The sequence below is a fragment of the Sphingobacterium sp. 18053 genome (assembly GCF_902706145.1).
Lineage (GTDB): Bacteria > Bacteroidota > Bacteroidia > Sphingobacteriales > Sphingobacteriaceae > Sphingobacterium > Sphingobacterium paramultivorum.
In genome coordinates this window covers 1-57671 of the sequence record NZ_CACSJW010000001.1, presented here as the reverse complement: position 1 = coordinate 57671, position 57671 = coordinate 1, and the positions used below count along the sequence as shown (strand labels likewise).

At 39.7% G+C, this 57671-nt stretch carries 56 protein-coding genes; 24 read left to right on the top strand and 32 right to left on the bottom strand.

Translation table 11 applies throughout. From position 1 onward, the window contains the following. Positions 1–372: 372 nt before the first annotated feature. From GVK91_RS00280 to GVK91_RS00235, 10 genes are all read left to right on the top strand, one after another. Positions 373–1434 carry an acyl-CoA desaturase gene (locus GVK91_RS00280; protein WP_159726339.1) on the top strand — a complete coding sequence of 354 codons (1062 nt, stop codon included), beginning with the start codon at positions 373–375 and terminating at the stop codon, positions 1432–1434. 262 nt (positions 1435–1696) lie between these two features. Beyond that, positions 1697–2143 carry an Hsp20/alpha crystallin family protein gene (locus GVK91_RS00275; protein ID WP_159726337.1) on the top strand — a complete coding sequence of 149 codons (447 nt, stop codon included), beginning with the start codon at positions 1697–1699 and terminating at the stop codon, positions 2141–2143. A 75-nt stretch (positions 2144–2218) separates the two neighbouring features. Beyond that, positions 2219–2509 (top strand): hypothetical protein, encoded by a 291-nt coding sequence (locus GVK91_RS00270; RefSeq protein WP_159726335.1) that lies wholly within the window; start codon positions 2219–2221, stop codon positions 2507–2509. A gap of 195 nt (positions 2510–2704) precedes the next feature. Next, entirely contained in the window at positions 2705–3559 is an 855-nt protein-coding gene (locus tag GVK91_RS00265; protein ID WP_088161807.1) for an NEW3 domain-containing protein, read from the top strand. 21 nt (positions 3560–3580) lie between these two features. After that, positions 3581–4582, top strand: coding sequence for an ABC transporter ATP-binding protein (locus GVK91_RS00260; RefSeq protein ID WP_235032730.1), 1002 nt, complete (start codon positions 3581–3583; stop codon positions 4580–4582). Beyond that, positions 4545–5537, top strand: coding sequence for an ABC transporter permease (locus GVK91_RS00255; protein WP_159726333.1), 993 nt, complete (start codon positions 4545–4547; stop codon positions 5535–5537). Before GVK91_RS00260 ends, GVK91_RS00255 begins: the two co-directional genes overlap by 38 nt. A 285-nt stretch (positions 5538–5822) precedes the next feature. After that, complete coding sequence (locus GVK91_RS00250; protein ID WP_159726331.1) at positions 5823–7241, top strand: SDR family oxidoreductase; 1419 nt, start codon at positions 5823–5825, stop codon at positions 7239–7241. 19 nt (positions 7242–7260) lie between these two features. Continuing rightward, positions 7261–7869 (top strand): flavin reductase family protein, encoded by a 609-nt coding sequence (locus GVK91_RS00245; RefSeq protein ID WP_159726329.1) that lies wholly within the window; start codon positions 7261–7263, stop codon positions 7867–7869. 120 nt (positions 7870–7989) lie between these two features. Further along, the gene (locus tag GVK91_RS00240) at positions 7990–9966 is read left to right on the top strand and encodes an ATP-binding protein (protein WP_159726327.1); all 1977 of its coding nucleotides are present in this window, start codon (positions 7990–7992) and stop codon (positions 9964–9966) included. 78 nt (positions 9967–10044) lie between these two features. Further along, entirely contained in the window at positions 10045–11529 is a 1485-nt protein-coding gene (locus tag GVK91_RS00235) for a DHA2 family efflux MFS transporter permease subunit (protein ID WP_200845509.1), read from the top strand. Positions 11530–11540: 11 nt separating this feature from the next. Here the strand turns inward: GVK91_RS00235 and GVK91_RS00230 are convergent, their stop codons facing one another. The 7 genes from GVK91_RS00230 to GVK91_RS00200 all read right to left on the bottom strand — a co-directional run bounded on the left by GVK91_RS00230 (position 11541) and on the right by GVK91_RS00200 (position 18437). Beyond that, positions 11541–12347, bottom strand: coding sequence for an AraC family transcriptional regulator (locus tag GVK91_RS00230; protein ID WP_159726325.1), 807 nt, complete (start codon positions 12345–12347; stop codon positions 11541–11543). Between the two features lie 62 nt (positions 12348–12409). Further along, a complete protein-coding gene (locus GVK91_RS00225) occupies positions 12410–13825 on the bottom strand; it encodes an aldehyde dehydrogenase family protein (protein ID WP_159726323.1) in 1416 nt (471 codons plus the stop codon). Positions 13826–14104: 279 nt separating this feature from the next. Then, positions 14105–14566 carry a hypothetical protein gene (locus tag GVK91_RS00220; protein ID WP_159726321.1) on the bottom strand — a complete coding sequence of 154 codons (462 nt, stop codon included), beginning with the start codon at positions 14564–14566 and terminating at the stop codon, positions 14105–14107. Positions 14567–14881: 315 nt separating this feature from the next. Then, positions 14882–15547, bottom strand: coding sequence for a BON domain-containing protein (locus GVK91_RS00215; RefSeq protein WP_159726319.1), 666 nt, complete (start codon positions 15545–15547; stop codon positions 14882–14884). A 121-nt stretch (positions 15548–15668) separates the two neighbouring features. Further along, entirely contained in the window at positions 15669–16229 is a 561-nt protein-coding gene (locus tag GVK91_RS00210) for an AraC family transcriptional regulator (RefSeq protein ID WP_159726317.1), read from the bottom strand. A gap of 231 nt (positions 16230–16460) precedes the next feature. Further along, positions 16461–16889, bottom strand: coding sequence for an Hsp20/alpha crystallin family protein (locus tag GVK91_RS00205; protein ID WP_159726315.1), 429 nt, complete (start codon positions 16887–16889; stop codon positions 16461–16463). Positions 16890–17057: 168 nt separating this feature from the next. Beyond that, positions 17058–18437 (bottom strand): L,D-transpeptidase family protein, encoded by a 1380-nt coding sequence (locus GVK91_RS00200; RefSeq protein ID WP_159726313.1) that lies wholly within the window; start codon positions 18435–18437, stop codon positions 17058–17060. A gap of 212 nt (positions 18438–18649) precedes the next feature. On the opposite strand from GVK91_RS00200, the gene GVK91_RS00195 reads away from it, so the two are divergent. Beyond that, entirely contained in the window at positions 18650–19585 is a 936-nt protein-coding gene (locus GVK91_RS00195; protein ID WP_159726311.1) for a 1-phosphofructokinase family hexose kinase, read from the top strand. 567 nt (positions 19586–20152) lie between these two features. Here the strand turns inward: GVK91_RS00195 and GVK91_RS00190 are convergent. The 15 genes from GVK91_RS00190 to GVK91_RS00120 form a co-directional block, all read right to left on the bottom strand. After that, the gene (locus GVK91_RS00190) at positions 20153–20647 is read right to left on the bottom strand and encodes a hypothetical protein (protein WP_159726309.1); all 495 of its coding nucleotides are present in this window, start codon (positions 20645–20647) and stop codon (positions 20153–20155) included. A gap of 66 nt (positions 20648–20713) precedes the next feature. Next, entirely contained in the window at positions 20714–21208 is a 495-nt protein-coding gene (locus tag GVK91_RS00185; RefSeq protein WP_159726307.1) for a hypothetical protein, read from the bottom strand. A gap of 176 nt (positions 21209–21384) precedes the next feature. Then, the gene (locus tag GVK91_RS00180) at positions 21385–21864 is read right to left on the bottom strand and encodes a hypothetical protein (protein ID WP_159726305.1); all 480 of its coding nucleotides are present in this window, start codon (positions 21862–21864) and stop codon (positions 21385–21387) included. Positions 21865–21877: 13 nt separating this feature from the next. Further along, positions 21878–22360, bottom strand: a complete 483-nt coding sequence (locus GVK91_RS00175) for a hypothetical protein (RefSeq protein WP_159726303.1) — start codon at positions 22358–22360, stop codon at positions 21878–21880. Between the two features lie 43 nt (positions 22361–22403). Further along, positions 22404–28868 (bottom strand): FG-GAP-like repeat-containing protein, encoded by a 6465-nt coding sequence (locus tag GVK91_RS00170; RefSeq protein WP_159726301.1) that lies wholly within the window; start codon positions 28866–28868, stop codon positions 22404–22406. A 1-nt stretch (position 28869) separates the two neighbouring features. Then, positions 28870–29379 (bottom strand): hypothetical protein, encoded by a 510-nt coding sequence (locus tag GVK91_RS00165; RefSeq protein WP_159726299.1) that lies wholly within the window; start codon positions 29377–29379, stop codon positions 28870–28872. 210 nt (positions 29380–29589) lie between these two features. Beyond that, positions 29590–30567 (bottom strand): helix-turn-helix transcriptional regulator, encoded by a 978-nt coding sequence (locus tag GVK91_RS00160; RefSeq protein ID WP_159726297.1) that lies wholly within the window; start codon positions 30565–30567, stop codon positions 29590–29592. A 692-nt stretch (positions 30568–31259) separates the two neighbouring features. Next, on the bottom strand, positions 31260–31430 hold the full coding sequence (locus GVK91_RS00155; RefSeq protein WP_159726295.1) for a hypothetical protein: 171 nt from the start codon (positions 31428–31430) through the stop codon (positions 31260–31262). Further along, positions 31417–31674 (bottom strand): hypothetical protein, encoded by a 258-nt coding sequence (locus GVK91_RS00150; protein WP_159726293.1) that lies wholly within the window; start codon positions 31672–31674, stop codon positions 31417–31419. Before GVK91_RS00150 ends, GVK91_RS00155 begins: the two co-directional genes overlap by 14 nt. 45 nt (positions 31675–31719) lie before the next feature. After that, positions 31720–32163, bottom strand: coding sequence for a DUF5675 family protein (locus tag GVK91_RS00145; RefSeq protein ID WP_159726291.1), 444 nt, complete (start codon positions 32161–32163; stop codon positions 31720–31722). 14 nt (positions 32164–32177) lie between these two features. Next, a complete protein-coding gene (locus tag GVK91_RS00140) occupies positions 32178–32732 on the bottom strand; it encodes a DUF6266 family protein (protein WP_235032729.1) in 555 nt (184 codons plus the stop codon). A 70-nt stretch (positions 32733–32802) separates the two neighbouring features. After that, complete coding sequence (locus GVK91_RS00135) at positions 32803–33285, bottom strand: DUF6266 family protein (protein ID WP_262886197.1); 483 nt, start codon at positions 33283–33285, stop codon at positions 32803–32805. Positions 33286–33300: 15 nt separating this feature from the next. Then, positions 33301–33447 (bottom strand): hypothetical protein, encoded by a 147-nt coding sequence (locus GVK91_RS00130; RefSeq protein WP_159726285.1) that lies wholly within the window; start codon positions 33445–33447, stop codon positions 33301–33303. Between the two features lie 419 nt (positions 33448–33866). Beyond that, positions 33867–34250: a hypothetical protein gene (locus tag GVK91_RS00125; RefSeq protein WP_159726283.1), complete on the bottom strand. Its 384-nt coding sequence runs from the start codon at positions 34248–34250 to the stop codon at positions 33867–33869. A 100-nt stretch (positions 34251–34350) separates the two neighbouring features. Next, complete coding sequence (locus GVK91_RS00120) at positions 34351–35373, bottom strand: hypothetical protein (RefSeq protein WP_159726281.1); 1023 nt, start codon at positions 35371–35373, stop codon at positions 34351–34353. Positions 35374–35563: 190 nt separating this feature from the next. Between GVK91_RS00120 and GVK91_RS00115 the strand changes: the two genes are divergently transcribed. From GVK91_RS00115 to GVK91_RS00095, 5 genes are all read left to right on the top strand, one after another. Further along, positions 35564–35950, top strand: coding sequence for a hypothetical protein (locus tag GVK91_RS00115; protein ID WP_159726279.1), 387 nt, complete (start codon positions 35564–35566; stop codon positions 35948–35950). Between the two features lie 84 nt (positions 35951–36034). Next, entirely contained in the window at positions 36035–37042 is a 1008-nt protein-coding gene (locus GVK91_RS00110; RefSeq protein WP_159726277.1) for an AraC family transcriptional regulator, read from the top strand. A 35-nt stretch (positions 37043–37077) separates the two neighbouring features. Further along, positions 37078–37758 (top strand): hypothetical protein, encoded by a 681-nt coding sequence (locus GVK91_RS00105; protein ID WP_159726275.1) that lies wholly within the window; start codon positions 37078–37080, stop codon positions 37756–37758. A 194-nt stretch (positions 37759–37952) separates the two neighbouring features. Beyond that, positions 37953–38213, top strand: a complete 261-nt coding sequence (locus tag GVK91_RS00100) for a hypothetical protein (protein ID WP_159726273.1) — start codon at positions 37953–37955, stop codon at positions 38211–38213. 177 nt (positions 38214–38390) lie between these two features. Next, positions 38391–38780, top strand: coding sequence for a hypothetical protein (locus GVK91_RS00095; protein ID WP_159726271.1), 390 nt, complete (start codon positions 38391–38393; stop codon positions 38778–38780). Between the two features lie 44 nt (positions 38781–38824). On the opposite strand, the gene GVK91_RS00090 is transcribed toward GVK91_RS00095, so the two are convergent. From GVK91_RS00090 to GVK91_RS00075, 4 genes are read right to left on the bottom strand one after another with little or no spacing between them, the layout of a single operon-like run. Beyond that, entirely contained in the window at positions 38825–40159 is a 1335-nt protein-coding gene (locus tag GVK91_RS00090; protein ID WP_159726269.1) for a RagB/SusD family nutrient uptake outer membrane protein, read from the bottom strand. Between the two features lie 4 nt (positions 40160–40163). Next, the gene (locus tag GVK91_RS00085) at positions 40164–43376 is read right to left on the bottom strand and encodes a SusC/RagA family TonB-linked outer membrane protein (RefSeq protein ID WP_159726267.1); all 3213 of its coding nucleotides are present in this window, start codon (positions 43374–43376) and stop codon (positions 40164–40166) included. After that, positions 43373–44761 (bottom strand): redoxin domain-containing protein, encoded by a 1389-nt coding sequence (locus tag GVK91_RS00080; RefSeq protein ID WP_159726265.1) that lies wholly within the window; start codon positions 44759–44761, stop codon positions 43373–43375. Before GVK91_RS00080 ends, GVK91_RS00085 begins: the two co-directional genes overlap by 4 nt. An 18-nt stretch (positions 44762–44779) precedes the next feature. Then, the gene (locus GVK91_RS00075; protein WP_159726263.1) at positions 44780–45154 is read right to left on the bottom strand and encodes a hypothetical protein; all 375 of its coding nucleotides are present in this window, start codon (positions 45152–45154) and stop codon (positions 44780–44782) included. Positions 45155–46119: 965 nt separating this feature from the next. On the opposite strand from GVK91_RS00075, the gene GVK91_RS00070 reads away from it, so the two are divergent. The 4 genes from GVK91_RS00070 to GVK91_RS00055 all read left to right on the top strand — a co-directional run bounded on the left by GVK91_RS00070 (position 46120) and on the right by GVK91_RS00055 (position 50064). Beyond that, complete coding sequence (locus GVK91_RS00070) at positions 46120–46686, top strand: helix-turn-helix domain-containing protein (protein ID WP_159726261.1); 567 nt, start codon at positions 46120–46122, stop codon at positions 46684–46686. A 260-nt stretch (positions 46687–46946) separates the two neighbouring features. Then, complete coding sequence (locus GVK91_RS00065) at positions 46947–48242, top strand: DNA methyltransferase (protein ID WP_159726258.1); 1296 nt, start codon at positions 46947–46949, stop codon at positions 48240–48242. Next, entirely contained in the window at positions 48243–49382 is a 1140-nt protein-coding gene (locus tag GVK91_RS00060; protein WP_159726256.1) for a DUF262 domain-containing protein, read from the top strand. Next, positions 49372–50064, top strand: coding sequence for an MAE_28990/MAE_18760 family HEPN-like nuclease (locus tag GVK91_RS00055; RefSeq protein ID WP_159726254.1), 693 nt, complete (start codon positions 49372–49374; stop codon positions 50062–50064). The genes GVK91_RS00060 and GVK91_RS00055 overlap by 11 nt, the downstream gene beginning before the upstream one ends. A 271-nt stretch (positions 50065–50335) precedes the next feature. Here the strand turns inward: GVK91_RS00055 and GVK91_RS00050 are convergent, their stop codons facing one another. The 6 genes from GVK91_RS00050 to GVK91_RS00025 form a co-directional block, all read right to left on the bottom strand. Then, positions 50336–50611, bottom strand: a complete 276-nt coding sequence (locus tag GVK91_RS00050; RefSeq protein WP_235032728.1) for a hypothetical protein — start codon at positions 50609–50611, stop codon at positions 50336–50338. 76 nt (positions 50612–50687) lie between these two features. Then, positions 50688–52196, bottom strand: a complete 1509-nt coding sequence (locus tag GVK91_RS00045; protein WP_159726249.1) for a PIN domain-containing protein — start codon at positions 52194–52196, stop codon at positions 50688–50690. Beyond that, positions 52193–52711: an ATP-binding protein gene (locus tag GVK91_RS00040; RefSeq protein ID WP_159726247.1), complete on the bottom strand. Its 519-nt coding sequence runs from the start codon at positions 52709–52711 to the stop codon at positions 52193–52195. Before GVK91_RS00040 ends, GVK91_RS00045 begins: the two co-directional genes overlap by 4 nt. Positions 52712–52727: 16 nt before the next feature. Continuing rightward, positions 52728–52850 carry a heavy metal-binding domain-containing protein gene (locus GVK91_RS00035; protein WP_159726245.1) on the bottom strand — a complete coding sequence of 41 codons (123 nt, stop codon included), beginning with the start codon at positions 52848–52850 and terminating at the stop codon, positions 52728–52730. A 679-nt stretch (positions 52851–53529) separates the two neighbouring features. Continuing rightward, the gene (locus tag GVK91_RS00030) at positions 53530–53958 is read right to left on the bottom strand and encodes a transposase (RefSeq protein WP_159726243.1); all 429 of its coding nucleotides are present in this window, start codon (positions 53956–53958) and stop codon (positions 53530–53532) included. A 53-nt stretch (positions 53959–54011) separates the two neighbouring features. Continuing rightward, the gene (locus tag GVK91_RS00025) at positions 54012–55709 is read right to left on the bottom strand and encodes an ISL3 family transposase (protein WP_262886193.1); all 1698 of its coding nucleotides are present in this window, start codon (positions 55707–55709) and stop codon (positions 54012–54014) included. A 225-nt stretch (positions 55710–55934) separates the two neighbouring features. Here GVK91_RS00025 and GVK91_RS00020 point away from each other — a divergent pair, with 225 nt between their 5' ends. From GVK91_RS00020 to GVK91_RS00005, 4 genes are read left to right on the top strand one after another with little or no spacing between them, the layout of a single operon-like run. Next, the gene (locus GVK91_RS00020) at positions 55935–56351 is read left to right on the top strand and encodes a hypothetical protein (RefSeq protein WP_159726239.1); all 417 of its coding nucleotides are present in this window, start codon (positions 55935–55937) and stop codon (positions 56349–56351) included. 14 nt (positions 56352–56365) lie between these two features. Further along, the gene (locus GVK91_RS00015) at positions 56366–56644 is read left to right on the top strand and encodes a transposase (protein ID WP_159726237.1); all 279 of its coding nucleotides are present in this window, start codon (positions 56366–56368) and stop codon (positions 56642–56644) included. Continuing rightward, on the top strand, positions 56641–56943 hold the full coding sequence (locus GVK91_RS27720; RefSeq protein ID WP_369073907.1) for an IS3 family transposase: 303 nt from the start codon (positions 56641–56643) through the stop codon (positions 56941–56943). Before GVK91_RS00015 ends, GVK91_RS27720 begins: the two co-directional genes overlap by 4 nt. Next, positions 56940–57491 (top strand): IS3 family transposase, encoded by a 552-nt coding sequence (locus GVK91_RS00005; RefSeq protein WP_159726233.1) that lies wholly within the window; start codon positions 56940–56942, stop codon positions 57489–57491. Before GVK91_RS27720 ends, GVK91_RS00005 begins: the two co-directional genes overlap by 4 nt. Positions 57492–57671: the final 180 nt, after the last annotated feature.

Here is a 57671-nt window from a genome sequence, read left to right as displayed (position 1 = left end):
ATAGTTTAATCAAATCCACCGCTAATTGCTTTATGCAGCTGGGACGCACAACAACCTTTGCTTCCCAGAAGGGAAGGTCTATAAAATAAAGCCTGGATCATCGACCTTAGGATAAATACCGGAGGCAATATGTATCTATTTTATTGGGTCTGAAGGAATTTATCGGGAGTCATAATATTGTTTTCGGAGGCTTCAAAAATTCAAAAGGTATATCTTCCGGGCCATGGGAAATCAAGGATGGCAGAATGACCTTTAACAATCTTTAACTTTACTACCGCGATCTTTCAAATTTTATAGCGTATATTTACATTGTTCTATCGCTCAAGATCGAACGTAATAAAAATTAAGCATATTTCTCGAGTAAAAATCCAAATGTCCCAGTCTGTAAAATTCAGCAATGTAAATACATTGTTCTCCAAAACGTTAAAACAAAAAATCAATAACTATTTTCAAAATTCACTTCAGCCAAGAACCGGGAATCGTAAGATTTATCTGAAAGCCGCTATCCTCCTGATCAGCTTTGCGGTATTGTATCTCCTTCTGGTATTTGCACCTTTGCATTGGAGTATTGCAATAGCATTATGTATCATTTTCGGAGCTAACCTCGCTGCGATTGGTTTTAACATTATGCACGATGCTGGGCACAATTCTTTTTCAGACAATAAAAACCTGAACACTGTGCTCTCCTACTCGCTCAATCTACTGGGCGGCAATATCTACTTTTGGAAGCTCAAACATAATATTGCACACCACACCTATACAAATATCGATGGCGAAGATCACGATATCGAAGTAAAGTTTATGCGTATACACCACGACCAGAAACTTCGGAAACACCATCGCTATCAGCGTTTTTATTTTCCGCTGCTCTATGGAATCTCCTATTTAGCGTGGATCTTTTATCAGGATTATGAGAAATATTTCCGTGGGCGCATGGGACATAAAACTGAGCAATTTCATTTTCCGATCAAAGAGCGTATTATTTTTTGGGTCAGTAAGCTAATTCACTTCAGCTTATTTATCATTATTCCGATCATTTTCGTCGGGTGGCTGCCCACACTTATCGGTTTGCTGATTTCTGGTACGGTGTGTGGTATGAGTCTGGCCACAGTATTCCAGCTGGCCCATGTGGTGGAAGAAACCGAATTCAAAACCATTGACCAGTCAAAGGTCGAAGAAGAATGGATGATTCATCAGATTCAGTCCACCGCAAATTTTGCTACGGGCAGCAAGGTACTTACCTGGTTGCTTGGCGGTCTCAATTTTCAGGTTGAACATCACCTTTTTCCAAAGATCAGCCATGTTCATTATCCTGCGCTCAATAGGATTGTGAAGCAGACCTGCAAGGAATATAAAATACAATACAACGAGTTTCGGAGCTTCTGGACAGCATTTAGATCGCATTTAAAAGTGCTGGAGGCCTTGTCAAAATAACCTAGTTATTAACGAGTCGCTTCATTTCCTTTGTCCCTTCCCTATGGCCTTTATGTGCCATAGAAGTTGGTAGCTTCCACCAAATTTTCGGTATGTTGTACAGAGCGTATATCTTTTCTGTCAATTTATCAGGTAAAATTTGACAGTTTTGCTGCAAAAATTTCAGTTTTTTAAGCTCGGTACTTTTTTTGTGAGATTTTTAATACAGTCGGCCGGCTGATAGATTTAAATTATTGTTATACTTCATTAAAAGGAGGTTACTATGAAACTTGCAAAAAGAAACTGGAACAATTTTTCACTTTTTTCGCCCATGTTTGATAATTTTAACCGTGAGCTTTTAAACTGGGACAACAAAAATTACTCATCAACAAGTACCACCGTTCCTGCGGTCAACATCAAGGAAAACGCAGAAAGCTTCGAAGTGGAGGTCGCCGCACCTGGCATGGCCAAAGGCGATTTTAAGGTGACACTCGACGGCAATCTATTGACCATATCCTCGGCTAAAGAAGAACAAAACGAGGAACATCACGACAACTACACACGCCGGGAGTTCAGCTACCAATCTTTCCAACGCAGCTTTGAACTTCAGAAGGAGGTTGTCGATCAGGACAATATTCAGGCACACTATGAGAATGGTATGCTCCGATTGACAATACCCAAAAAAGAAGAAGCCAAACAGAAAGAACCGCGGATGATCGAAATATCCTAAAGATCCAGATAGCAAATTTAATGGTTAGCCTCCCTTGGAGGCTAACCTATTTTTTCAGTCTTTAATATTAAGATTATGAAAACGTCGAATTACTATATTGAATTACAGATGTACAGCCACGGACATTATATCACTATCGCCAGTTTTGACCAAAAAAGCTGCGAAAAGATTATTCATGAACTGTTTGATGAACTGCGCGGTGAGCTTAAAGCCTCAGACAGCAGACGTCTTCGCATTAATCTTCTCCTGAACGACGCTACGATTCAGAGGACACAATTACGATCCATCCACTGTACACTGGATGAGTTGGCCGAGAACACCAAGATTATCATCAAGAAAACCTTCCGCTCAGTAAACTTTGACTGACGGAAGTGCACTTTAGCATACAACACAAGCTATCAGCCTATAGACCATTTAAACACATTTTTTTTATTTCAATCTTGATTTTTATCAAATTGATTTTTAATTTGGGTGCGGTTTTTCAAAAAGGTAGCTGATACCCAAACCGACATTTTTTAAAAGCTAATATTCTATTTAAATATAAATTTTAGTTATTGGATCATGTTAACAGAATTACTAATTACAAACACAGACCGACGTTTTTCTTTCAGGCCATTTCTTATCGCACTTATTGTGCTGGCTAACAGTTTCTATCTATCGGGGCAAGCCTTGAAGCCCCTCAAATCCGGTTTCGAAGCGAGGCTCATCAATATTGAGGCCCCCAGCAACGAACCTTTTCGTTATACGACGACCTTGACCAACGGATCCGCTCAATTGGTTAACTACAACCTGAATGCCCAGCTGCCCGATGGATGGCAGATTAGCTACCGCGTAGAAGGCTCGCAAGTGACTTCCCTTCAGATGCAGCCCAATAAGGCACAGGAAATCAGCATTGAAATCAGCTGTCCGATCACGGCCAAGCCCGATAAATATAAAATTCCGATACGGGCTATATCCTCAACCGATACCTTAAAGCTTGAGCTCGAAGCAGTCATCAAAGGCTCCTATGCCCTTGAGTTGACCACCCCCAGTGGGCGGCTAAGTGACGAAGTCGTATCTGGTAGCAGCAAAGAAATTCTACTTAAAGTCAAAAACACGGGCACCCTGCCGCTCAATACCTTGGAACTGACGTCCCAATTACCCAGCCGATGGGAGGCAAGCTTCGATCCGTCGAACATCAAACAGCTCGAAGCAGGTAAATCTATTGACGTCAAAGTCAACCTAAAAGTTCCCGACAAAACTATTGCCGGTGACTATGCTTCCAAATTTGAGATCAAATCATCCAACAGCAGCGCCGACATTTCATTCCGTATGATTGTGAAAACTTCTTTGCTTTCTGGGTGGATCGGTATGCTTGTCATTGTATTGGCCATTGGTTTGGTGTATTTTCTCATCCGCAAATACGGCCGCAGATAAGGGCGCTACAAAAAGATTATCATGATGAAGGATCCTATCATTCAATTGACAGGCCTGACAAAAAGCTATGGCAAAGTAACCGCCGTAGATCAGTTGGACCTGCACATTTATCCCGGAGAAATCTTTGGCCTGCTCGGCCCCAATGGTGCTGGCAAGACAACCAGCATCCTCATGATGCTGGGCCTGACCGAACCCACTTCCGGCACAGCCTATGTCTGTGGCCATAATGCCACGCGCAATCCGATCGCCGTGAAACGAAAAGTCGGCTACCTGCCCGACAATGTAGGTTTCTACCCGGATATGACAGCGCTGGAAAACCTAAGCTTTATTGCCAGATTAAATGGTCTCACAGAATCCTATGCACAAGCTTCTGCAAAAGACATGTTACATATCGTGGGGCTCGAACAGGAAATGCATAAAAAAACCGGCGCTTTTTCCCGCGGTATGAAACAACGTCTAGGCTTGGCCGAAGTGCTGATCAAGGCTCCCGAGGTTGCCATCCTTGATGAGCCTACGCTGGGCATTGATCCCAAGGGTGTTGACGAATTCCTTGAGCTCATCAAGCAGCTCAGCAGGGAGCATAACCTAACGGTACTGCTTTCTTCACACCACCTCCACCAGGTGCAGCGTGTATGCGATCGGGTGGGTATTTTTGTTGGCGGAAAATTACTGGTTGAAGGATCGCTCGAAAGCCTTGCCCAAAACCTGCAGCAGCAGAAAGGTATCAGTACCGTCATTACCCTTGACCATGCCCAGGGCGACCCCAAACGGTTTGAAGAAGCATTAAGGGCCCTGCCCGGACTCCGTAATCTTAAAGTGAACGGATTTACGATCGAACTAAAGACAGACAGCGATATGACAGCAATAGCGGTACGCATGCTGGTAAACAATGGCGCTGATATCGTTTCCGTGAACCGCAACGACTACCAGCTCGACGATATTTATAATACATATTTTGAGAACAGCATAACTACAGATAATGCCTATGAAAAATCCAAGGGTTTCTTCAAAAGATACCAATAAACGGCCATCCTTTCCGATGCAGGTGTTGGTCCGCAAAGAAATTGCGGCACATATCCGCAGCTGGCGTTTTATTATACTGATCCTGCTCATCGTACTGACTTTCGGCGCATCCCTCTATGTTTCATCCATGGGGCTCAAAGACGCTGTCAGCAATATGCGCGATCCTGATCAGTCATTTCTTTATCTCAAGCTACTGACCACAACGGATAATTCCATTCCGCCATTTCATGTTTTTTTAAACTTTCTAGCGCCACTACTAGGCATAGCCCTGGGTTTTGACGCCGTCAATGCAGAATACAACAACGGAACACTCACCCGTTTGCTGGCGCAGCCAATTTACCGAGACAACCTGCTGTTCGCCAAATTTCTGGCGCCACTGGCCGTGGTGGGCACATTATTTGTTGCGCTGGTCATGCTGATGATCGGCGGCGGTCTCCTGGGTACAGGTGTCCGGATAGAACCCCAGGAGTTGCTGCGTATCTTCGGTTTTACCTTGATCAGTGTGCTCTATGTTGCCTTCTGGCTGAGCCTTTCCATCCTGTTGTCGATACGCTTTCGCCAGCCGGCCACCTCAGCACTTACCGCGATCGGCATCTGGTTGTTTTTTACGGTATTCTTTCCTATCCTGGTCAATCTGGCAATACGCCCCTTTTTGCCCAACCCCAATTATATTTCGGAGCAGGAGTACATCGGCTATAATGAGCTCATCTTAAATCTGCTCCGCTTATCACCGAGCCAGCTCTATACCGATGCCACCACGACCCTATTGATGCCCTCTGTACGCAGCTTAGGTCCCATTTCCATGGAACAGATGGTCGGTGCCATCCCCTCACCGCTTTCCTTTCGGGAAAGTTTTCTGATGGTCTGGCCACAGGTCAGTGGACTCTGTGCAGCCATGATGATCTGTTTTGCCTGGTCCTATTACATTTTTATGCGAAGGGAAATCAGAAGTTAAGTGTTTCCACCAAAGCAGCTTGTCAAAAACTGCATTCATAAACTGTAAGGCGCACGCTCTCGTGCGCCTTTATTATCCCCCACTGGAGCTGGCCGAAGCCAGGGCAGAGCCAAAAACGCTGTACACATGATGTTGCAATTAAAGTTTTGCTTACTGAAGAAATAAAAGATCAATAGCGTGCGCCTTGCTGTATTAGAATAAAAACACACCAAATAAAAACAAATTAGGCTGCATTTTGGTATATTTGTATACAGTAAATAACAGCTGAACTTAACAAATCAGGCTATGAAAATTCTATTGACCGGAGTGACGGGGTATATTGGAAAACGTCTTTTGCCTGTGTTGTTAGAACAGGGGCATGAAATTATTTGTTGTGTAAGAGATAAGAATCGTTTTGATACCTCGGCAATTCCGGGTCATGTTCAAGTTGTTGAAGTCGATTTCCTGGATAAAGAAAGTCTGAAAGAAATTACACTTGAAATTGATATTGCTTATTTCCTGATCCATTCCATGGCGACGCAGTCAGGTGATTTCCAGCAAATGGAAGCGCAATGTGCGACCAACTTCCGGAACTTTATGGAAAAAACCAGCGCACAACAGATCATTTATCTGAGTGGAATAATTAATTCGGATCACTTATCGAAGCATCTCGACTCGAGAAGAAACGTTGAAAACATCCTGGCCAGCGGACGGATTCCGATCACCACCTTGCGGGCCGGTATCATCGTGGGCTCGGGAAGCGCATCTTTCGAGATTATTCGGGATCTTGTGGAAAAACTTCCGGTTATGATTACGCCCAAATGGTTGCAGACGAAATGTCAGCCTATCGCCATACGCAACGTGATCGAATTTATGATCGGTGTTATCGCCAACCCGCATACCTTTAACAAAAGCTATGATATTGGCGGTCCAGACATTCTTAGCTATAAAGAGATGCTGCTGCAATATGCTGCCGAACGAAAACTTAGGCGACAAATCTTTGTTATCCCGCTCATGACGCCGCGGCTTTCCTCCTACTGGCTCTATTTTGTTACCTCGACGTCCTATAACCTGGTCAAAAATCTGGTCGATAGCATGAAAGTAGAAGTGATCTGTAAACCCAATAATCTAGCGGACGAACTCGGTATTACGTTGATCAATTACAGGAAATCCATCCAATTAGCTTTTCAAAAAATTGAAAGCGACAATGTGGTTTCCAGCTGGAAAGATGCCCAGACCAGTCACATTTTATCGGGCGGGCTCAGCAGGCTGCTGGAAGTGCCCAGTTATGGTTGCTTTAAGGATGTCCGCTCGGTTCCCCTCCACAATAGTGAAGCATCATTGACCAAAATCTGGTCCATTGGAGGAAATTCTGGTTGGTATTATGGCAACTGGCTCTGGAAAATCCGTGGATTCATGGATCAATTGGTCGGCGGAGTGGGTATGCGGAGAGGGCGAAAAAATAAAAGCGATCTGGCTGCAGGTGATGCACTTGATTTTTGGCGCGTACTGATCGCCGATAGAACCACGAAAAGATTACTGCTCTATGCCGAAATGAAACTTCCTGGAGATGCATGGCTAGAATTTAAAATCGAAGATAATATCCTGCTGCAGACCGCGACCTTTAGGCCCCTGGGCCTTGCCGGAAGGCTCTATTGGTATGCCGTATGGCCTTTTCACGGCTTCATATTTAGGGGCATGATTAATAGAATAGCTAAACCTTAAAAATAAGAATTCATAAACGATGATTTATAATGAGAACACAATTGCTGCATTTGAAAGAAGATACAGAGCTAATTTTATAAACTCGCTGGGCGGCTTTAAAAGCCTGGTATTGATCGGTACAAAAAACAGGGACGGAAATGAAAACCTTGCCACGTTCAGCAGTTTGTTCCACCTGGGCGCAGATCCGGCACTCTGTGGCATTATACTTCGGCCGGCGACAGATTTTAGCAGCACCCTGGATAATATCCTGGAGCAGAAATGGTATACGATTAATCATGTCTCACCCGAATTTGTACATGAGGCACACCAATGTAGTGCAAAATATCCAAAAGGTGTTAGCGAATTTGAACAGGTCGGACTAAGCCCTGAATACCTGGAAAATATTCCTGTCCCTTTTGTCCAAGAAAGCAAAATAAAATTCGCCTGCAGCTTTGTTCAGAAAACAGCCATTGAGCTGAACGGCACAACATTGATCATCGGCCAAATAAAAACAGCTTTCGTGCCCGATAACTGTTTAAAAGAGGATGGTTATATCGATATCGAAGAAGCCGGGACAGTTACCTCTAGCGGTCTTGACAGCTATCATACCACAAGCCGGATTGAACGATTACCTTATGCGAAGCCTTAAGCAACTTTTCGCTAGGATTTTCATAAAGAAAGCAGACGGTTCGGCTTTCTTCAAGACTTTACTTCCCAAAGCGGAAGATAATGTGTTACCCTATAGAATGTATTCTTTATCTTTGGTCTAATGGACATCAAGAAAAAATTTGGTAGTGCCTCATTTGGCGAAGACCTTATCTTACAGGCACTGAGCTGTTCTCCAGAGCCGACGTCAATCTATACTGGAACAGAGATGACCATTCAGTTTGCCAATGAAGGCATGCTTTCCCTTTGGGGCAAAGACGCATCCGTTATTGGCAAAGCGCTGATCAGTGCTATTCCCGAACTGGAAGACCAGCCGTTCTTAGCTATTCTGCAAGAGGTTTGGCGTACGGGCAAATCCTATTCCGTTACCGAGGCACCAGCCAGACTCGTTAAAAACGGTGTTCCGGTGACTGACTATTTCGATTATGAATATAGAGCCCTATTAGACCAAAACAATAAAACCTGGTGTATTTTAAACACCGCCCGCAATGTTACTTTAAGAAGGCGGCATCAGCAACAGATACAGGAAAAAGAAAAAAAGGAACAAGGGCTTATGGAGGAAATGGCGGCAACGCTCGAAGAATTGACCGCTACAAATGATGAGCTCAACAGTTCCTTACAACTTCTGGCAGAAAGCCGTGAACAAGTGCGGACAATTATTGAGCAAGCACCGGTTGGCATAGCGATGCTTAAGGGGCCGGAACTTATTATTGACATAGCCAATCCGACAATATTAAAAATCTGGGATCATCGGTTAGCGGATGTGCAGGGCCGGCCCCACGAAATCGCAAGGCCCGAACTGCAAGGCCAGCCCATGAACCAGTGGCTCCGGGAAGCGTTCGAAAAAGGCGTACGGAAAACAAACAATGAACTCTCCATATTGCTACGTCACAATGACGGACTGCGAGAGGCTATCGTAAACTCGATCTATCAACCTATTTTTTCAACTGACAACAAAGTCACTGGAATTCTGATTATCCTTGAAGATATTACCGACCAAGTCCTTGAACGGCGGAAAAGTGAAAAAGATCAACACATGCTGTCCATGGCTATTGATGCCGGAGAACTTGCGACGTTCTATTATGAGCCCAAAAATAATCTGTTCTCCGGAAATGCCCTGTTAAAATCATGGTTTGGTTTAGCCGATAAGGAACAATTGGATTTATCAGCCGCTATTTCTTCCATCATAGAAGAGGATCGGCAACGTGTAATGGCTGCCATAACTGATGCACTTCGCGAAGAGTCGGACGGCAATTACTTTATTGAATACCGTATTGTCCATTCGCAGTACCCGAACGGCAGACTCGTGCAGGCACGTGGTAAAGTATTTTACGATGCCAAGGGAAAAGCAGTAAGTCTGAACGGTACTTTACGGGATATTACCGAACAAAAAGCTGAGGAACAGCGGAAAAATGATTTCATAAGCATCGTTAGCCACGAACTGAAGACACCCTTAACCTCTATAAACGCCTATCTTCAATTGATGCAGCGTCAGGCATTCCTTACAGCAAACACGAGCTATCAAGACATTACGATGAAATCCCTTCGACAAGTCCGCAATATGAAGAACTTAATCAATGGATTCTTGAACATCTCGCGATTCGACTCCGGCAGAATGATGATAGAAAGAGAAGTGTTTGATCTGAAGGAATTATTTGCCGAACTTGAAGATGAATTTAAATTGAGGATAAACTCCCATCAGATTGTCGCTGACCTGACGCAAAGTTTGTCCATTGCTGCTGACCCGAATAAAATTTCGCAGGTAGTCCAAAATCTTGTGGAAAATGCGGCCAAATATTCACCGATAGGAACCCAGATTACATTTGGCTATTTGCCCACGGTAAATCAGGATATAGAAATTTTTGTCAGCGACCAAGGAATGGGTATTGCCGAAGAAGACCGGGATCAGATTTTCGAGCGATTTTACAGGGCAGGAAAAGATAAGGTCGGAACAATTTCGGGATTTGGCATAGGCCTTTATCTCTGCCGTGAAATTGTAGAACTGCATAACGGACATATCGCTGTGGAGAGCAATTCAGCGGGCGGAACCACATTTAAGGTACGGCTTCCCGCTCAATAATCTTAATATTATAAATTCTTTTCTTCGGTTCTTCGGAAAACACATACGCGGACATGTTGGACATTTAATTGCCTTTAAATGACTTTTCTTTTTTACGATAGGCTTACTTTTGTCGCAAATGTTTCCCGTTCGGGATTTAAGAAGAGCAAGATGAAGAAAGAATCGCGCATCATATCGCTCATTGTTGGTGGCACTTTACTTATGGAGATGCTCGACACCACAGCGATATCGACGGCCTTACCCAAAATGGCACATGATTTTGAGAGTGATGTTGTACACCTCAGTGCAGGTATTACCTCTTACACCGTCATGTTAGCTGTATTTATTCCAATCAGCGGCTGGATTGCCGACCGCTACGGCGCAAAAAAGGTTTTCAATATAGCGATTATCGGATTTATACTTTCTTCGATCGCATGTGGACTGAGTACCAACCTAACATCTTTCGTCATTGCGCGTATTTGCCAGGGTACTGCCGGAGCCCTCATGGTACCGGTGGGACGTCTCATTGTGCTCAAGCACACCGAAAAGAGAGATCTAGTCGAAGCGATCGGTTATATTGCTTGGGCCGGATTGTTAGGCCCTATTATCGGCCCAGTGCTGGGTGGATTTTTTACAACCTATTTTAGCTGGCACTGGATTTTCTTTATCAATATACCCGTCGGCATATTTGCGTTGTGGGCCGTGCATCAATTTATTCCAGCGATGGATTCCGAAAATAGCCGTCCGCTTGATATTATCGGTTTTTTTATCAGCGGTATCGGTCTTGCCGGCATTATGTTGGGGACTGAAATGATCGGCGCAGCCCAAGGCGATTATACAAAGCCAGCTGCGACCATTGTGGCAAGCTTTGCGCTGATGGCCGTTTCAATCTGGCACTCCAAACGTATCAAGTATCCGTTGATTGATTATAGTATTCTGAACGTAAAAACCTTCCGGGTTACGGTATATTCAGGCTCCATCACCCGTATGGTGATCAATGTTGCTCCTTTTATATTGCCCCTTATGTTACAGCTGGGTTTTGGACTGAGCCCCTTTCATGCCGGACTCCTCTATATGGCCAACATGTTCGGTAGTATGAGTATGAAACCGGTAGCCATGTGGATAACACGGCGGTATGATTTCCGCAAGGTCCTAATCGGCAACGGGATTATTTTAACACTGGTAACCGCCGGACTTTCCCTGCTTTCCATACAAACGCCGATCTGGCTTGTGGCGATTGTATTCTTTTTCTCGGGCCTTACACGCTCGCTCCAATTTACAAGTCTAAATACCCTGGCCTACGCAGACGTGCCAAACGAACAGATGAGCAATGCAAATACACTGTATAATACGGCACAACAAATGGCACTTGGTATGGGTATCGCCCTAGGTGCAGTGACACTACACCTGGCAAGCAGTTATTATCAGGATACGGTTTATCAGATGCGGGATTTTAGTTTGGCATTGCAGTTAATTGCTGTCTTATCACTGCTATCCTTGATCGAGTATTTCAAAATTAAACCAAGTGACGGAGCCAATTTAAGGGGTATATCAATAAAGAAAGAAGTTCAGAACGCCGCTTAGTTCTCTAAATGTTAGGTAGGCTTTTCGGTATTAGGTAGGCTTTTCGGACTGTAGCCAAACTGTTTCTTAAAAGCATGGGAAAAATGCGACAGATCTTCAAAGCCCAGATCAACAAAGATATCCGAAGCAGACCGCTTTTCTTCCTTTAGCAGATAATGTGCCTCATCCAGTCTTTTTTTCAGAATCCACTGGTGCGGCGAGGTTTGAAAAACTTTCTCAAAATCGCGTTTGAAAGTAGCAAGGCTCCTGCCTGTTAGACGGGCAAAACGCTCTAAATTGACGTTATACCTGTAGTTCTGATTCATAAAGGCCTCAAGGTCTATTTTATGCGGTTCAGAAAAATCAAACAGGATATTTTTGAGCGCTGGTTTCGTCTGAAGGAGGATTAGTAAAAGTTCCTTGATTTTCAGGTCGGTGAGTGATTTATTATTCAAATTACTTTGAAGAAGGGCCTTCAGCGACACGATAAAATTTTCGAGAACCGCATTGACATCAATTTTAACCAGCGCTTCCGTTACGGTTGAATGTTCGGATCTCAGCTGATACTCATGCGCAAAATTCTTTAGCGTTTCGTCGCTCAAATAGATATTTAGACTTTCACAGGCGCCGTTTGGTGGCGGAATTTTTGCAAATTTCACCAGCTGGTTCTTTCTGATGAGATGAAAATCGCCCGGATGCGCAGTATGCTTGTCTTTATTGTCGGACAACATAAAACTTCCCGACAGCTGATATGAAATCGTATGCTGAGCCACAAAATTTTCCCCTTTTCTGCTCACCTGGTGGTAACAGGAATAGACAATATCCGAATTTTCTATCATAAGACTATCGATCAAGACAAAGCGCCGTTCGTACGACAACGCTTTGTCAAATGTATAAAAATTTAGCTTAGTACGGCTTTGATTTCAAGGTAAGGTTGCAAACCATATACGCCATATTCCCGTCCAATACCCGACTGCTTGAATCCGCCAAACGGAACCAATGGGTCGTGACTGAATCCATTGATACAGATCCGCCCAGCATCGATCTCTTCGGCCACACGTTTTGCCCTTTCGCTATCCGCCGATGAGATGTAGGCAGCTAGTCCATAAGGCGTATCATTGGCAATTTCTATGGCTTCCGCTTCGGTTTGATAAGGAATAATACACAAAACGGGACCAAAAATTTCTTCCCGGGCAATGGTCATCGCATTGCTGACATTTGTAAAAATGGTGGCTTTCACAAAATTACCCTCCTCCAGGCCTTCAGGTTTTCCCAATCCGCCGGTCAACAAGATTGCCCCTTCCTCAATTCCCGTTTTTATATACTGCTGTACTTTATCAAACTGCTTCACGCTCACCATCGGTCCGATGTTGGTATCGGCATTTTGTGGCAGGCCGACAACCAGACTTTCTGCAGTGGCCTTTGCTAGGGCATTTACCCGATCGAGCTTATGTTGCGGCACCAGGAGTCTTGTCGGCGCTATACAGGCCTGCCCGCTGTTCATATAAGCGCCGTATACGGCCATCGGAATTGCTTTATCGAGGTCTGCATCATCCAGTATAATATTCGGCGATTTTCCACCCAGTTCGAGCGTAATGCGTTTCATGGTATCGACCGCCCGTTTAGCGATGGATTTTCCTACGGCTGTAGAACCTGTAAATGAAATTTTGGCAATTCCGGGATTCTCGGTAAGTTCCGTGCCCACTACATTTCCGAGACCTGTTACCACATTGATAACACCTTTTGGTAAACCGGCTTCGTGAAAAGCTTCCATGAGCACATTCGTCTGCAAAGCACTCATTTCACTGGGTTTGACGACTACGGTACATCCTGCTGCGATTGCGGTAGCGACTTTACTGGCCACCGAACTGTTACTGGCATTCCAGGGCGTAATAATCGCGACAACACCGACAGGCTGAAATCGCACCGATGCGGCGTTAATTGTCCGTTCAAATTCAAAGGTGTTAAGCACTTCGATCATGCTGTCAAACCAGGCTCCGGTATGTGCGTTGCTCATGGTGACAAATTGATGTGTTCCGCCGTACTCTTCAATCATCGCATCTATAAAATCCTGCCTTCTCTTTTCAATCGCAGTTTTCAGTTTTGTTAAATAACCGATACGTTCCGAAACGGTGGATTTTGAAAATGTTCGGAAGGCAGCTTTTGCTGCTGCAATGGCATTTTTTGTGTCGGTTACATCTGCTAAAGTGACTTCACCAATCTTTTGATTCGTAGACGGATTGATGAGGTCATAAATTTCCATTCCGTGCGGGCTTACAAATTCCCCGTTGCTATAAATCGTATTGACTGTTTTCATTTTGTTATTATTTATAGCACAAATTTAGCAGTACCCTTTTTATTCAACTTGGTAAAAAAGCTCAATTATACTTTGCAAAAAAGCTCAGGTCCCACAAAAGGTACATAGTCGGTCAGAGAAATAATGCAACGTTTTTGTATTGTACCGGTTTGGTCTTTATCATAACGGGATTTATCAGTTCAGTGGTATAAGTTCTCATCGTCGGGTGCGCGACGATTACAGCTATTTTTTCTTTAGCTCTTTCTGCCCGGAGTTATTTTTTGTCATCTTTAACCGGAGTTATTTTTTGTCATCTTTAAAAAGCTGATCGACAGATTTTCCGAGTTTATCAATATCATTTTTCACATCTTTTTTAAACTGTTCATTTTCTTGTAATGTCATATCTTTAGCATGTTGCATATCGTTGTCGAATGCTACATTCTTTTGGCGAATTTTCTCCTTCAATCTTGCGATTTCAATTTTTAATTTGTTATAATCGTCATCGAGCTTAGCCCTATCTTTCGAATTTGCCTTGGCCAACTTAGCCTGTAGATTCAAAAGGTCATTGTCCATTTTCGCAATAGCACTGTCAGACTCCAGTTTAAATCGGTGCCAGACTGCTATTCTTTTTGTTTTAACCGTATCGGAGCCAGTCTCGATATCTTTGGTTTCTTGTTTTACCATTGTGGCTCGCCTGTCGGCGGACTGATTGCACCCCAATAAGGTCATTATGGCAATCAGAAATAGTGTTAAAGTTTTCATTTTCTTAAATAGAATAATTTTTGCAAAGGATTTAATAGCGTACACAGCTCAAATAAAAAACGGCATGATACCATTAGAGGTGTTTCCTTTACCGATCATAAAAGAATATCGTAGACAAGAGATAGGATGAGTGCCGCACTTTTAGTAAAGTAGTTCAAAAACACTAGTGGATAGCATGAAACATCAAGTTAACTGTTGTTGAACAATATACTTAAAAGCATCTCGCTTACGGATGCTCTTAAATATAGTTGCATTTAGTATTATGTATATATGGTGGCTCTTTTCTATTGGATTGTTCTTGTAAACAATCTCTTATTAACTAAAGGCATATTCATAATCAATAGAAAGCTCGTTATTCACTTCCCATATACCGGGGGTGTTCCATGCGATCCGTTCTGCCTCTTCTTTTTGATACCAGGAATTTACTTTTCCACTTAAGGTTACCGTGCTGCCTGATACCATCACAAGGAGATTACTACCGTCAATAGCGCTTCTTTTTAAAGCATCTTCAATATCTTTTTTCTCAATCGCGCTGTTCGTATCGGATTTAACCTTTATATTATTGGTTACTCCTTTGATACCCATAAGGTAAATTACAGCATTTTTAGCCGCTTCCCGTTGATAATTCCATTGCAGTTCACCATCCAATGTGACCCATCCATTTTCAATTTTAATCCCGATTTTGTCTTTCGGAACTAGCCAGGCAGTCCGCAAAGAAGCCAACACCTCATTTGCGATTTCAGCATCCGTTTTTGCCCAGTTAGTTGGAAATTGAACTTCAATATTTTCAATCAATGCCCGCACGCCATGAACTCTTTTTGCGGCATTTTCAGCTTCCAGTTTTTTTGCATAACTGTCCACATAACCAGCGAGAGAAACAATTCCCTCATCAACCGTAACAGCGATTTCCGCTAAATGCAACTGGGGTTCCCATTGGATTGCCCGCTCGACATCTCTCTGCAATTCTGCATCTGTTTTCATCAGCTTAAAATTTACGAAACAACTAGATTATTGCTTCCTAATAAAGTTCTGATTAATAAAACAATATAGGTTATACAATTCGCATGGATTGTTGTATAATTGGTAGGTAGACTGAGGAGTATTAAAGATCTTCTAGGTTTGTTCGCTTTCTTAGTGGAAGCTTTTTGAAAAATGTAGGTGTCAGCCCCGTGACCTGCTTAAACTGCCTGGAGAGATGCGATACACTCGAATAATGAAGCTGGTATGATATTTCTGTGAGGTTCAATTCCCCGTAAAGGATCAATTCCTTAATTTTTTCTACTTTATGCAGTATGATAAAATGTTCGATCGTGATCCCCTTTGTTTTGGAGAATATCTCGGCCAGATAATGATAGTTTTTTTTTAGCCTGTCACTCAATAAAGTCGAAAAATTAACTTCCGGGACTTCTTTGGAATAATGGATCATTTCGACAATAATACTGATTATCCGTTCGATCAATTCGGCTCTCTTGTCGTAGAGCAATTCCAGCCCCGATCGATGCAATGCTTCCTGGAGCTTTAGTTTGATATTTTCAGAAATAGGCTGTGCTAATCTGACTTCGCCCAATTCAATTGATGTATAGACTATCCCCAATTTGTCAAGTTCGGATTTTACCATCATTTTACAACGACGGCTCACCATATTTTGAATGATAATCTTCATGTCTGTTGGTCCAATAGGACAAATAATAAATAGGCTAAATTATCTATCACAAAAACAAAGTAGCTATAAAACAAACATGTTTGCCTGGCAATTTGTTTCAAAATATTTATGAGACAAACATCGACTAACTTTTGGTACCCTTCTCCAATATTTTAAGATATTCCAAAAAATCAGAAAATAGGTACCTTAAAAGAATAAATACTCATGTGTTTCTATATCAATCAGTTTAATTCATCGGATTTTGATGTCTTTTATCTCTGGTTCCTCCGCATTAGCTTTATTAATGGTAATGTTTAGCAATCCGTCTTTATAAGTGGCTTTTATACGATCCAGGGTAGCATTATCCGGTAAGCGGAAGCTACGGGAGAATGAATTCGCGAAGAATTCTTTCCTTACATAATTTTCGTTTTCTTCTTTTTTCTCAACATTGTGCTCCGCACTGATAATCAGTGACCGATCCTCGACTGCCACCCTAAAATCTCTTTTTTTAAATCCGGGGGCTGAAACTCTTAGTTTATAAACACCACTTTTTTCAATGATATTTATCGTTGGTTGCATTTTTTCCAGTGCATCTGTGAGTTCGTTTTCACTCCAAAAATCTTCTATCTGCGATACAAGTGAAGATTGAACTGGTTGATCGGGGGTTTCTGTGGTTTTCATAATGAGTTTGTTTTATGGTTTTATACCTTAAATTTAGATCTATAAAAATTTTCAGATCATGATCACTGCTATCTTTTACGACGATCATTATCATTTTTGACTAAGCAGTAATCTTTTTATTTTAGACATAGCTCATATAAGCTGCGATGTTATGCTGTCCTCATTCCGTTATCTATTTTGATTAAATTTGCCTTCCAGCGATCTGTCAAATTGGTAAATATCTGTGTACAAAATAAGCTTTCCGTTTTCTATAAGGCAGGTCAGGTACGTAATTATAATAGGCACGGGCTCACTCAGCACAAAATCTCTCTTTTCGTAAGATAGTATTGCGTTTTCCAGCTCTGAAACTTTATATTCTGAACCATCGTAAGCCAATAGCATGGCGGCAAGACGATCCGCATTTTCCACACGTACACAGCCATGGCTGAGCGCCCTTTTCTCGCGATCAAAAAATTGTTTCTGAGCGGTATCATGCAGGTATACGGCATAGGGATTTTCAAATCTAAAGACAACGGCACCCAATGCGTTGTCCTGACCCGAGGATTGCCTTACACTATAATTATTAGGACTGTTGTTGATCTGTCTCAATTTTGATGCATTCACGGTGACTTTATTACCTGATCCGTCATAGATCGAATAATTATGATCAGCTAGGTAGCTCCTATCTTTCATCATTTCGGGTAGCATTTCCTTACGGAAAATACTTTGCGGAACTCGCCAGTCTGGTGCCGTTGAAAAATAACTGATTTCACTTTCCAAAACAGGTGTTTTTGTTGTTGACTTTCCTACCACAACCTTAAAGCCGAACATCTCGTCCCCCTGATGTAGCTCCAATGTATATGAAGGGATATTGACCATAATATAGTAGGCACTTTGCGTATTGATCCATCTCAGGCGTTCCATATTTATGATGATCTTGCCCATTTCGGTCGGAGAAACAATACGATCATTTGCCGTGTGTACACGATCTAGATAAGTCTGAAGATCACTATAGGCTTTTAAATTAGGCTGTGCCTTAAGTATTGCTCCTTGGAAATCCGTGTGCATTCGCGCTGTCGATAATATTTCATCTGCACAAAATCCATTGATCCTGCTGGTATCAATCTGAGTTTTTTGGTATAATGGATTATATTTTCCAAAGTGAAGGTCATTAATAAAGGTAATTAGGCCATCTGTGAGCAGTATATCAAAGAGCGTTCTTTCCTTCTGATTTTTTTCGGAGGGAAAATCTGCCCATTGTTCTAATTTTTCCAAAGAAAGTGCTTCTAGATGGTAATCGGACAGTGACAGTCCATAATGATCAGCCTTCGTCAGCAGTAAGAGCGCTATTTTCGATTGTTCTTGCCTTTGCCGACTATCTGTCCAATGATATCCTGAATAATTATCCGTATAGAACCTGAAAACCGATTTTGGATAATTCAGCTTGGAAAGATATGTATTGTTCTCTAGCGCTGCAGTAATTTCTGCACCTATGTTGACATCCTGTGCGCAGATCGCAGTGCAGAAAATAGAGAAAAAAATAACTACGAAATACTTAACCGCTTTCATGATATCTAATTTTTTGTTTAAAATTTCGACATCCACCCACCCCTATCTCCGAATTTGTGTTAGGATGGCTAAACCTTCGAAGTGATCGAATAGCATAAACAAAGTTCTGATTTATAATCTATTATAGGTTATATAATATCAACTATTTTTTATATAATTGGTAGTATTCAAAAGGCAGTAAAGTGAATATACTACAGTTATAACGTAAGCAAATGGCAAAATCTATTTTAACAATCACCCTGAATCCATCCGTAGACAAGAGTACGAGCGTACAACATATCGTTCCTGAAAAGAAATTACGCTGTGAAAAACCTATATACCAGCCTGGTGGCGGAGGAATCAACGTATCTCGTGCCCTGAAAAGACTTGGTCTGGCTTCAACAGCTCTTTTTACATCCGGTGGAAAGACAGGCAGTATGCTCGAAAGCTTGTTGAAGCTGGAAGATATTGCTATAGATCCAATCCGGGTGAATGGCGAGACCCGCGAAAATTTTATCGTGGTCGACAGCTCCACCAATCAGCAATATCGGTTCGGGTTTCCAGGAGCACAGTTTGAATCCAACGAACTGGAGGGGATTAGGACTTCGATTGAGGAACTAACGTATATTCCGGATTTTGTCGTTATCAGCGGTAGTATTCCGACTGGGGTACCGCCCGAATTTATACGATCACTGATCAATACGTACAAAACGAAGGGCAGTAAAATAGTTATTGATACATCTGGCGATGCACTTCGCCTTGCATTGGAGGAAGGTGTCTTTTTGATCAAACCGAATGCCGGCGAGCTCGCTGCGCTTGTGGGAAAAGAAGAGTTGGGGCATTCCGATCTGGATATGGCCGCCCAGCAGCTAATTTCGCAGGGGAAGGCTACGCTAATCGTGGTCTCTCTGGGTGCCCAGGGCGCTATATTGTATTCAGAAACAGAAAGAATCCAGCTGCCTTCCCCACTGGTCAAGGTACGCAGTACGGTGGGCGCTGGTGACAGTATGGTTGCTGGAATGGTTTCTGTCTTAGCCCAACAAGGAGATCTGGAACATGTCCTTCAAATGGGAATCGCCTGTGGCTCGGCCACGACGATGGCGGAGGGAACTGGGCTATTCGCCAAGAAAGATGTGGATCGGCTATTTTCGGAAATGAAGAGAAAATAAAAATTGAGGATTTTGCCTTACAAATGAAGATGTTGCTTTACAACAAGGCGCACAATCTCGTGCGCCTTTTTGTTCTACTCATCTGTTCCGTTTACCCAATTTCGCCAATAACCTACTTGTAGCGAAACTGACCAGGGTACCCAAGGCAGCCGTCAGGGCGGTCTGCAATACATCCCCCAGCGAGATGCTGGCCCAAATGGAACAGAAGGATGCGGGCGATTATTTTTATTCTGCTACCGTTCCGGTACAATCCGAATAATTGCTTTATCTGACTCATTCGTTTTGATTTTCCAGCCATCAGTGATCCGAATTGTTTGATCGCTAAGTAACAAAAACTACTTGCTAAGCAGCAAAAACGCTTCATGAGGTCTAATAAATTCGAGAGCGCAAGGATCGTCGGGGCCACAGATGGAGACTGAAGAGTAATTTTCGAGCACCAGATCACGGCCAGAGGGAAAAACTCAAAAAATTCTGTGTCAGGGACGGAATATATTATATCCGGCCCCCGAAGAAAACGAACTGGCCGCGCAGCAATAGTGGCAAAATTATACCTGCAAAAAGCCTAATTTAGAATATAAATCTATTTCTCCCTGGAGCTAAAACGCATTCTACTGCCTCTTCAAACAATGGCTTACCCTGACATAAAATAAGGTTGCTCTTAGGAAAGATAAATGGTATGCTATCATTACCCCACCCCTCTCTTGTTCTGATCGGAAATTTTAAAGGTTCACCTGCCTTTAGAATGAAAGGCTTACTAGAAAACGCCTCAACTTTATCAAGTATGGCTGAAGATTCAAAATATTTTTCATTAATCTCTGTTAACTCTTTCAACCATTCCTTGAGATTTACTATTTTGATACCATCCCTATTTGAAATTATCTTAAAATCCACATTATTTATTTGCAAAATACCAGCACTAATTTCTATTTCACAATTACTGTTGGTAGTTGCCAGGAATTTTCTTTGACCATTTATGTTAATATATCTATATGGCTCACAGGATAAAATAAATGATGTGGTAACAACGACGTAGATAGCCAGAATTAATTGTCGAGTACTCATATTTATTAATTTTTATTATTTCAATTCGTGATCCATCAGGCACGTCTAATAAAAACAGAAAGAGAGCTAAAAGATAAACCTCATCTTGCCAATTTCTAAGGATAATGTTTTTGTTTCTGAAAAAAAAGGACTTCCATTGACTAGCATATTACTATTTTTTGGAAAAATAAAGTTTAGTCTTCCTCTATCCCAGGTGCTTGAACTTTTTACAAGGTCGAATCTTAAGATTTGACCTTTCGAAATTAAAACTTTACGATTTGATACCACAATCTTACTACTTAATTGAATTGCCCCAGAATCCAATCCATTGGCTCTTGTTAAATTATCTATCCACTCATCAACATTGTTTATTTCAAGATTACATCCTTTAGGACTTAATTCAAAAATAAGGAACGCCTCTCTTATAAAATGTAACTCTATCTCCAGCTTACATTCTGAATTAGTATCTAATAGAATACGACGTTCTCCATTAATAAGGACAGATTTATTAGCTTCACACGAAAGCAATGTTCCAAAGATTAAAATAGAGATGACTTTAAATATCAATAATCTATCTTTCATGACTGGGTATCTTGTTTATTATCTCAAAGGAGTTGGATTAAAAGGCCGTCTCTCACGATAATCGCAAAAATATTTTTGAAATTGTTATTCGAATGTTTCTATTATATGATTTCCCTCAATTTAAGTTTCTGAAAACGTTCAGCCATTGAAATCAGTCCATGAAATTGTATTTATTCTTAATAACTTCTTGGCCCCACTTTAACTTTCCCAACCTTCAAAATGATTTTTACAGTATCTGAAATCAAAGGGGAATCATTGCAAAGCAGAAATTTATTTGGAGGGATTATAAATTCAATATCTTTTTTAAGGTCATTGTAATCTTTCAATTGAGCCTGAAATAAAAATCTTCCCTTATCATCTAACATTACAGTGTCTTTATCTCTATAGAATGGGAAAAAGTCAGAAAAGGCCTTATTATTTGCTTCAATGACCGGAACAAGATATTTTACATTCTCGACCTTGATAAAAGAGTTTTCATTTAAAAATATGAAGCTAAATCGAGTACCGTGTGAGTTTTCAACTATCAATTTTGCATTACAGCCTACATCTTTTTTCAGAATTAACTCTTTTTTGCCATTTATGGCTACAGACCATATAGGATCACAGGAAATAAAAACTATTAGGGACATAAATGCCAATATTCTTAAACCTTTCATATCGCCATTCGATCTAAAAAAAATTCTTCTTTTTCCCGACTTTTAACGAGAAGGTAACAGAATCTTGAAAAAGAAACTGATTGTTGCAGAAAACATTATCACTTTTAGGGATAATAAATTTTACCTCTCTATTTGACAAAAAATTTTTAGGAACCATAGAAAAACTAATAGATTCGTTTTTCTTTATACTAAATAATTTTTTGCCTTCATTTGCAATATCGAAACTATAGAAATCATTATTATTTGCTATCTCTAGTTCTTTCAACCAACTTTCAGAATCAATAAATTTAATTGAACAGTCTTTTGCCGTAATAGTAAAAATTATTCGCCTAACTGATACATCAAATGCCTCTATCTCGACTCCGCAACAAGAATTATGTTGATAAATTAGCTTATTTTTGTCGTTTAATAGGATATACCTTGATACTTCACATGATGAAAAACATAGAAGTATAAAAAAAAATATTACAAATGGGTAGTGTTGGAATTTATTCATCTTTAAGTCGCTATTTATATTATAAGTTTTGAGAACTATTATATTAGAACGGAAATGGTCTGTTTTCACTAAAGCTATTTACTACTTTTCGTGCATCATTTTCTAAAGTACCCGGAGTTCTGTACGCGCCATCAAATCCGAATTTAAAAGCTTCTGAAATTATCCTGCCATAAAATCTAGCAAAACCAAGTTGTTTCTGTTGAAGATAATGAAAGCTTTCTTCAATGCCAACTTCAGCTCTATATTTGGAATCATATTGATTACTGCCATAGGCATTTCTTCCAAGAGATATACCAGTTCCATTTAACCAATCAGCCAGTCCACCACTTCTATGAATTGGTCTATCGTTCCCATGAGGAATATAACTATCATCAAAGCTCATTGCAGGCCCCATAACTCCGATATTGAACAAAGTATTTGAAAATCCGCCAATTGCACCACCTATAGCACTATTCAAAATTATGTTTTTATCTTCATTTCCCAAAACTTTTTGAACAGCTCCTGAAGTTGCCCCGGTCAATGCTCCTTTTCCTGCGGAATAAGACAATTCCAAAAGTGAATTCTTAACACCAGTTCCAAAGCCCGACCCTTTTATAGGATTGAATTTAGGTATTGCGGAACCAACAAGGCCACCAGCAACCATTCCTGCAACTGAGGCAAGATTTATTTCTCCCCCATACATCGATGTTGTTACCACTGAGCTTACTGTCTGAGAAAGCATATTATAACCAAATGTATTACCAAAAGATCCCAAAAGGCCGGATGAGCCAATCGCACTTACTCCTCCACCGATGGCGCCGCCAATTGCACCCATAGCAAGGGAACTTCCAAATCCGCTCCAGCTCCAGTCACCGGTTATTGCGGCATTTATTGAATATGCTGCTGCGCCAACGCCGGCTCCAATTATAGCTCCCCAAATAATACCAGCGAGGATAGGAATACCAAAAAGTACTTCTCCATTAGGATCAACATAGATCAGTGGGTTATTCAATGCATAGGCAAATCTATTATAGTTCTGTGTATTAAAAGGATCTTGCACATTACCATCCGGAGAAAGGAACCGTGCCATCCTTGCGTCATATAGCCTACCGTTCATATGGATCAATCCAACGCTTAAAAGGTGTTCGTGCCCTGTAAATCCTCTGTCTAAGATTGCAAACGTAGTAAGGTTATTGTTGCTTCCATCAGTAAGTTTCACAATATTTCCCCATGCATCAAATTGCCTTTTTTCAACGATTCCTCCACTTTGGTTTGTTATCATGACAATACTTCCCAAATAATCACGGTGCAGGTAGTATAAAGCCCCGGCTACCGGTACACTCCCTTTCGACTCTTTCCAGATAGCTGGTGCTGAGTAAGCATTGCCACCAAGGTATAGGATAAAGGAGACCTGACCTGTCTGCGTATCATGGATTATCTCAGAACTGCCGTCTCCAGCATAATGCTTCCGAAATCTTCTTAACATTTTATCAGCCTGAACACCACCATAGAACATATTAGCCCTGCCAAGTGAAGAATTATACTGGAAACTAATTCGATCAATTCCAGTTTCACTGATTTCAATAGGCGATTTAAATGCATTGAAGCTGACATCCTGTGGAGTTCTGGCTTGATAGTATGCACTCGCAGATGTATTTAATGTCAGATCCTGTTGTTTATAACTGACTCCGCTATAGCTATATGTTCCTTGTCTGGTATTTTGCGTAATTCTTCCCCTAGCATCATATTGTTGGCTCTGACTTCCATTATTGTCATTGAATGTGGTCAACCTATCTACATTGTCATACCCAAAAGATTCAGACCAGCTAAATGCGCTATTCGTTCTAGCTGTAGGAAACTCTCTCTGGACATTAAACGTTGTTCCTAAGGTCATTAGTGTAGTTGGAGTCCCAGAGGTACGATATAATCTACGTTGCTGTGGAAACCCATAGGTGTCATATTTTAATGAGGTTCTCGAAACTCCCTGGGTAGCAGCTGTCAACTCTCCGCGAAGACTAAGCGAGTCCACCCGCCATAAAATATGCCCCCCGTCGGGAGTTACGGGAAGGTTCAGCTGTTGTCTAAGACCATTCTGGTATTGTGTTAATACTGACTTTTCGACGGATGTAGATGTCGGCTTATGTGTGGCCTTGACCTTCGTATTATTTACTCTTCCAAAAGCATCATATAGAAATGTTCTGCTGAACTGCGCATACGAATTATCTTCGGTCTGGGATGAAAGGCGTTTGTATGTGTCATAAACATAAGCATCGGTCGAATTGTTACCATCTCCATTTACCAATGCCACTTGTGCCAGCAGTTTTGATGTCGGGTCATAAGTATATGTCCATTGCATATTCGTTCCGGTACCTGTAAAATTTCTGGTCGACAGTTTCCCAGCCTGGTCATATACAAATTGCGATTGGCCCAATGGCGAGGTTTCCTGTTTCACCTGTCCCCACCCATCATAAGTATATTGGTAAGTCCCCGCACTTGGATCTATTAGTTTTGTTTTTTGTCCCCAACCATCCTGTTCAATTGTTTGGGTACTCCCCCCAAAATCAGCAGTTTTGAGATTACCGTTTGCAAAATAAGTATAGGTAACTGTTCCACCTGGATCTTGTAGGCTTGTGACCATATCGAAAGCATTCCGGGAAGTTGTAACGGCTTTTACGCCATCATTAACGGTCATATTCAATCCACTGTAACTATATGTTTGAACCTTTCCCGTATATTTTGTAGATTGATAGATGCGTCCATAACTATCAAATGACAATGTGTTCCAAAGGGTATAATTACCTGGCTGCGAAAGTTCACTAACCTGATATTCTCTTCCATATACATCATATTTCCAAGACCGGCCCTCAAAAGTCCCAAGAACAGTTTTATCACGCTGTTCTATTTTCTGGCCAAGCTGATCTATCGTGGTAATTGACGAAGAACCGTCATCTCCTGTCGCTGTAATGATAGTGTTAAACATATCCTTGGTATAGGTATTTGTTTTAACTTTTCCTAAGTAATCAGCTGTGGTTTTGATCCTGCTCCAGCTATCCAAAGTGTAAGCGGTATTTCTATTATATTTATCGGTATATGAAGTTAGCATCCCAGAGACAGAACTATTTACAAAGCTCTCAAATAACCCATCTGGATCAGTATATTTTGTCTTAAATCTTCCTGTTGCTTCATACACCATAGTTTCGGTACGTGAACCGTCTGCCGGAGTAGTTGTAATACGTTTTGTTATATTACCAAAGGCATCATAAGTTAAAGCCTGAGTAATAAATGATGTGTTATGTCCTTTGTTTTTTACCTGTGTTGGGAGATAACCGGTATATACAAGCTGTTTTTCTGCTGTATAGATCTCTGTGCCAACCTGTGTTGTGTCTTTTCGATTAGTCAGCCGCCCGATATAATAAGTTGTTCCGGTACTATTTGCATACGTTTGGGCTGAACTTTCTGATCCCTGTCCGTTAACATCAGTTTTATGATAGGTAACGTTGTAATATCCATCATAAGTGAAGCGTTGGTTCCTATAAGTCCCTAAAAGTTTGTCCTTCAATGAAAAGGCAATAGGTACATTGACAAAAGTTTTGTTAGTCAATATGCTTGTCTGATAGATATGGTCTTCCCTACTGATATAATCGCTGAGGGTAGCTCCATCAGGGGCCCCTCCCGCAGGAGGGGGATTGCTTACAGCCATATTCTTAATTGCATTGTTTATATAGCTATTCTTGGAGACAAAGGTGCGAAGATTTGCGCCGCGCAATTGTGGACTCTGAATGCCGATAGTGTAAGTACGATTAACGTCAGATGCACCTGTATGCACATTGCTCCGGATATTTTCACCGAATCCAAGAAATCCCAGGCCGTCAGCATTTGTGACTGCATTCGCATAACCAAACGTCTGTAAACCGATCTGTCCTGCTGCATCTCTTGCAATCGCACTGGTAACGTATAACTGGGGAGCAAAATGAATGTCTATATAAGGGAATGTTTGGTTATAAGAAGAATTGTAAAGTGGTAGACCATTTCCACTTGCACCTTCCATCAATCTTGCGTAGTCAATGTAATGATTTACACCATCTTGAAAAATTGTTGTTAAATGTCCTTCTTTCATCATATCCTTGTCAGAGCGGAACAATGAAATTGCATTATCACTTATATAACCATATTCAAGATTAGGATTTTGCTGGTCAGGGTTTAAGAATATCGGTATGGGATTGTGCCGAACAGTTGTACTCCTATTACTGGAAACCGAATTTCCGTAAACCGGCCTGTTACTAATATCCATTCCAGTATTATGATATATAGTTACAGCAATGTTCCCTGTCGCAGTTGAATTATAGGTTGTCGTTGCGCTGAATATAATATCCGTTTTCCCATCACCATTTACATCGGTTGGGACCAATACATATTGCTTCATGGTATTTGAGCCATCCCATGTATTTTGAGTGTGTGTAAAAGGTTCATTCTTTTCGTGCTTAATAAACCCTTTCCCTGTACACATGAAGGTTGCAAAAAGATTATTATATCCAGTTGCGAACATGATATCCATTTTTCCATCGCCGTTAAAATCTCCTAACAGAATTGGTTTATTAGGGTCATTAGTTATTCTGGAATCGGATGTTTGCCATAACAGTTCAAAGGAATTGTTGTCGTTGAGCGTATATACAAACATTCTTCCATATTCTAGATGCAAAATATCGGTCTTTCCATCGCCATTAAAATCTGCCGTGTAGAGTTTGTCCCCATATACAAATGAAGAATACAGCATTCCGACCTGATTCCAACCGGAAGGAGTACGGCGATCCATATTGACAAACACCACAACAGATCCTGAATTTCCATATACCTTTACACAGGGCGGATCACCGCCCGCGTCACGATACTCATCCACTATAACCTGCTGATCTCTTCCGATCATCATTATGTCTGTTAAACCGTCACCATTAAAATCCCCGGAAACAAATTCAAAGTTATTTGGAACTCCTTCATGGTCTTGGCGATCACATTCGGAATAATATCCTCCTGCCAAAGGGAGGCCGTCGATGGACTTAGAATATTGATAATAGACAGGAACTACAGTACCAGAAGAATACATATCGAATTTATAGCTGTTGGCTCCGTTATTCTTAAGTAAAAGCATTCCTTGTCCTGGCAGGATCTTGTTTTCATGGCTCAACCATGTCGCAGGAAATATATCTAAAAAATAACCTGTATTTACCTCATACCCAAGTTGCATATAAGGTGATCCAGGATCCAGGTCATAAAATGCATAAAATTTGTTAGGTGACTGCAAACCTACTTTAGGATAAAGCAAAAAATCCATACTACCATTGCCTGTAAAATCACCAGATATTACTTTAGAATTATTACTGGCAATTCCTGTCAGGCTTAAATTGGAAATTACCTGTGAGGTCATCATGTTTGTCGTGTTATCATATTCAAACCTGATAGGGGCGAAAGCATTCAACTCGCTACCATCAAATTCCTGTATCTCAGTCATTCGATCATAATCGAGGGTACTTACTGTAGAATAAGTTGGAATATAATGTCTATAATTGGTGCCATTTGCAACAATGCTGATCTTACTGATCCTTTTATCTGAATAAAAACCTGTGCCAGCAACATAATTCTGTTCAGCCCTGCTAGCTGCACCATAGCTGAATTCTATCCTATTTAGGGCAGTTCCTGTTCCTCGACTTCCATATAAGACTTTACTAATAAAAAGATTATTATTAAAGGTTGTATACTCATAACTGATACGGACTCCCTGTGAATTTTCCATATAGGTGAGACCATATTGGAGCCTAGAACTTGAATTTGCATTTTGACCGTAAAAGGCTTTTGTACCGTTTGGATAAAACACTTCGAAATATGCTGGACCAAAAGAGGCCCCAAAAGATGATACCCCTCTTGAAACTATCTTTATATTGGAATACTGCTCGGTCTGATATTCGGCACCGTCACCACCATAAGATCCACTCTTTAACAGCAGTCTCTGACCATCCAAAGAAAATCTATCATTTAGATCAAAATTAACACCTCCAACCCGACCATCCGAATACTTGGCTGCTCCAACTCTAGAAATAGAAGATAATCCAAAAACATTCCAGCCATATCCAGCAGTGCCCCGGCTACTCTGACTATTGTAGATTAAGCCTAATTCTGGCACAAACCCATCAATACCTGGGGGAATTATAAAGGGTATAGTATAGTTTGTCGATCCAGTTGCAGATACATCTAAATTGACCTCTGTTCTTCCTGGACTTAAGGTCGCCGCTAAAGTTTGCAGACCCGATTTTGAAACTTTTATTGATGAAGAGGAATCTGACACTATTGTTTTAAGGGTATCTATTGAGAACTTTGAAGGGAAAGTTGCATTAACCTTAACGATCGACTCCAATAAATTCAAATTTGACGAATTACTTTTATTTAAACCTAATGTATCGGTTTGGATTCTGTTCTGTGAAATACAATCAATAGTGATCACACAAAATAACGACAATAAAAATATCAATCTTTTCATGTTAGGCCTCCTTTACTTTTTCTATAATTAGCTCTACCCACTTATCATCTCCAACCGAAATACGAAGGAGATAGATTCCGGCCATAAGTTGATTTGTAGGAAATTCAACGTAATCTTCCTTTTTAAAGGATTCAATAGCCACTTTATTTTTATCTCCGAAATTCACTAGTGAGAGAATTGGAAAAGCATTTTTACTTAGATCAGCTGAATGGATCTTTATTACTTTTTCTTTTCTGTTGAGGTAGAGGCTATAACCATTCCCAATTTCTATTATATCAGGTTTTAACCTGTCTCTAGAGGCAACGCTATCAGAATTTAAAACACTAAGCGTGGGGCAATTAATACATATCCATAACCTTTTTGTTTGATTGCCAGACGCATCGAAAGTGAAGGTGAGTTTTTGTGAGAATGCATGCGTAGAAAATGTCATCAAAATGGAAACAAGAAAGAAAATGATGAAGCTCCATGCTCTCCAAGGGAGGCTGATATTGATAATAGACTTCTTTTTCATAATTCATTGATTTATGTTCTCAAAGAATCCGAATACACAGAAAGATTTATCTGCAAAAAACTATGAGATGTTATAATCTAAATTAACTTCAAATTATATCACTATTCAGACAAAAAAATATTTTTTATACAGTATTTGACCGAATTGTGCTAAACAATGAAGACTGGTGAGTTTTATTATAAAAACAGTTAGTTAACAGATAATGAAGATCTATTGTGGCCCTTTTAAACTGTATCTTTTTGGGGTGATAGCGTATTTTTTCTTGAACAGCCTACAGAAATAATTGGGACTAGCAAAACCACACTGTTCTGAAATCTCTTTGACAGAAAGTCCCCTTTTGATAAGTAGAATCTTTGAATGTTCAAGACGTTGATCTGTAACAAAATCAATGATTGTCTTTTTTTCAAGTTTAAAAAATAGTCTTCGCAGCGTTCGCTCTGTTATGAAGTAACGTTTACATAAAACCTCAATATCGGTTATCTCCTGAGAAAGGCAGCCTGATTTTAGATACCCTTTTATTTCATGTATTTTTTCGGAGTTGGACATTTCAGAGAGATGGATCCGGTAATCTTGAGCCCGATCATAGATCCTTAAAATTTTCTTGATCATCGGAAGGAGGGTCATTTCGAGATCAATATTGTCCAGTGTAGGTAAATGCCATATATTGATGAGTTCTTTTGCAAGTGATCGACTCATGAAAAGCTTCTCCATATACGATACTGAAACATTACTTTTTAGGCAAAAAGATAAAAATTTAGAAAGGTTAGGTAGAGCAGATGCCTTTCGTTGTATCCATTCTATGCGTAAGGATATATAAAGAATAATATTGCAACCCGGCTTAAACGTGTTTCTATAAATACCTCGATCGCTGAAAGTTCCATAATATGTTCCCCTTCCTGGACAGTTTAGGATATTTCCTTCAGGGGTACTGAATTCAGCTTCACCCTCAAACATGAAGAACATAAAGAGGGATGGCTCTAACACCTCACAATGAACTGTGTGCTGACTTTCAGAATTGAACTCGATAAGCTCCATGAAGTACAAAAAATTACTGTAATATTGAAACATAACATTTCCATCAGCAAATTCATGACATAAAGAATCGGCAAAAGGAATTTTGAAGGTAATGTTGTCTGTTAGTGATTTACTGCTTTTGTAAATTTCTAATGAATCTAGATTAAATTTCATAGACCTTTCCATACCTTATTTGAAACATATCGCCGTATAAATTAATTTTATATTACAATTTAATCTATTTCTCACTAATATTCACCATAATTTTGTTAATTAATTATCGTTACTAATTCAAGCTGCTCTTTTCAATATAAGCCTATTTTAGTATTAGATTATATCTGAAAAGAATAATTGATATAGATAAAAAGACATTTAGAGATCCGTTAAATGACATTTAGATAGATTAGAGGAATCAGAAAGTGCTTTTTTTGTTTCTGGGGCACAGGAAGTACCAAAAACAACACCAAGGTTAAAATCCAGCACAAGCTTCCGTGTTCAAGCATTTCTAACCCACCAAACTCCATGTTACTTTTAGGAATTAGTTCAAGATAATTCAATTTGACAAATGCTGCATTTTAAGGTTTTTTTATGTTACACAACGAAATTTGTTAAAAATTTAGCACGACTTAACAAACCTAAAAAAATACTACAAAATCGACACTTATTTGTATTTATTGAAACTCAAATCTCTAAATACCAATCACTAACACTTTCTTTATCGGAACTTGTCGGTGAATTGAGCTGCGGAAAGATGTGGATCGGCTGTTTTCGGAAATGAAGAGAAAATAAAAATTGAGGATTTTGCCTTACAAATGAAGATGTTGCTTACAACAAGGCGCACAATCTCGTGCGCCTTGTTGTTCTACTCATCTGTTCCGTTTACCCAATTTCGCCAATAACCTACTTGTAGCGAAACTGACCAGGGTACCCAAGGCAGCCGTCAGGGCGGTCTGCAATACATCCCCCAGCGAGATGCTGGCCCAAATGGAACAGATCGTACCACCGATGGCCGAGACGCGGATATCATTCACTTTCATCCATCGCGCTCCTTTCTACGGTATTTTCTGCTCCATGTTTAACGGCCCCATTATCCATGCCACCCGCCGAAGGTTCCTTATCGTCTACCTCCGGATGTGACTTAGCCTCATCCAATACCGTTTCTACAATACCAAGCCCCAAGGCTAGGTATTTTAATACATTCCCCACCTTACCCGGCAGCTTAACAGGTGCCGCCAACAGCAGCTGCAGCACCTGTCCTACTTTATTAAAGATCTTTTTCATGCTTATTTTTTTAAGGGTTGTCAATTGTCTGACAGCGGGCCCCGCTCACTCGACTTGTACTTCGACCAGTCCCTGGAGCAGCAGTTCGACCACTAGCGGATAGAACTTTTTGTAGGCGACACCCGAGGCTAACAGGCGATAATCACCATCCTCCAGTACATATTGCGCGCCCACCAGAATGCAGCCGGCGGTCTCTTTGTAGCTATTTCCTTTATGGAAGTAGACATAGCTGAAGTTGGGTATAGCTCCAATCTCCAGCATACCGCGGTGCATTTTTGGGTAAGCGTCGTAGTAACGGCCATTCATTGCCCCGTCGCGGTTAAAACCCAGTGGGTAATGCCCGGTAGGTATAGCGGTTTCGCCCCTTATTTTCACGGGGCGCGGAATATTCTCCAGTCCGTAGCAGACAAACTGATTGTTCAGGTAGATCTCGGACAACGTGCTATGCTTGCCCTGTTTTGTGCGAAGTACTTTTATCGTTGATTTCATACGCTAGCGATTAATTAGAAAAGACCGAGGTATTGACTTCTGGAATACAGGTTTTCATCACGATCATGTAGGAAAATGTACAGGTGCACTGGCCTATTATGCAGAATGGATGGCAGCTCGATCGTCATCTGGAGATCCTTCCGCAGCACCTGTTGTTCATTGATGGCTGCCTGCTCGCCAATAATATCATAAGCACAGAGTATAACCTGGTCATCCCATTGGTTATAATCTTTGATGTTGGATTCGGTTACATCCCAGCTCAGCTGAATCGTATTGGACGTACGTACACAGGTATTCACCGCGAGCGGAGACAGCATGCCATTGCTGATTTTTGCGAGGGCGGGCACTACCTCGAAATCCGGATATTCGCCCTGTATCACATTCGTCAGCGTATGCGACATGGCGCGGCCAAAAGCCGCCTGCACCGTGCACTTGCTATGGGCAAAACCTTTGCGGATGAGCGGGTACAGCGGATTTAAAAACCGGCGTGCCAGCCGAAAACGCTCCTGCGCAGCCTCCCTACGTGTCGGATCTGTAACCTGCTTTTTAAACTCAGAAATCACCAGCATGTCTTATCGTTTTGTGTTCAAAAATCAGGAGGAGCCACATGCTCCTCCCGTTCAATTAATTCTTCAGCGACTAAGCCAGGTCAAATTCGCCCAAATACGTACTTTTGGATACCTTTTCGGCCTTGCGGTCTGTAAAGAAGATCCAGACATGCCCCTTGCCACCGAGCAGGTGGGCCGGGACCTGGATATCTATCGTACCGGCAGCACGGGTCGGCGGTGTAGGTGCTGTCATAAATTCATCTTTTTCAGGTGAATAGACCAAGATAATGACCTGATCATCGGCCTTGGTCTTGTACAGGCTGTTGAGGATGGTATCCCAGTAGATAGAAAGAATTCCATTATCCACAGCAGCCTCCATGCCACCGCCGTTGAGGTAAGAGCCCGTACTGATTTCGATCTTGCTGTAATCCAAGCTAAAGTTTGGATAAGTACCGCTTACTGCCTGAGCGATATTGAGCTGCAGTGCCACGTTTGTGGGCGTCATCTTTTCGGTTTTGGAGAGCCCAAACCCAACCTGCAGGATCGGCGTGATCGGCATCAGAAATTTGGAGATTTTCAGGAAACGGTCCTATTGGATCAGCTGTTCTTCGGACATTCCTTTCGTCCGCTTTTTGGGCAAACCTTTGAGGTAGTTGATGGATTTCCAGGACGAGGCGATCACCGCGCCCACTTTACCACTTGCTCTTCCGATTACACCATTGTTGATTGTTGCCATGTTGTTATTTTTTTTAAAATTTAAACCCCATAAAGCTTTCATTTATACCGGTATGTAGCGCTTTACTTCGACAAACATACTACAGCAAACAGCCCCTTGTCAATAGCACAGAGCAGGTTGGCGGACACTCGTCGGCGGTAGCCCGGCTTTTGTCGGCGGGTTGTCGGAGGCAATCGGATACATTTCAGGAAAGCAGCCGTCTGGCACTTCAAAAAATACGGGTTTGAGCAGCAATCTCGTGCCTTTGCTTCGGACCAGCTCCGTACCTGCTTCGGATCGACAATAGATCTTGTACAGATGCTCGACAGACCTTCACCAGTCTCCGAACAGGGAAATACTGTTCAGCAAGGGGTCAACAGTGGCTGCTTTTACATTCAGCGCCGAAGACAATACGAAGCAGGTACGAATAGTGTAGGGATTTAAGGCATTTGCCGCGGCCATTTTTTATATTCGGTCACATACAGCTGCACCACATCTTTTTTGAGGAAGAGATCCGCATTGCCCTCTTTATAGGTGGCTTTGAGCAGGCCTTTGGCAATACGCCGCTCGATAGTACGTACACTTTTGCTCAAAAAATAGGCGACTTCGTGGATGGTCATTGTACCCGTCAGCTTGTGGAGCTCCGTATACTGCTGTTCTTGCAGCAGGTCGAGGATACGGTCCAGCTTGGCCTCTAAGGGCTTATATCCGATGCCTGGTTTTAATTGAAAAGAATAGTGGATTTTTAGGTGAATACCTGTCGCATTGGACACAAAACGAGGCGTGATCTCCTGTTGATCAGGAGATCCTTTTACAAAAAACATAAACGGGTAAGGTTAGCTCGACTAACCGCCGAAATCCAGCTCAGCAGCAGACCTGTTGTCTACTGCGCTCGGTCTATCTAAGTTTATAAAGTGGGATGATTCAATTGAGCCGAATAAGGTAATCCCATCCCTCATGCTCTAAGTTATTGACGTTATCCAAAAAATCCTTTAGTTTTTTTTCTTTGCGCATCCATTCGGTTATCTGCAGCAGGTTGCTGATCTCCAATTCCGTCATATTCAACTTGAGGCTGTCAAAAACTTCCTTGCGAAACTCCAGGTAAGTGGCATTAGGCAATATCGGTTGACGGACGAGCATCATATTTACCCTACAGGTTTTATTGATGCGAAAATACCATTTACCAAGCCCCATTGCTTCCAGCTCCTGCATGAAATGATGGGCTTCCATACGGGTACCATTGATCAGGATGACTTCCTTTTTTCTTTTTTGGGAAAAATAAAAGGGAACATCAAACATACGTACAGCATCCATCTGCAAGGTATTAATATTGAATGGCGAATGGTTGTACAGCACATCATAGAGTGATCCGATTACGATAGTCTTATCCAATACACTTGGAGGTGCTATAGTTACCACTCTATCTGTTGTGTTTTCCTGCGACATAACCTCTTTTCCTAACAAGGCCATCACATTTTCAGTTGTTAACCACCATAATTTGCCGTTACGAAAAACATAGATCACGTAGGCTATACAGCCTACACCAATAAAAGGCATATAATGCAGCAGATAGCTTCTTAACAAGCTGTACGTATCTTCGCTGCGCACCGAAGCGATACAATAGATAATGTAGAGATAAATCGATAGAATCGGTATAGTTGTAGCAAGAATTGCACAGAAGAGTTGACCTTTGGGTATACTCTTGGTCATGATCCTCCCCTTGCTCATGAGTATCAGATCAGGATACTGCTTCTGCCAATAAGTCCAAAAGGCTTTAAGAAACATTTGCGTGAACACTACCGCAATACCAATCGCAATAGCAAATGCCACTGTCCACATCCAATAGGTCTGTGTCCAAAATCGATTCAAATAAATACCGTGATTTCCGATTAAATTAAAAAGCATGGAGATGAGTAAACTCTCCACCGTTAGTTTTAATACTTTCATATGCTACGTCAAGCTCTCTTAAATGGCTCAGGTTTATACTGGTTTATACACCCAATTTACTAAATAAAATCAAATATTAAGAAAAATTCAATCGTCCAAAAGAAGATTATCCTCCAAAATACCGGAGGTTAGGACAGGGCGGTTGCTAATTTGATCTATTTAAATAAATATTTGCAGAAACACAATTTGTATGAAAGAGAACTTTGACAATGCAGGTGTGGCGCAAAAAGTAGCCACGCTTCTTGCGCTACCCTTAGCGGAGCGCGCGCTAGAGATGCAACTTCTAAAAGACGATTTTGCAGCCTGGATGGAACACAATTTTAACCTCGATCCCCATCAGGTAATACAGCTCTACAATTTTCCCAATGGGTTTCGGAAACAACTTGGCACGGCTATCAGTAATTATCTCATGCAGGGCAACGTACTTCAATTTCAAAAAGACGACAAGGGTGATGATGATGATCCAGAATTTAAGGAGCTCATGGTTCACGGCCTCGATGAATGGCAGGATGGTGTGGCGACGATAATGTTCACTCCCCTGTTTATCCGGATTTCCTACACCGGTCCGCAGCAGTAATCCAACCCTACGTTATCCAAAAACCATTTCCCCCGATCATACCGAAATCCTGACCGGGGGGATTTTATTGACCTATACACCATTATGAAAACAGCACTACAGATCGATATCGCACAGGTATTTGACCAGCCGATCAGTCCGAGAACTGATACGCTCAAGCCAAGAATAAGCATGTCCAATGCGGACTATCAACATTACGAGAATCAACATGGGCAGGCCTGCCTGCAGCAGTTTAACGGCATGCTCGGCTACATCAATATATTGGATATGCATCTACCTGCCGATATTGTCATTCCGATGCAAGTCACAGAGTCGGATATGCATATCTTTTATCTCTTCACAGAAGATCGTGCTATTCAGATCAGGGATGTTCAGAAGCGGATCAGTTACAGCATCTCTTGCAATCGCGGCCGCTACTTCTACTTAACCAGAAGTGATTATGAAATCCATGTTCCTGCCGGAAGGTATACCCTCGTTAACTTTTATTTCCGCGGCAGCATTTTCCGCGATGGCAACGAGCGTCCCTTCCAGTTTCTTCACCCCTTGATCCATGCCTATCGAAACCAAGATCCGAATTCGTGGTGCAGCATCGATTTCCGTGCCGGCACCAGGACCATTTCATTGCTAAAAACCATTGCGTCAAAAATCAAGAAAGGTGACCTCGACAGTGAGGTCAATATCCTCTGGGGTATCAAGAAACTGATCCAGCTATCGAAGGAAAAGATCTTTGAAGAATATGACAAGATTTCGGAATCCCAAATCAAATCCAAAGAAGCCCATGCAGCCATTAAGCAGGCAGTAGCCGAGCATGGCCAGGATTTTAAACTGGACGACATTGCCTGGCAGCTCGGGATCAGTATGGACTATCTGCATCAGCTTATCCAACTTTATTATGGACAGAGTCCCCAAGAGCTGAAGGTAGAATTTATGCTGGATCTCGCCAAGAAATATATTGTAGACGGTATGCATACCGCTGAAATCGCCTATGAACTGGGCTATGCGTCACCAAGCAGTTTTGCACGCTTTTTTAAAAAGAAAACGGGCATGACCGCGAAGGAGTTTTTTAAGCGGTATACCCAAGACTATTTATAAAATTTATTATTAAATTAACCTAGTGACCTAAAAACATGAAAGAAATCATTCAAAAAACCGGAAAATTTTTCAGAGCGATCGGACAACTTTTTGTAGCTGAGCCAGCTGACAAAAGCACGATTATTGCGAGAAAAGTCTGTGGAAAATATAGAGCCTGGAAATATGGCCCGTTACGTATTTGTGTCGAAATGGCCGCCTCCTATTTCCCTGTAAATTATCAGCTTGATGAAGAGGTACTCAAGGCAGCAAATGTTGCTGGCAACATTTATTCTCCAAAGGCTATGCTTTATTATCTGTTGTCCCATGCGAGAAAGGTAGCGGCAACACGGCAGCCATTACCCATTAAAAAGAGCTATAGCTATGTGGCCTGGCAGATGATCAATCTATCAAAAGTGAATATCGTCACAACCCTCACCAAACACCCTCGTTTAATAGAAATTCGTGAGGAAACGCTGGAACTGTCTGCTGCGAAAGCTGAGATACTGATCTTGAGCAGCGGTGGTGATTATCTTGAAGTAAATCATCTTCTTTCGAAGGTTGACCTGACACATAAATATGTAATTATCTGTTCTGTTTTTGAAGAAGCCTTTATACGCGATCATATTCTTTATCGAGTAGATCGGAAAATTACGCCAAATTTTAAAAGCGAAAACGAATATCTGGCATTCATTGACGAGATTATCCAAGAAGCCACCACAATACCTTTGAAAATTTAATCGCAGCATCCCCCCCGAGGGGATTTTTTATTGCTATACGCTTTCATTATTCCAAACCTGTACATACACGACTCCAGACTCGGCCAAGCCCCGTGCTCCTTTAAGGCCGAACTTTGGTATAAGTTAACGACGTAAAAGTTAGCGGGATAAAAACGAAGAACTAATAAAAGCCCAGTGGGCAGGCCGCGCTAAGGATGCGCCGCAGCCAACAGACAAATGGATCAGGTAAAACAAAGTTGTATGAACAGAAAGCACCATATATTGAACACGAAGAAAGCCCTTTTCCGCTGGATCGGAAAGCTATACTCGTCCCTGAGGACGCAGGTGCATCTGCTGTCTATGCCCAAGGGTTTGGTCTGCAGACTGGTCAAAGACAAGCTCCAGCTGGACACTTTACCGCATCGGATAGCCTTCGCCCAGAAGAGAGTTATACAGCGAAAGTTGCACAACCGTAAAGGGGCATTGTTCACGGAAATCCCGGATGGCCCTCAGGGGTCGTCTGGGAACAGGCAGGCAGCGCATCGGGATGCAAAGCCAGCCAGCGACGTCTGCTAAAAGACACCCATAACTATATAATCAACCAAAGTTTTTTGAGGCAACCTTTTTTTGAACGTATAAAAAAGACCACAACCATGATTTCAAAAAAGATCATTAAAAGAAGTCTAATTACCGTTGGCTCGGCATTGACTTTAGTACTAGGTATCGCATTCGCGGTCAATGCAATGGAAAATAAAGTGGATAAGCAGTCTAATAATGAAACACAATCCACATTTGTTCCGGATCAATGGTTCCAGTATACTGGACCAAATTCCTCTGATCCTAATTATGAGGATGAAATAATGGATCCGGACAACTATACGCCAGTTACATCACCTTCCTGTAGCACTGGGGCACAATTGTGTGAGGTGCATGGTGAAGATAATGGAAGTGGGAAACCTACTCAAGGAAGTTTAAATGAACTGGAAAACCAGATTCTAAAAAACGAACCACAAGACACCAACAAAGTGCGTTTTCATAACTAAGTAGGTAAAGAATAGTGGGACAATAAATATTGTCCCACTTTCGATTATGGATTTTGTTCGATGCCCCCCCGTTCAATGACCTGCAGCGGAATTTTATAAGCAAATTCCATCACACTCTTTCCCTGCATCGAAACGACTTCACCGTCAATTCTCCTTTTAAGATCAACTATCCTATTCTCAGCGGCATATCGCCTTAAGTCTGTCCACCGCAGCCCCCTAAAGACTAGTTCGCGCCGTCTTTCTAAAAGAATAAATTCTAGCAGAGACTCTTCGTTAATCGGTAATATTGGCATCTCGGAATATCTATTTTTTAATAATTCCAATAAGGTGAATTTTGCATCGCTTAGTTTCCCGGCCCTACATTCAGCTTCTGCTTTATTCAATAAAACTTCTCCTACAGTCAATCCAATAAATATTTCCTGTCCAGAAGGGTTATAATTACCGGTAAACGCGTAGGTGCCATTAGCATTTTTCGTAAAAAACAAGTCTTTTCTCCTATCCTCCTTGGCATAACTGTTATACAGCAGAGTATCCACGGTAGCCTTATCTTCCAATAAAACACTTGTAGGGATCATCATGGCATAAAAGAGAATATCGTCGTTGTAGGCATCAAATGGACGGGCTCCTGTTTTTTTAATTTGATTATAATCAATTGTTTTTCCACCTGTTGCCAGCGCCCTATCTGCATATGCCAGTGATTTATCATATTGTCCGAGTCCAAGATATACCCTACTTAACAGCGCCAGAGCCGCTGTTTTATTAGGTCTGGTTGGGTACTCATATTTTTTATCCGACAAAAGACCCACAGCCTCTTCCAGGTCCCGTAATATCTGATTGTAGGTTTCGCCCAAACTTGACCGCTGTAATTTCTCATTTATATCCGAATTGGTCTTAAGTACTATTCCCAAGGCATTTTCATGGTCTTTGTTATAATACTTACAGAATACCTGTGCCAGTGAATAAAAAGAAAAGGCCCGCTGATATAAGGCCATCCCTTTCAGCTCATTGCGACTAAGGCCATCCGGCAGATAATTTACCTTATCAAGATAATCTAATACCACATTGGAATAAAAAATAGTTATATAAGAATCACTCCAAAAGCTGTTTTCTGTCGGCTCTTTTGACCAGAGGTAAGCTTCCCGATATTCTACCATTGAAATGGCTTTAAAATTTGCATCTGTCAGGTAATAATTGTCGGAAGCGACCTCCAGAAGCCCGGGATTTCTGAACGAATGATTGTCCAAAATGGCTGTCAGTTCAATGTTGCTAATCGGCGTATTAAGTTTGGAATCGGGCTTTTCTTCCAAAAATTTCTTGCACGATGTTATAAACAAACAACAGGCAAAATAAAATAGCGATAGATAATATTTTGATTTCATGTTTTTAAAATTTTAGATTGACACCAAAAGTGTACTGTTTGGGAACCGGAATTGCATTTGGATAACTCGGATCAAGGCCTTTATCATTCTTGCGCCAGATTACACCGAGGTTACTTAAGTAAATAAAGAAGCTTAATTGACTGATGTGCAAGGGACTAATCTCACCCAACCGATATTGAAGTTTAATATCCTGCAATCTGATATGATCACCCGGTTCAACCAACACTTCACTATTTCCATAAAATCCGTCCGCCTTGTTCAATGGATAAGTCATTGCAGGTATAGTAGTCGACTTTTCATCGCCCGGCTTCTGCCATCTACTGTAAAAGTCAGGATGACCATCCCCCCTGCTGTAAAGATCTGAATAGCTTATGGAAGGCCTTCTGAAAAAATATTTAAACTGATACACCAAAGAAAAGGACAGATTAAATTTTTTGTAATCAAAAAAGCTGTTTACAGTACCGTAGATCAGTGGCCGTTTAGATCCGTGCAACTTCAAATCTTCAATAGGAGCCTGTTTACCCGCCATCTTTGAATAATCTTTTGACACTTCGCCATTAAAATATCCCATCGGTTCACCTGTCTGCGGGTCAAGCCCCGCGAACTTATAACTGTACATGGCGTAGGGCATCACATCTTTATAGGCAATAAAAGAACTGGACACCAAAGAAGAAGCTCCCGGATAATCAACAAAAGTCTTTTTTACCCAATTGTTATTGTAGGTGAAGATAAAATCAGTCCGCCATTTGAACCGTTTATTGAAGTTAATGGACGATAAACGGACATCGACACCCCTTCCGTCTACATCTGCCACATTCATCAGCTGACTGATCAAACCTACCGTCGGATCTAGCGGATATAGATGGATCAGATCAAATGATTTTTTCCAGTACATATCCACACTTCCTGAAATACGGCTATTGAATAGGGAATAATCAAGTCCGAGGTTAAATGTTTTTATTTTTTCCCAGCGTAAAGAAGGATTGGGAGCAACAAGCACTTGCGCTGATGGCCAGCTAATGCCATATAAGGCATTAAGTGTGCTGTATTGAATTGTTGTATTCCCCGAACGTGAGGGATCGATATTCCCGCTAAAACCATATGTCGCCCGGAATTTCAGTTCATTGACAGGAATAGATTCCATAAACCGTTCCTTCTTGATGTTCCAGCTCAATCCAGCCGACCAGAGCGGATTCCATTTATCATTTGTATTAACGCCAAAAACATTGGAAGCATCTTTTCTGAAACTGCCACTTACCGTATAACGGTTCAATAAAGTATAAGATCCATTTCCAAATAATGACACGTATCTATTGTTTGTCTGGCTCTTGGTTATAAAAGAAGGTATCTGTGCATTGGATGCGAGATTATTGTAAGTAGGATACCTATTCATATAATCAATTTGGGTACTATATATTAGCTTGTCCCCATCATAACCATACATTCCATCCGTAAACGCCTTAATGGCTTTTGCGCTGACTTCTGACCCCAGTATTACGTTCACCCTATGATCAGGATGATCGTTCCATTTAAAATCTACCTGAAAGCGACCAAAATGTGAAACGGCATTATTGCTTCCTAATTCCAGTATCCCCCCAACAGGTATCGGTCTACTGACCACTCCATTTGTGCCGACATTGGTATATAGATTGACCATTCCTCTTGATCTTATGGAGTACTGGTCGAAAACCGTCTCATCATCGTTCTTTTGTATTTCGTTTCTATACCTAAAACTCAGTCCAAACAGTTTGTTGATCTGATAATTCAGCGTGGCGCTGGTCAATAAGCTGTTCAGCACAGCATTGCCCTTATTGTGCTGTAATTCTTCCAAGGGCTTATACGACCAGTCCAATAGATTAGGATCAGTTAAACTTTCGATATAGCCAATGCTATAATTATAGGGTATTGAAAGAAATTGGCCGTCTGCAGTTGCCAACGAGGAATATGGGAAGCGACTCCCGGAATTGTCATAGTAGCTGAGCAGCTGCGTTTGCCTGCTTTCTAATCTAGTATACATCATATCGAGCTCCGCCTCCAGTTTTTGCGTCAGCTTGATTTTATTATAAGCCTTCAGCGTAAACCTATTATTATCTGAGGAGACCTGAGTACCTTTTGAGCGGTCATACCCTGTTGATATACGAAAACTATTCCTGTCACCGCCGCCACTCACTGAAAAAGAATATTGACTACTGATTGCAGGTCGATAAAGATATTTCAATAGATCATTTCTAATATCCGTCTGACCATACGTATCCAAGACATCATTAAGTTCCTCTTCGGTCAGCAATCCTTTTTTCTTTTTCTCCATGGCCTCAATCGCCATTGGAAGGATGGGTTTGGATCTCGAATTTATATTCGAATTGTAATAGCCCTTATTGTACAATTCCAGCTGCACCGCAATCAGGTCGGCATTCGCAATAGCACGTCTTTTAAAAAGATCAGGCTTTTGGATGACTGCGGTGTTTTGACTCGCCTCGACCACCAGCGATGAGTTTTGTTTACCTCGTTTTGTAGTAATAACAATAACTCCATTGCCCGCCTGCGCTCCCCAGATGGAACTGGCGGCAGCATCCTTTAAGACAGTGATATTTTCCACATCATTTGGATTAATGGCATTTATATCACCACTATAGGGAAAATTATCGACAATGATCAGGGGGTAATTGGCCCCTCGGATTGAGCTTACCCCATGTATGTTGAGTGACTCATTTGCAAATTTCCCTGTATTGTTAAAATTAGCATTTGCATTATCCGAATACATACCAGAGATCATGCTCTTGACACGTGTCAAAATATTAGGTGCTGGGGAGCGATTGATATAAAGTGAATCTATTTTTTCAAACGATCCAGTAGCACGTTCTTTTGGAATATACTGAAAACCTGTAGAGAATACAGCCTCCTGCAATCGGATCGAATTACTTTCCAGTACGATCAGGATATTCACGTCATTCGACTGAACGACATACGATTTGGGTACGTAGGATATATGCGAAAATTTGAGGGTATCGCCGACCGAAAGACTGTTTATATTGAAGGTACCATTGTTCTGAACCTTAAAGTTGCCCTTTCCTACCGAGATAATATTTACATCTGAAAGCGCCTTTCCTTCTTGGTTCTGCACACGGCCTTTTAGCATGACAGGATTCTGTGCAAACACTTCAAGCCGCAAAATAAAACAGGTTGCGACCAATAATATATAATAGTTCAACTGTTTCATCGCTGTATAATTAAGAAGTTTACAATTCTTTTGTCTTTTTCGACAATGAGACCGTTTTCTTTTAAGAAATTACTGAGCTTGTCCTTCGTCTCAAAGTCCTTCACTGAATAGTTGGGGATAAAAACTTCGCCTTTTATTGAATCAACAATCTGCCAATTAGACTTACTCAGGCGAAGATCTTTGATCAGATTTTTTAGCGATTTAAAATCCCGCCCCGATTTAGGTTTTATGGTTGTCCTCCCCTTGCCCGCCTTTACAACAATACATTCAACCAATGAATCCCTTACACAGACATTTAAGCCCAGGTAGCTGTTCAAGATACTGGCCATATTGATTCTGCCTATGGATTTTGATTCAAAGCAAATCAAGTTTTTTTTCTCCCAGTTTCCTATGTCCTCGCCTTTAGAAAGATAATATTCGAATCTTTCCGGATCAGAAATATTCCAGATGATCTGATTAGAGGCAAATTTATAGCGGTCTGCATAGGCCAATCTATATAAGCTCAGAATTGATCTATTTCGATAAGAAATAATCTCGTAGGGGTCAACCTTAGATCTTTCAAAAGGGCTTATATCTTTCACCTGGTCGGTTATAATTGCATAGCCCAATAGACTGTCATGGGGAGATTGTACCGGTCGATTAAGCTCCATATCCACTATAAATCGATGGAAATTTGGTTGGAGCTCAGGTTTGAGTTCCGCATGCAATACGCTTTTTGTCGCGAAATTAAGCAGGTCATCTTTCGTGATTTCCTTGCTTCCCGTGAGGCCAACGACGACACCCTCTTTATTTATCCATACCAGATGAGGTATACTTTCATGCGGGAAATAACTTTTCAAACTGCTGTCAGCTATAATGCTTCTCAGACCAGTACCTTTTAATAGGTCATTCCTTTTAAAAAAGGACAAAATTGACTTTTCCGTCTGTTCTGAGACTGCAACAAGGCCTAAATCCAAACCTTTGCTGAAATCTGAAAGTTTAGCTAGCCCGGTTAAACATGGAGCACATCCCGTATTCCAAAAGTCTAGCACCAGCGGCCTCGCCCTGAACTCCTTAAGTGAAGCTTTCTGGGTACTATTCAATTGCTCATTAAAAAAGAAAAACTCACTGTCCCATAATTCTTCGGGAATTCTGTCACCGATCTGCAGCGGAGTTGGCCCATTGGCCCCGCTGTCCTTGCGGGGCGTCTGAGCCGATAAACTAAACATATGAAATACAGCAATGCAAGTAAAAAGCATTGTTGTATTCTTCAATGCCTTTAAAAAACAAGTTAAATAGGATTGAAAAACTAGTATGAATAAGATTACAAGTAGTGTAATCTGTATAACTGGAATATTGACTACCTTATCCAATAAGGCAGTGAATAGATTAGATCTTTTTATCATCTGCTTATGGATTAGGTATTATTCAGCAATTCTATTAAAGAAACTATGGATCCTTTGCTTGGCTTCCAGATCGGCCGTAATGGCATCGGTAGGTTCAACAAAGGCAAATGGCACCGCATCGATTTCGATCTTGCGAAAGTGCACCAGGAAATAAGCAATCAGCAGACGGCACACTTTCATTAAAAAGGTATGCATTTGCTTCACGTCGGTAGCATCTTCCTGTGCGATGCCCTTTCTATAGTTTTCAAAGAGTGTCCACAGGGTTTCCTGACAGTCGGTGATGGTATGTTGGGACCAGAACTCCCGAATGGTATTTAATGGATCGTATCCATTGTCGTATATTTCATAACATGCTAGCTCAAAGGGTAGCATATTGTTTGATTGTTGGTTCATAATTTAGTTTCATCAATTATGACAAACCTTGAGGTGCCGTCTCAGATAAAGGCATAGCTTCCCCCTTCGCGATTTTTTCGCGTTCAAATGGCTTGCCATTGCATAAGGTCAAATGCGACCTATGCCAAATGGACAAATAATATTAAAAGTCCGAAAAGCGCCCTGATACAATTTCAAAGCATAAATAGGGTTAATTATGGCGCTCCCTGCCGGAAAGAAGTAAATACCGACCTACAGCAATATCGTCTTGCAATAAAAACTACGGGTAAAAGTTGGGACTGAATGAAAATTTGCTTAATTTTAAGGTGCAAATATTAAATCAAGCTGTATCATTGGCCAATATTACCTTTTAATGCAATTATATAAGTGTATAGGTCGGTCACAGGCGTATCAAGAGGGAAATTAAACTGAACTGGGTTCAGCTGTCTTTTCATTTTAAGGAAGGTCAACACCTCCCCTTTTTATTGCTCTTTTATAGCCTGTTTTTGATTTAGCGCATCCTATTCGGGTGCGCGGAATATGTTCTTTAAAAGTGATTTGCGGGAATACCTAGTCAATCCAACTTGGATCGATTGAGGGTAATGGATGGTGTTTGTTCGTTTCGTTCTCATAATTGTTTTTGGTTTTATGTGAACGACGTCTCTCTTTAATGTTATCGGCTTCGAAGTAGATTAACCAAAGAATGAACCTTAATGCTTCTGACCTGGCATCGCCAAACGCCAACCTAACCGAAGTTAGGGTTCCCCAAAAGACTGACATAAGGTTCACCCTCTGGTAATTTTTACAAATATAAACATTACGCAGAGATATGGCGAACCTACGGTCATCTCGTGGGAATTTGGCGATTTCGGAACGAGAGTGACATCGTTAAGTTGGGCTTACCACCCTACTTTTCGCTATAACTACATGACAAATATAGAGATATAAATAGAATAAATCAAATAAAATTAAATCTATTTACAAGAATGGCCAACGAAGAATTCTCGAGAGCACTTAAATATCTAAGACTTAAATTTAAATTAAGTCAAGAAACAACAGCAAAAATTGCAGGCATCATACAATCAGATTATAGTGCCTTTGAACGTTTAAAAAGAAAATTGCATCTAGATGATGCTGACAAAATATCCACACGTGTATGGGGAGTTTCATACAATAATTTTGTGGAATTCTCTAAAAAGGAAATTGACGTAAAAGAATTACCCTCACCTACTCAGGCAGCAATAACGGAAAGTACAGGTAGTAAGCTAAGATCAACAGAAAACTTATTGGCAAAAGAACTAGATCGGCTCATTTCGGAAGGATATCTTAATAAACCTACGACAGCGAAACATCTTCATGCGCAAATGGATAAGAAACTCGAAAAAAGGAAATTTACTGAAATCACCAACCTCCTCAGCAAATCTCCTCGCAACCAAATGATCTTACCACTGTTTAAAAATAGTTCGCCAAAGGTTTTTGTTCATAAGGATTATTTTTCTGACTATAACAAAATTCCAAAGGAAGACGTCATGAAATTGGTTGATAATAGTTAGGTTGGTTAGAAATTTAATCGATATATTATTTATGTTGGTTAATTAGCCTATATTTACCTTAAACCTATAAAGTAAATGATTATTAAATTCTATAAAATACCCATACAATGCTGTTTTATAGAATAACAGATATTAAGTATTTGAATTTTAATTATCTATTTTTTTAGAGCTAAATTCTTATACTAAAATTTATAATCTATATTTTTGGGGTTTATTATAATGATTATCAAATTTCAAATTCCGTATCGACAATTGCTTCAATGAATATTTTAAGGAAAAAAAATAATGCAACTATATTAAATCCGAAAAGAAACAAAACAGAGGATTTGAATTTCTACTCATATTATGCTGGTTTTTCTAATCACTTCGCGACAGAGTTAATAAAGTCATCTCAATTAGAAGAGGGATCCATTATTTTAGATCCTTGGAATGGCAGTGGGACTACTATAAAATCTAGCACAATATGTGAGATTCAAGCTATTGGAATTGATTTAAATCCTGTGATGGTAGTAATTGCTAAGGGAAATTCTTTGCACAAAAGCGAATTCTCCAGCATTCGTTCCCTTTTTAATGAAATTTGCAAAAAGTCCCTCCAATTGCAAAAAGGTATAGTCGTAAGTGATAAAGACCCTCTTCAATCTTGGTTTTCTAAAGATTCAATAATAAATATAAGAGCTATTGAAATTTCAATAAAAAACCTTTTAGTTCAGCCAGATTACATTAATAAGATAGAATGGATAAATAACGTTTCTTGTATTGCTTCTTTCTTCTATATTGTGTTATTCCGTACATTACATCATTTTATTACGCCGTTTAAAACCTCAAATCCGACTTGGATAAAAAAAGCCAAACTTGAAGATTCAAAGATTAATGTGGATCTACACTCTCTGTTAAATTTTGCAGAAGGAGAAATTGAGAAATTAATAAATATAGGCACGAAAGATAATTCAATTAAGAGAAATCAAGCAAATATATATCTGGGATCTTCTACAAAATTAGATCTTTTTGATAATAGTATAGATTTTGTTTTAACATCTCCACCATATTGCACAAGAATCGATTATGCCATAGCAACTTCTCTCGAACTAGCAATCTTGGATTACGATTTGTTAGAACAGAACGAATTAAGAAGAAAATTAATTGGAACATCTACAGTTCCCAAAAAACCACCTATAGCAAGTGAAGAATGGGGAGATACATGTAATTTACTTTTAAAAAAAATAGAAAATCATGACTCTAAAGCTTCAAAATCATATTATTTAAAGAATCACTTGCAATACTTTAACTCATTAGCGCTTTCAATTAAAGAAATAAGTAGAGTTTTAAAATATGGTGCTAAGAGTTATTTAGTCGTGCAAGATTCTTTTTATAAAGATATTTATAATGATTTGGCACAAATCTGCATTGAGATGGGATATAATTATGGGTTACATTTAGATCAAAAAGTAGACTTTCCAACAAACCAGTCAATGGTGGGTATAAACAAAAAGACAAAAATTTATAGACGAACCAATAACACAACAGAAAGTGTGCTCTGTTTTATAAAACAAAATTAAATGGCGAAAAAAAAGATTTCCACAATTGATGTAATAAATGCGATTGAAACGCAACTTAAAAATGTTCATACCTTAAGTCTAGATCTTTCTTTCAACGAGTTACTAGATATGAAACGTGATGAGGAATTGGATATTAGCCCTGACTATCAAAGACTTTTTAGATGGTCAGAAGGTGCGAGATCTAGATTTATAGAATCACTCATATTAGAAATGCCTGTTCCACCAATATACGTTATTGAAGAAGAAGATGGAAAATATCTTTTAATCGATGGTCTACAACGTATATCTTCATATTTGCATTTTAGAGGAGAGTTAGATGCACCACATCTAGATCCTCCAGTTAAAAAAGGAGATAAACTTATTTTATCAGATTGTGACATAGTAAAAGAATTAAATGGATTGAAATTTGAAGACTTAAACACAGCTTTACAAATAAAACTTAAAAGAGCATTTGTTCGTGTAGAGGTAGTAAGAAAGGGAAGTGATCCTAGATTTAAATATCATATGTTTAAGAGATTAAACACAGGCGGTATTGCATTAACTCAACAACAATTAAGAAACTGCACAATTAGATTGCTAGATCCAAAGTTTAATGATTTCATAATTGAATTAAGTAAAAATGAACATTTTACTAAATGTTTAAATATACTTTCTTACGAACAAAGGTTAGCAGCTTTTGACCAGGAACTAGTTTTAAGGTTTTTTGCACTAAAAAATAATAGAAAAGGCTTTTCTCATGATGTTGCAGACTTTCTTACAGAATACATGGAATATGTTTCTGATCCATATCTAAAGTCTCAATTTAATTATGATAATGAAAAAAGCAATTTTATTAAAACTTTCGAAATATTGAATACGTCTATGGGAGAGCTTTCTTTCGGTTTTGCCAATAAGAATAAAACTATTACAAAAGGATTTGGAGTATATCATTATGAAGCTATTACTATAGGTATACAAAAAGTTATTGAGAAAATAGACATCAATAAAGATATAGAGAAAATAAAGGATATTTTAACAGGAATAAAAAAAGATAATACCTTTATAAAAATAACAACAGGGGGAGGAAAAAATTCAAAAGGACCTCTTAACGAAAGGATAAAATTTGTTGAAGATAAGTTTTTAGAGGTCTATGGAAATTGATAAACTTTGGGAAGACATCGAATCCGATTATTCTTGGCGAATTGATGAGATCCGATTTTTCCAGAATCAGTTGGCGAATTTCAGTACAGAAGATGAACGTGATCAATTTAGACGTGCAATTATTTTACTGCTTTACTCTCACTTTGAAGGGTTTTGTAAATTTTCATTTTTATTATATATAAATGCTATAAACGATGAGAATATTAAATGTCAGAACGTTAATTCCACTATTAAAGCTTCATCCTTAAGCTCAGTTTTTGATGGTCTTAGAAATCCAGACAGTAAATGCAGAGTATTTGCGAGAGCTCTTCCCGATGATAGCAAACTTCATCGCTTTTCAAGAGATATAGAATTTTTGGATCGAACAACGGACTTTGAAAACATCATAGTTAAAATTCCAGATAACATAATTGATGTGGAATCAAATTTGAAACCAAATGTCCTAAAGAAAATTTTATATAAACTGGGCCTTGATCATAATTTATTTACCCCTTATGATGCAACGATTCACAAGCTATTGGGATTTAGAAACAAAATTGCACATGGACAAATTAAAGAGGGCATTAATAAAAATGATTTTGACGAAATAAGAAATGCAGTTTTCGATGTAATGACAAATGTTAAATCAAAAATTATGGATGCGTTAACTAGACAACTTTATTTAAGTTCTGTTAATAATTGAAGAATTAATACATTTATAAAAAAAAAGCTCCATTTATCACTCAAGGTAAAATAATTTCAAAAAAGTTCACACAAATGCTAGTGCGGCCAAGGATCCCGCTGAAAGGGGAAGGCCGCTCTTTGAATCCTCAAAACTATCATTCAGTGAGGGCGTAATATGAACCTGTGTAATTGGATTAAAAACTAAGGTGCGCCTGTAATTTGTAAGTGTCCAAAAAAAATCCAACGATTTACTCCGAGATGGAACCAATTAATTAACACTGATATAACTTCTACATATCAACATATGCGAAAGATTGTGGCGCTTTAACGCCATAAGTCTCCAATATATCATAATATTTTTCATATTTTTTGAAACTTTTAATTTTAATTGCATATCCCTTTTCTTTATCAGCGAAATAACTATCAAAAAATACCTTATCCACAGCAGAATGTTTCCCAGTTTTCCGCCATAATTGATCTATTTTCTCATGCAAAATACCTTCGATTTCAAATTCTCCGATGACTTTACTTATAGGTGCTGACGCGTAAATAATGACATTTTTCACTTCTCGGATTTTAAAAATAGACCGCCTTAATTCATATATTTTTTCCCCTTTAAGGATTTTCTCCGCATAAATCGGTTTAATCGACAATATAACTCTCATTAGCTCTAGCCTCTTTTATGAATGTTTCAAATTTATCATTTTTTATTTGAACAAAGCCTCTAGGTACATCATTAATTGAAGAAATTACTCCAATTTCTATTAATCTATTAAGATTAACTTTCGGTTTTGGAAAGGAGTCAATATATAAAAAATTTACAATAAAAGGTCTATTATTGGAATTGTAATTCCACCATCCTCTCAATTCTTCATCGCCAAACACGCTACGCTTTCGACAAAGCCTTACAAATTCATCCTCGCTCCTTACGCCTGTAACCACATTTTCCACAACTCCTATCGTTGAAATTACTCCAGCAAAACGCCCTCCGGTTCTATAAAAAAGCACTATGTCACCGCTTTTTAAATTTCGAAAGTAAGATCTGGATATATATACCTTCTTGAGAGCATTCCGATGTGGTTCATTCTCAATATAATCTTTAGGAGATTCATTATTTAGAATTGAGTCAGGAAACAATTCTGTATGATAATCGGGGTAAATTGGGGTTATAAATACTCTAGAGCGTCTACTTATAAAGGGAAAGCTTTCCCTTGGGTTTTCTAATAATCTTTTTGAAAAATCTCTTACATATACGTTTTCATCGCCGTTACCTGTCGCTTTCCTACCCCAAAACTTGAATCCCCATTCTTCTAACAAATTCACCAGCCTTTGCTGTTCTTCTCTTTTATCAAATATTGTTACATATATTTCATCAACATTATTAGTAAGGGCATTATCAAATATTATTTTTAAAAATCTTTCCCCAAGTTTATAACCGGTAGATGTAACTTTAAAAGTTCCAATTTTAAGCCGTTTTTTGGGCTCAAATTTTGGGGAAATATTCTCATAACTTTCATGTTTATTTTCAACTTTTAAAAATAAAAAGGCTCTAACAGAATCTTCTATCGAACAGATATAGCACTCTTTATCCGCTTTTGTATTAAACCAATCCTTAAACTCCTTATAATCTTCTTTAAAAGAGTCAAAAAAAGTATCATTTAAATCGATATTTCCGAAATATTCTTTTTTGACCGAAAGGACTTTATATTCGGATAAACTTGGATTTTCAAAGACCAGCTTCTCTATAAAGGAGTCAATTTTGTAAACTTTTTCTGCTATCCCAAGCTCTTTTGCCTTCCTATGAAGTCCTTTGTCCTCAGTAATTAGGTAATTTACTCGATTATTATAAACTTCATTTAAAATAGATGAATCATTCGAATCATTTATTGATCTATCTTTTTTTCTTAAATTGGAAATGGCCTCATTTTCAGGTGACAATGTTTTAAGAATGTTATAATTCTCAATTTTCACACTCATGGTATCAACCACATCGGCATCTTTGTAACTTCTTATTTCACTTAATGTGACTGGATGTACACATTTTTCGTAATGTACCTTGTCTAACCAGTTAAACAATAATCCAATGTCACGATTATAAACTTTACTAGCCTCTCTATGAACTATTATGTTTGTGTCTAATAATATCCTCATTTTAAAAAATTTAAAAGGTTGGTTATATTGTATTCTTCACTTTTTATAATAAAGAGTGGTGCCTTTAAATGTTCACTCACTTCTTTTGCTGTTAAAGCCTCAAGAGATTGAAAATCTTTTATCAAATTTAATTCGTAATTTTTAGAATCCCTTTTTTCCAATCTAAACTTTATTGTCTCTGGATCTGTGATAACTAAGATAAGTTTGCTAGGTTTAATACCACTAAAGGTATTTATCGGAATTTTCTCAGGTATACCAATCTTATTTAAAAGACAATAATGGCCATCTAATAAATAGTTCTTATCCATATCGATAATGGCTTTCAAATTAGTAACTAGTCTGTCTTGAGTAAAATTAATATCTTTAACAACTTTCTCCTCACGTCGGCTTAATTCATCCCACTTTAAAACCTCACTCGCTGTCAAATGTATAAAATCTGTGTTTTTGACAACATCTAAACAAATATTTCCTTTTCCACTGCCGTGGATTCCTCCAATAAACGTTATATTCTCCATAATTATTTTTTTTAGGTTAAATAGTAAAAATAGATACATCATTAAAAATATTGGTACCGATGACAACATTGGCTGCTATTGAATCATTATATTGTGAAATATCTCTCCCTTCGATGGAATTGGTACTGGTTACTATCATGGCATTATACTTTTCAATTGGGCAAGGTTAATACCCAAGCGTAATATACATTATTTATTCTGAATTAATATGTTTACAGATATTAACTTTCGAGATTATTACAAACTGTACGGCTAAGGTATTAGTTTGAAAGAAGGATTGGTTACGGGAAACCGTAGCTGATTTACTCAACGGTTTTACTAAGACAATAAAATAAATAAAAAGGCCTCCCTAGTTAACCGTCGAGGGAGGCCATGTTGGCTAGATGTCCGCTTGGGCTAGATGTTAACCGGCTTTGGCATTCAACTATTGTAAAGATCGCGAGATTAGTTGAGATAATTGTTGTTGATTTCTTATAAAATGTTGATCAAAAATTCCATTCTAATTATAATTCAATTCCAAAAGGCTATATCACTTCATCAAATATTATTAAAGTTATACTGGTTATATTAGCACGAGAGCGTGTAATGTTTAGACGAATATCTAGAGTTCCCAACTCTATGTCCTTTTTGCAATCTGCATCATTTTCTACGACTTCCCAAAGCTTAACTAATTTAATACCCTTTTGTTCAGCATACTTTACGGTATCTTTGGTAAATCCTGATTTGCATACAATAATACCCTTTTCTATACGCTTTCAACTTACACTCATTACCGTTGGGTATTTCGGAGCAATGGGTTCTTCGTCAATTTTGGTGAATTATGCTGATTTTGCAAGTATCATTTTCCTCAATAGCTGAAATCCTGCCCTTCCGTACATTTTTCTTTTTATATTTTTTATTCGATTCACTTGTCCCTCAACCTGGCCGTTACTTACTGTTCTTACTACTGCATTATTCACTGCTTCATAGTCCCTTAAAAGGTTTTTAGCGAAATTTTTAAGCCCGCACTCTGATGTTGATGCCTCCTGAATCCATTTTTGTAACATTCCTTCTTTCTTGATAAGAAACAATTGTTTAAAGTCCTTTATCAACTGCTCCAGTTGTTTTATTTGAGGAAGCTTTTCAAATAATAATTCTAAAAATTCTTTATCATCTTCCTTGAGGTGTTTTGACTCCCTATAGAGCATTAAGGATAATTTGGTTGGCGACCAAGTTTTTGCTACCACCACCTGCGCCTTATATTTCATTCTACTAAGTGTAATCGGTAAATCAGAATGGTTCTTCGCCAATTTTGATGCACTTATCCAGTTTGTGAAAGGCAGACCTTTCTTCTGAGCAATTCAAAACTCCCCTTACCATACATTTCACGTTTTTTATTCTTTAACCGGTTCACATTTCCTTCCACCAGTCCGTTGGTCCAATCATAAGTTATCGCATTTTTTACTGCCTGAATATCCTTTTCTAATCCATTACAAAAAGTATCTATTCTTTTGCGGCCAATTAATCGGCCATCTTTAATCCAAGTGTCCAATTGATCAGGGCATCCTCCTTTTAGAAGAGCGCTAAACTCTATGTAAAGCTTGCGTAAGCTGGATAGAAGTGAAACTTCACGAACTAGTTTATCAACGGTTTGCCTTTCCTGTGAGCATTCTCCCGTATCTTTCGCAACTCCAAATTCCGAATTTGTCACATAAATTGATAGCATTTTGGGTAAAGGTAAAGGAATAAAATTAGTCACGATATCAGGATTATTGATTTTTAAGGGTTTAGTATATGTTCGATTCCCTTTATGTTTATAATCTGGAAAATTTAAGCTAAACCATCTAGTGAACGATCGTTCACAACATTTTAGCCCTATATCTTTTAAGGATCTAAACATGGCGGTAGGATTGATTTTCAAACTGCACATGTGTTTGATTTCGTTTATATATCTATTATAATTTACAGATGTACTCCTCTCTGGTGAAGGTATTCCGTGTTCTAAATATTTTTCAACGGTGCGCCAGTTAGTTTGTGTTTTTCGAGCTATTTCAGAAATGCTGCATCCATTTTCCTTCATTTTAATCATCTGAACAAGTTTTTCTTCTTTCTCCAACATACCAGACGGGATATTCTGCTTAATATTTTCTTTAGTATAGTTATCGGAATCCAAATTCGTTTCAATATCAGGAGGGTTTTTTGATTCTGTCTTGGCATGAATAGCTTTAGAAACCGTCTTTAAATAGCTGTATTCTTGCCGAATTTCGTCTTGAATAGCATCACTTAAATTTTTTACTAAATGGAACCTGTCGGCAATCTGCTTTGCGTCCGGAATAGCTTTGGCGATGGCACTGGCATAGGCTGTGGCTCGATCCCGAGTTACATACTCTATTTCTTTATGACGGGATAGCCATTTGACAACATCACTGGAATCCCTACTGTCCAGAATATCTATGGGGCGTCCCGTATATGCGTCAACGATTATTGTTCCATAGTTCATTCCCTTTCTCTTTGCCCAATCATCAATACCGATGCAATACAATTGTTTATTTGTGGTCATAGGCATGGATTTGACCATCCTAAGACAAGTATTGTTGCTGACAGGGATATTCAATATTCTAGAAAAGTAAGCGCCTTTATTAGCCGAAATCTCAATGAAAAACTTCTTTAAATATTCGGAAGCTCTATTTGTACGTCTAGAATAAGGTTCAGTTAAATTATTGCACCTTTCTGAAAATATCTGCTTTTCACAGTCAAGATTTTTGCAGGCAAAGCGGCGGACCTCAAGCATTATAATAACTGAACTCGCCGCCAAGGGTAGATCTACGAGTTTTCTTACATAGGAAGAGCGCACAATGGCACTGTATTTCATACATCGTGGACACTTAGAACGAGCTCTTGTTCTTTTTGCAAATAGACGTATTGTTGTACCATGTACATCTGAACTGTATATCTTAGTTTCTCTGTCACCATAAAATAGACCTGTAGTTTTTAAGTTAAAAGTATCGCTTGAATTCACTGAAAAATATCTGATTATCAATATTTTAAGTTACGAAAAAAGCATTACTTAAACAAGTTTTTAAGTCGTTATATTGCTGATAATCAAACAATTAATTGACTCTTATAGGAAGGGGTATCAGATGCATCAAAATTGGCGAAGAACCTTTAGAGTGCAGCATAATTGGCACTAATAAATACATAGTTCATCTTTTGGGACGCGGTGTCCCAAAAGAAAAAACAAGCTTTGTCGGAGCAAAAGACAAAGTTATTTATGAACTATTATTTAAGTAAACTTATGACCTATCATGAGGTTCACAGAATGCATCGGGAAGGCATTTCGATTCGCAGGATTTCCGAACATCTCGGCCTGAACTGGCGTACTGTAAAAAAGCTTCTGAGCAAAGACGACCGAAGTTACCAAAAAGAACTGGAAGCGCCCCCTTCCAAGAAAAAGTTACTGGATCCCTACCGTGATTTCGTAAAGGAAAAGCTGTCGCTGTATAACGATACCTCAGCGGCCCAGATGCATGACTGGCTCAGGGAGCATTACCCTGACTTTCCGCAAGTCAGCCCCAAGACCGTATTCAACTTTGTTCAGGATATCCGGGCGGAGTTCAACTATCATACTACCCCAATACTGGACAACTGCATAAATGTTTAAATTAGCAGTTGGAAATGAAAAAAGAACGCAGGAAATTCAGTGCAAGCTTTAAGGCTAAGGTAGCCATAGAAGCCATCAAAGAGCAGCAGTCTATCCAAGAGCTGGCGGTTAAATATGAGTTACACCCAACCCAGATCAACACCTGGAAACGGGAGTTTTTGGATAATGCAGAATGTGTTTTTACCACGGAGAAGTCTTCTTCAAAAGACGATTCCAAGGAAAAGGAACTATACTCCAAGATTGGGGAGTTACACATACAGGTGGATTTCTTAAAAAAAGTATTGGGCAAATGAGCTTAGAAGAGAAACGTGGGCTTGTTTGCCCATCATATAAGAAAATGAGCGTTTACAGACAGTGTAAGGTTATAGAGTTACCCCGTAGTAGTTATTATTTTAAACCCAAGGGGGAATCGCTGTTCAACCTACAGGTTATGAATGCGATAGATCGTAAGTTCCTAGACTGTCCATTCTACGGGGTAGAGCGCATGACAGATTATTTAAGACAAGATCTAGGTTATTTAGTGGGTTATAAGCGCGTTCGTAGGCTGTACAAGCTCATGAATCTGAAAACTATACATCCTAAAAGAACTTGAGTAAAGCAAATAAGGCGGACTATAAATTTCCGTACCTACTCAGGAACCTTAAGATCGAAAGGCCTGCTCAGGTATGGCAGGCAGATATCACGTACATACCAATGTTTAAAGGCTTTATGTATATGTTTGCTATCATAGATGTATACAGCAGAAAGATAATGGGCTGGGACGTATCCAATACGATGAATGCCGAATGGTGCAGGGATGTGTTGGTCGATACGATCCAAACTCATGGTAAGCCCGAGATATTCAACACCGATCAGGGATCTCAGTTTACATCTGAAGTTTTTGTGAAAGCCTTACAGAAAAATGAGGTTAAGATATCAATGGACGGCAAAGGTAGAGCACTGGACAATATCTACATCGAAAGATTCTGGGGATCCCTTAAAAGAGAGAAGATATACCTCAATCCACCCAATGGAGGTGTGGATCTGTACCGGCACATTAAAGAGTACGTATCATTTTACAACACTGAAAGAAGGCACAAATCTTTAGGACGGATAACACCCGATGAAAAGTTCTGTAAGGAAATTAAAAATGTATCGTAATTATATCTTAGTTTAGTAAAAAGTTGTCCAGCAAATAGGGAGTATCATATTACATGGGAGTGTAACGTCAACTGTGTCATTGGATTAAAATCTTAAAAACCTCTTTCTAGTTTGAGTCTATCCCCAAATCTAATATAAAGTTGGGATATGGTCAAGCCCCAGTTATGCATTGGCATCGTC

What these genes read in the sequence shown, in the direction of transcription:
- GVK91_RS00185 (WP_159726307.1), bottom strand. Translation starts at nt 21,208, where the DNA reads ATGAAAGATAGATTATTGATATTTAAAGTCATCTCTATTTTAATCTTT.
- GVK91_RS00065 (WP_159726258.1), top strand. Translation starts at nt 46,947, where the DNA reads ATGAATATTTTAAGGAAAAAAAATAATGCAACTATATTAAATCCGAAA.
- GVK91_RS00265 (WP_088161807.1), top strand. Translation starts at nt 2,705, where the DNA reads ATGTTAACAGAATTACTAATTACAAACACAGACCGACGTTTTTCTTTC.
- GVK91_RS00225 (WP_159726323.1), bottom strand. Translation starts at nt 13,825, where the DNA reads ATGAAAACAGTCAATACGATTTATAGCAACGGGGAATTTGTAAGCCCG.
- GVK91_RS00040 (WP_159726247.1), bottom strand. Translation starts at nt 52,711, where the DNA reads ATGGAGAATATAACGTTTATTGGAGGAATCCACGGCAGTGGAAAAGGA.
- GVK91_RS00155 (WP_159726295.1), bottom strand. Translation starts at nt 31,430, where the DNA reads ATGAAAGTGAATGATATCCGCGTCTCGGCCATCGGTGGTACGATCTGT.
- GVK91_RS00235 (WP_200845509.1), top strand. Translation starts at nt 10,045, where the DNA reads ATGACTTTTCTTTTTTACGATAGGCTTACTTTTGTCGCAAATGTTTCC.
- GVK91_RS00215 (WP_159726319.1), bottom strand. Translation starts at nt 15,547, where the DNA reads ATGAAAACAGATGCAGAATTGCAGAGAGATGTCGAGCGGGCAATCCAA.
- GVK91_RS00190 (WP_159726309.1), bottom strand. Translation starts at nt 20,647, where the DNA reads ATGAGTACTCGACAATTAATTCTGGCTATCTACGTCGTTGTTACCACA.
- GVK91_RS00260 (WP_235032730.1), top strand. Translation starts at nt 3,581, where the DNA reads ATGATGAAGGATCCTATCATTCAATTGACAGGCCTGACAAAAAGCTAT.
- GVK91_RS00080 (WP_159726265.1), bottom strand. Translation starts at nt 44,761, where the DNA reads ATGATAAAAAGATCTAATCTATTCACTGCCTTATTGGATAAGGTAGTC.
- GVK91_RS00165 (WP_159726299.1), bottom strand. Translation starts at nt 29,379, where the DNA reads ATGAAAAAGAAGTCTATTATCAATATCAGCCTCCCTTGGAGAGCATGG.
- GVK91_RS27720 (WP_369073907.1), top strand. Translation starts at nt 56,641, where the DNA reads ATGAGCTTAGAAGAGAAACGTGGGCTTGTTTGCCCATCATATAAGAAA.
- GVK91_RS00275 (WP_159726337.1), top strand. Translation starts at nt 1,697, where the DNA reads ATGAAACTTGCAAAAAGAAACTGGAACAATTTTTCACTTTTTTCGCCC.
- GVK91_RS00230 (WP_159726325.1), bottom strand. Translation starts at nt 12,347, where the DNA reads ATGATAGAAAATTCGGATATTGTCTATTCCTGTTACCACCAGGTGAGC.
- GVK91_RS00070 (WP_159726261.1), top strand. Translation starts at nt 46,120, where the DNA reads ATGGCCAACGAAGAATTCTCGAGAGCACTTAAATATCTAAGACTTAAA.
- GVK91_RS00030 (WP_159726243.1), bottom strand. Translation starts at nt 53,958, where the DNA reads ATGAAATATAAGGCGCAGGTGGTGGTAGCAAAAACTTGGTCGCCAACC.
- GVK91_RS00140 (WP_235032729.1), bottom strand. Translation starts at nt 32,732, where the DNA reads ATGCTGGTGATTTCTGAGTTTAAAAAGCAGGTTACAGATCCGACACGT.
- GVK91_RS00245 (WP_159726329.1), top strand. Translation starts at nt 7,261, where the DNA reads ATGATTTATAATGAGAACACAATTGCTGCATTTGAAAGAAGATACAGA.
- GVK91_RS00270 (WP_159726335.1), top strand. Translation starts at nt 2,219, where the DNA reads ATGAAAACGTCGAATTACTATATTGAATTACAGATGTACAGCCACGGA.
- GVK91_RS00195 (WP_159726311.1), top strand. Translation starts at nt 18,650, where the DNA reads ATGGCAAAATCTATTTTAACAATCACCCTGAATCCATCCGTAGACAAG.
- GVK91_RS00075 (WP_159726263.1), bottom strand. Translation starts at nt 45,154, where the DNA reads ATGAACCAACAATCAAACAATATGCTACCCTTTGAGCTAGCATGTTAT.
- GVK91_RS00255 (WP_159726333.1), top strand. Translation starts at nt 4,545, where the DNA reads ATGAAAAATCCAAGGGTTTCTTCAAAAGATACCAATAAACGGCCATCC.
- GVK91_RS00090 (WP_159726269.1), bottom strand. Translation starts at nt 40,159, where the DNA reads ATGAAATCAAAATATTATCTATCGCTATTTTATTTTGCCTGTTGTTTG.
- GVK91_RS00145 (WP_159726291.1), bottom strand. Translation starts at nt 32,163, where the DNA reads ATGAAATCAACGATAAAAGTACTTCGCACAAAACAGGGCAAGCATAGC.
- GVK91_RS00120 (WP_159726281.1), bottom strand. Translation starts at nt 35,373, where the DNA reads ATGAAAGTATTAAAACTAACGGTGGAGAGTTTACTCATCTCCATGCTT.
- GVK91_RS00160 (WP_159726297.1), bottom strand. Translation starts at nt 30,567, where the DNA reads ATGAAATTTAATCTAGATTCATTAGAAATTTACAAAAGCAGTAAATCA.
- GVK91_RS00060 (WP_159726256.1), top strand. Translation starts at nt 48,243, where the DNA reads ATGGCGAAAAAAAAGATTTCCACAATTGATGTAATAAATGCGATTGAA.
- GVK91_RS00250 (WP_159726331.1), top strand. Translation starts at nt 5,823, where the DNA reads ATGAAAATTCTATTGACCGGAGTGACGGGGTATATTGGAAAACGTCTT.
- GVK91_RS00200 (WP_159726313.1), bottom strand. Translation starts at nt 18,437, where the DNA reads ATGAAAGCGGTTAAGTATTTCGTAGTTATTTTTTTCTCTATTTTCTGC.
- GVK91_RS00055 (WP_159726254.1), top strand. Translation starts at nt 49,372, where the DNA reads ATGGAAATTGATAAACTTTGGGAAGACATCGAATCCGATTATTCTTGG.
- GVK91_RS00175 (WP_159726303.1), bottom strand. Translation starts at nt 22,360, where the DNA reads ATGAATAAATTCCAACACTACCCATTTGTAATATTTTTTTTTATACTT.
- GVK91_RS00240 (WP_159726327.1), top strand. Translation starts at nt 7,990, where the DNA reads ATGGACATCAAGAAAAAATTTGGTAGTGCCTCATTTGGCGAAGACCTT.
- GVK91_RS00110 (WP_159726277.1), top strand. Translation starts at nt 36,035, where the DNA reads ATGAAAACAGCACTACAGATCGATATCGCACAGGTATTTGACCAGCCG.
- GVK91_RS00125 (WP_159726283.1), bottom strand. Translation starts at nt 34,250, where the DNA reads ATGTTTTTTGTAAAAGGATCTCCTGATCAACAGGAGATCACGCCTCGT.
- GVK91_RS00115 (WP_159726279.1), top strand. Translation starts at nt 35,564, where the DNA reads ATGAAAGAGAACTTTGACAATGCAGGTGTGGCGCAAAAAGTAGCCACG.
- GVK91_RS00280 (WP_159726339.1), top strand. Translation starts at nt 373, where the DNA reads ATGTCCCAGTCTGTAAAATTCAGCAATGTAAATACATTGTTCTCCAAA.
- GVK91_RS00220 (WP_159726321.1), bottom strand. Translation starts at nt 14,566, where the DNA reads ATGAAAACTTTAACACTATTTCTGATTGCCATAATGACCTTATTGGGG.
- GVK91_RS00105 (WP_159726275.1), top strand. Translation starts at nt 37,078, where the DNA reads ATGAAAGAAATCATTCAAAAAACCGGAAAATTTTTCAGAGCGATCGGA.
- GVK91_RS00180 (WP_159726305.1), bottom strand. Translation starts at nt 21,864, where the DNA reads ATGAAAGGTTTAAGAATATTGGCATTTATGTCCCTAATAGTTTTTATT.
- GVK91_RS00085 (WP_159726267.1), bottom strand. Translation starts at nt 43,376, where the DNA reads ATGAAACAGTTGAACTATTATATATTATTGGTCGCAACCTGTTTTATT.
- GVK91_RS00205 (WP_159726315.1), bottom strand. Translation starts at nt 16,889, where the DNA reads ATGAAAACCACAGAAACCCCCGATCAACCAGTTCAATCTTCACTTGTA.
- GVK91_RS00100 (WP_159726273.1), top strand. Translation starts at nt 37,953, where the DNA reads ATGCGCCGCAGCCAACAGACAAATGGATCAGGTAAAACAAAGTTGTAT.
- GVK91_RS00035 (WP_159726245.1), bottom strand. Translation starts at nt 52,850, where the DNA reads ATGATAGTAACCAGTACCAATTCCATCGAAGGGAGAGATATTTCACAA.
- GVK91_RS00045 (WP_159726249.1), bottom strand. Translation starts at nt 52,196, where the DNA reads ATGAGGATATTATTAGACACAAACATAATAGTTCATAGAGAGGCTAGT.
- GVK91_RS00150 (WP_159726293.1), bottom strand. Translation starts at nt 31,674, where the DNA reads ATGAAAAAGATCTTTAATAAAGTAGGACAGGTGCTGCAGCTGCTGTTG.
- GVK91_RS00095 (WP_159726271.1), top strand. Translation starts at nt 38,391, where the DNA reads ATGATTTCAAAAAAGATCATTAAAAGAAGTCTAATTACCGTTGGCTCG.
- GVK91_RS00015 (WP_159726237.1), top strand. Translation starts at nt 56,366, where the DNA reads ATGAAAAAAGAACGCAGGAAATTCAGTGCAAGCTTTAAGGCTAAGGTA.
- GVK91_RS00130 (WP_159726285.1), bottom strand. Translation starts at nt 33,447, where the DNA reads ATGGCAACAATCAACAATGGTGTAATCGGAAGAGCAAGTGGTAAAGTG.
- GVK91_RS00170 (WP_159726301.1), bottom strand. Translation starts at nt 28,868, where the DNA reads ATGAAAAGATTGATATTTTTATTGTCGTTATTTTGTGTGATCACTATT.
- GVK91_RS00210 (WP_159726317.1), bottom strand. Translation starts at nt 16,229, where the DNA reads ATGAAGATTATCATTCAAAATATGGTGAGCCGTCGTTGTAAAATGATG.